Consider the following 57312-nt stretch of genomic DNA (forward strand, 5'->3'; position numbering starts at 1 on the left):
TACAAGACCGTCTTCAAGAAAGATCCGCCGGCTCAGTTGGCCGACGCTTGCACGAAGGCGAAGCCGGCTTGCGGCTGATGTGATGGTTGAGTGATGCTTAAGTGATGCGGGCGGAGCGCGCTTGGGTGGTGCGTGCTTCGCCAGCGACCTCTCTGCTGCCGCTGGATTCGCGTGGTCGGCCAGCCAGGACCTAAAGCGCGCGAGAGAGCCGCGTCAGCGTATCAACAGGGTGCCAGCCGGCCTTTTCCCAAAAGGCCATGGCCGCGCCGTTATCAACAACGACATCCAGATGCACCCATCCCAGGTGATGTTCCCGGAGACGCTCGATACATATATCGATCATTGCCTTGGCGAGACCCTGATCGCGCGAAGCCGGTGCGACCACGACGTGCTGGAGGAATCCACGGCGGCCATCGTGGCTGGCAAGGGCGCAGCCGACCAGTTCGCGATCATTGACGGCAACGACGCTCAGACCCGGGTTTCTGGCGAGCAGACGTTCAATCCCCTCGCGGCTGTCGGTAAGGGGACGAATGTCGACCCCTGGCGTGCTCTTCCACAGAGCAACGACAGCGTCATAGTCAGCCAATACCATTTCTCGAATCTGTGCGCCCATCATCCATCCTGTCAAGATCGGTTGTTTAAGGTTGGGGATTGCGGCTTGGCCGGAGCCACCAAAGCAATCTGGCCGATCACATCTATCACCGCTTACCCACCGCCATCAACTGGTGGCGTGCATCATCAACTCGTCTGCCCTCGACAGAAATAGCTTCAGGACGGGAGAGGTGTTCGACTTGCTGTAGCCGATAACAAGATCGATCGTCGGTGTCTCACCTTCAAGAGGACGGCTGACGACCGACCACGGCAAGAGGTTGTTTGCGTACTCCGGCATCAACGCCAGCCCGCGCGTGGATGCCACGAGCGACATGGCCATCGCCAGATTGTCGACGCCGTGCTCAGGCGTGATGTTGACCCCGTTCGCTTCCAGATACCTCTCGATCACTGCGTGCAGCACCTTCGCCTTGTTCGAAGCCATGATGAAGGGCTTGCCCACGAAGTCCTCCGGACGGATCGTTTTTTGCTCGGTAAGCGGATGATCGCTTGGCATCAGTGCAATCAGCTTTTCGCGGCTGACTACGCGATAGTCCAGATCAAACCCCGGTTCGGCACGCAGAAATGCGAGATCGAGCTTGCCGCGTGCGAGCGCATCGGCGAGGTCCGGCGAATAATGGCTCGATACCGTCACGTCGATATTCGGCAGTTCATCGCGCAGCACCTGCATCGCGCGCGGCAGCCAGGTCATTTCCTGACCGGTCAGGAAGCCGAGCGCGAACACCTGCTTCGTCGGTTGCGCGGCACGGCGCGCAGCCTCGACCGCGGCATCGACTTGTGTAAGCGCCAGCCGTGCATGGTCGAGGAAAGCCTTGCCCGCAGCCGTCAGCTCGACCCCACGCGCACTACGGTTGAACAGTTCCGCTCCAACTTCGTCTTCCAGGTCACGGATTTGCCGGCTCAGCGACGGCTGCGACGTGTGCAGGCGGCGCTCAGCCGCAACGGTGAGGCTACCGGTCTCCGCGACGGCCAGGAAGTACCGCAAATGTCTGAGCTCCATACGCTTCCTTCAATTTAGTCATGCCTGACAGGCATGTCCGCCAGCCTACAAAGTCTTTTTACTCTGCGCAAGACCCCACTACATTACCCATCAGGCAGCGACGAAACGGCAACAGCCTCTTCATCGCAACGACTCGACATCCAAGCCGCTCCATGCCTTTCATCTATATCGGAGAATCGCCATGACCAGCCACACCCACCAAACCGCCCCGACGCAATTCGTTGATGCAAACGGCATCCGCTTCGCCTATCGGCGCTTTGGCAAGACAGGCGGCGTGCCGCTCGTGTTGAACATCCACTTCACCGGCACGATGGATCACTGGGACCCGGCTGTCACGAACGGTCTTGCGCAGGGCCGCGAAGTGATCCTGTTCAACAACGCCGGCATCTCCAGCACGTCAGGCGAAGTACCGCAGTCGATTGAAGAGATGGCTGCCAATGCCGCCGCCTTTATCAAGGCGCTCGGGCTCACGCAAGTCGACGTGCTCGGTTTCTCGATGGGCGGCCTGATCGCCCAGGAACTGGCGCTGGCTGAACCGAAACTCGTACGCCGCCTGATATTGGTGGGAACCGGCCCCCGCAGCGGCGAAGGCATGGCATCGCTCACGCCGGAAGCACAGGAGATTTTCGGCGCGAATTACGACGAGCCGGATCACTTGTGGCTGCGCGTGCATTTCTCGCCGTCGGATGCGAGCCAGGCAGCCGGCCGTAAGTTCCTGCAGCGCTTTCGCGAGCGCACCGAAGGCCGGGACCCCGAAGCCAACGACAAGGTCGCGCCGGCGCAACTCGCCGCACTCGGCAAATGGGGCGCGCCGCGCGAGAACCCTTTCGATTATCTGGCAGCGCTCGCTCAGCCCACGCTCGTGATCAACGGCGATAACGACGTAATCATCTACTCGATCAACTCGTGGATCCTGCAGCAGAACATTCCGAATGCGCAGCTGATCATTTACCCCGATGCCAATCACGGCTCGCTGTATCAGTACCCCGAGCGCTTCGTGATGCATGTCGCGCAGTTCCTGTCCGAGAGCGACGAACACGCGTGAGCCATCGCTCATGTTCGTGCACTGAAATCGTCAGATCGTTTTCAATCAACCTGCAGGAGTCTGATCATGACCAACCTCACCGGAAAGACCGCTCTCGTCACAGGCGCTTCGCGCGGCATCGGCCGGGCTAGTGCCCTTGCACTGGCAAGCCAGGGCGCGCAAGTGCTGGTTCACTACAGCAGCGGAGAAAAAGAAGCGGACGCCGTGGTTGCCGAAATTCGTGCAGCCGGTGGCAACGCTCAAAAGGTCGCTGCGAATCTGCGCGATGCGGACGGCCCGCATACGCTCGCCCAACGTGTCCGCGCCGTGGTGGGCCATCGACTGGACATTCTGGTGGCCAACGCCGGTGTTTCGAAAGCGGCAAGCATCGAGGAAACGACTGTCGAAGATTTCGACAACCTGTTCGCCGTGAATGTACGGGCGCCCTATTTCCTCGTGCAGCAATTGCTGCCGGTGATGTGCAAAGGCAGCAGCGTGGTTCTGTTGTCGTCGCTCGCAGCGCGGTCGGTGGTCGGCAAGCTGCCCGCATACGCCGCGACCAAGGGCGCGGTCGATACCCTCGTCAAGCATTTCGCCTCCGCACTTGGCGAACGCGGTATTCGCGTGAATGCGGTGGCGCCCGGTGCGGTCGCAACCGATATGTCGAGTTTCATGAAGACTGACGAAGGACGCGCGGTTGCGATCGGCATGCAGGCGCTAAAGCGCGTCGCGCAACCGGATGACATTGGTAGTGCGGTCGCGTTTCTCGCATCGGATGCGGCGCGCTGGATTACCGGCGAAACGCTGAACGTAGACGGCGGCTCGAAGCTCTAGGCGAACCAGATCAAGCAGATTTCCAGCGCGGGTGAAAAATCATATTGATTAGGTATCCACACTTAAATTAAACGCAGCACCGGAACAAAACAAACTCATTTCAGGTTACCTCTTAAAGGAAAGATCATGGCTCACTTGTTCACACCAAAGAAAGTTGGCGCCTATACCGTCTCGCATCGTGTCGTCTTGGCGCCGATGACCCGCCTGCGCACCATCCAGCCCGGTGACATCCCGAGCCCGATGATGGCCGACTTCTACGGCCAGCGTGCATCGAATGGCGGGCTGGAAGTCATTGAAGGCGTCAGCATCTCGATCCCTGCCCGCTCGTACCTTGGCGCCGCGAGCTTCTATCACGACGGGCAAGTGGAAGGCTGGAAGGCGATCGCCAATGCCATTCACGCCAAGGGTGGCCGCGCCTTCATGCAACTCATCCACGGCGGCCGTCAAAGCCATGTCGAGATGACCGGCGGTGTTGACCCGCTTGCGCCTTCGGTCGTGCCGTTCGATGGCGTCGCGCTGACCAGGGACGGCTTCGTTCCCGCTTCACCGCATCGGGCGCTTGGCATTGAAGAAATTCCGGGCATTGTCGAAGAGTTTCGCGTCGCGGCGCAACGTGCGCTGGATGCCGGTTTCGATGGCGTCGAGCTTCACGCGGCGAACGGCTACCTGGTGGATCAATTCATCCAGGACGGCTCCAACAAACGCACCGACGCTTACGGCGGCCCGATCGAAAACCGTGTCCGCTTCCTGCGCGAAGCCGTTGAAGCGCTCATCTCCGTGTGGGGCGCAGACCGCGTTGGCGTACGCATCTCGCCGTCAGGCGAATGGGGCGGCGTTTCCGACAGCGATCCCGAGGCAACCTTCAGCTACGTCGCAAAGGTGCTCGACGGCTACAAGATTGCGTATCTGCATGTGATCGAGCCGCGCATCAAGGGCGATGAAACGCTGCATGAAGGGCAAGCGCCTGTTGCAACGAAGTATCTCCGTGCGCACTTCTCCGGTCCGATTATCGCGGCCGGCGGTTTCGACGGCGACAGTGCTGAAGCGATCGTGGCCTCCGGCGATGCAGACCTGGTCGCATTCGGCCGGCATTTCTCATCAAATCCGGATTTGCCGTATCGTCTGCAACACAAGCTGCCGCTGACACCGTATGTCCGCGCCGCGTTCTGGGGCGGCGATGAAAGGCATTACTCAGATTTCCCCTCTTATTCGCCTGCTGTTGAAGCAGCGGAAACCGTGTGAACCCAGCGGCGCTTAGCTTGATGAACTCCGCTTGAACCCCGCTTGAACCCCAATTACTCTGGAGCGTTTCATGTCACGTACGATCAAATTTGCTAAAGCCGGCGGTCCCGAAGTCCTTGAATTCGTCGATGCGGAGGTCCCCGCTCCGGGCCCAGGCGAAGTCCGCATCAGCGTCAAGGCGATAGGCATCAATCGCGCCGAGGCGATGTGGCGCGTGGACGAGTACATCGAACCCGTCAAGTTCCCGGCCGGTCTTGGGTACGAAGCAGCGGGTATTGTCGACGCGGTGGGAAAGGACGTGACCGGCTTCGCGCCGGGCGACAAGGTCAACCTGATTCCGTCGTTTTCGATGAACCAGTACCATACGTATGGCGAAATCGTCATTGCGCCGGAACACGCGGTCGTCAGGCATCCGGAATCGCTTTCGTATGCCGAGGCAGCATCGGTCTGGATGATGTTCGTGACGGCTTACGGCGCGCTCATCGAAGATGCGAAAGTAAGCAAGGGCGATTTTGTCATCATCCCGGCAGCGTCGAGCAGCGTCGGACTCGCCGCGATCCAGATTGCCAACTACGCCGGCGCGACGTCGATCGCGACAACGCGCACGGCAGACAAGAAACAGCAGTTGCTCGATGCGGGCGCGGCGCACGTCATTGTCACGGACGAGACCGATCTGGTCGAAGAAGTCACGCGCATCACGGGCGGCCAGGGTGCACGCGTCGTGTTCGATCCGGTCGGCGGTCCGAACTTCCCGAAGCTGATTTCGGCGCTGTCGTTCCAGGGCATTGCGTATATCTATGGCGCGCTTAGCCCGAGTGTGACGCCGTTGCCTGCGCTTGACATGATCGCCAAGATGATCACCGTCAAGGGTCACAACATCTGGCTGACAAGCGGTGACGCGACACGTCGCAAGGCTGCGGTGGAGTACGTGCTCAAGGGGCTTGAAAGCGGTGCGCTCAAACCGGTGATCGATCGCACCTTCACGTTCGACGAAATGGTCGAGGTGCATCGTTATCTGGAAACCAATGGTCAGTTCGGCAAGATCGTGGTGACCGTGTAAACGAAAACGCCAATGCCCGGTCACGGACACTGGCACCCCGTTCAACGGCGGTGCGATCAGCATGACTTGCTTTCGCGCTGCCCGATCAAGGATATGCAAACGAAATGTCTAACCATCCTGTTGTACTTATCACGGGCGCGCTGACCGGCATTGGCCGCGCCGCCGCCTTTGCATTCGCCCGCGACAATGCGCGGATCGTCGTATCGGGCCGCCGCGTTGAAGAGGGCCGGACGCTCGCCGCAGAACTGAGCGCACTCGGCGTAGAAGCTGAATTCATTGAGGCGGATGTCCGTTTCGAAGACGATGTCCGCAATCTCGTCGACGGCGCCGTGGCCCGCTTCGGCCGCCTCGATGTGGCGGTCAACGCCGCGGGCTCCGAAGGCGAGTCCGCGCCTGTGACGGAGCAGACGCCCGAACGCTACGCCGCCGTCTTCGACACCAACGTGCTCGGCACGCTGCTGGCCATGAAACACGAACTGCGCGTGATGACTGCGCAAGGCAGCGGCAGTATCGTCAACATCTCGTCGACGATGGGCGCGCGTGGTGCGGCAGGCGCATCCCTCTACGTGGCCAGCAAGCATGCTGTCGAAGGGCTGACGAAATCCGCGGCGCTCGAGGCTGCCGCGTTCGGCGTGCGAGTCAATGCCGTCGCCCCCGGTCCCGTGGAGACGGCAATGCTGAATCGGCTCCTGGCAGATCCGCAACGCAAGGCGGCCTTTCTCGCGGCCGTCCCGCTCAAACGGGCCGGTACGCCCGAGGAAATCGCGGACGCTATTGTGTTCGTTTCGTCTGACAAGTCGAGCTTCATGACCGGCGAAGTGCTCAGGGTCAACGGCGGACGAACCGCGTCGTAACTCATTTTTATTGCCCAGGAGATAACCGATGCTTTACGAAATCCGGACCTACACCTTCAAACCTTTGCGCGCTGCTGAATGGCTTGCGTTGTACAAAAGCGAGGCCCTGCCGCTTCAGAAGGAATTCCTCGGCGAACTGATCGGCTTCTTCACGACCGAGATTGGCGACATCAGCCAGATCGTTCATATCTGGGCGTACAAAAGCCTGGACGACCGGCTTGAGCGCCGCGACAGGATGGCTGCCGACAGCCGCTGGCAAGCATTCGGCAGCAAGGTGAAAGCGCTCGATATTCTCGTCAGCATGGAGTCGCGGATCATGCGGCCAACTGACTTTTCGCCGCTTCAATAACGCAACCAGTCAGGTTCGTCTTGCGGACCAACGCCACTGCCCACCATAGCGATCGTGAACACCATGTCTACTCCGCTTTTCGATGATCTCCCCACGCCGCTCAAGAGCGTGCAAACCCGCCCTCTGTTCGTCATGCGACTCGACGTCAAGCCGATTGTGATTGTCGGTGAAACGCCGGGGTCATTTCGTCGCGTGGGAATCGTGCCGTCAGGAACGTTTGCCGGCGAGCGGCTGTCGGGCAAGGTGCTGGACGGTGGCGCCGACTGGCAAACCGTGCGCCGCGACGCAAGCACCACGCTCGACGTGCGCCTGATCCTGCAAACCGACGATGGCGTGAACATCACGGTGGCGTATCGCGGCGTGCGACACGGCCCCGCTGACGTCATTCAGCGATTGGAAAAAGGCGAGGAAGTTGATCCGGCAAGCTACTACTTCCGGATCAACCCGATGTTCGAAGCGCCTGACGGGAAGTACGACTGGCTGAACCGGATCATCGCCGTGGGCACGGGACATCGGTTCGCAAATGGACCGGTCTACAGCGTGTTTGAGGTCTTGTAAGCAAGACGCTCGACCTGGCGGGCGCGCCAGGTCGCCGCTAGCCCCCAGGCAACGCTAGCCGGCGTGCGGCCACAGCGTGCGGCCGAAGAAGGTCAGCGTCCGGTCCCACGCCAACTGCGACCACACCGGATCGAACTGGGTCCTGGCAATACGGCCCGGCCCGACCGCTGTCTCGTTGGCGAACGCATGATGCGCGAGGTAGCGATGAAACTCGACATCGACCTTGGCCTCGGTCAGCTTGCTCTCCAATGCGTCGACCGTTTCAGCGGGGAAGAACGCGTCCTGGTCGGCCCAATGACCGAGCACGGGCGCCTTGATCTTCGATGCGTCGATGTATTCGAGCGGCGGGAAGCCGTACCACACCACGCCGGCGGATATGTCAGCCACGTGACTTAGCGCCAGCAGCGTCAGCGCGCCGCCCATGCAATAGCCGGTCACGCCGACCCGATCCGACTGCGTCTTGAGGTACTTCACGGCGCCTGCTATGTCCTGGCCGGCGGCATCGGCGAAATCGAGTGCGCCTAGCAGGTGGTTTGCCTCTTCTTCCTCGACGGTCGTTTTTCCGCGGAACAGATCGGGTACCAGCACGATATAACCAGACCGTGCGAACCGGTCTGCCACGCCGCGAATCTGGTCGTTCAAGCCCCACCATTCCTGAATCACGACAATGGCGGGCGCGCCTTCGAGTTTCTGCGGTTTGGCGAGGTAACCCTGGACGTCCTTTCCGTCAGGGCGCTGGTAGGTGATCATCGATCCTGGTGACTGTTTCATGACATGGTCCTCGGTTGGGCGGAACCGGTAGCATAGCGCCAGCGGCGCGGTCTCGCTTACCCGCCTGCCGATTGCACAGTCCGTCACGCACTGCCTTGGCGAAGCGGGCCAACCGGTTGATCGTATCCAGCTTCAATTTTTTCGCAAGGATAGGATTCCTTGCTTTTAATCGGCGACGCCCGCTCCCAGGTAAAACGGAATTGCAGGGTCCCGGTGTTCGGTCACAAGCAGGATCGCTGCCTGGAACAGACCATCTGTGCCGAGCCGGCGATAAGCCCCATGCCGGGGTCGAAGGGCAACCCGCCGACGAACCCCCTATCAGCCTTGACCGGACAATTTGGCCTCTGCATCAGGGCGGCCGACCAGGTCGGCATCTGGTGCGTTGTAACGAACGAACAATCGACACACGGCCCGTGCGTCGACACAGGCATGCAGTTGCTCGCGGAAGTGGTGGTCGCAGAAGCGCTGCGCTACATCGGCCAGCAGATGCAGATGCATGCTAGTGGCCGATTCCGGGACCAATAGCACGACCACGTCGCCCACGGGATATCCGTCGGGCGCATCAAACGGAATCGGAGCCGTCGGACGAACATATAACGTGATGGCGTGACGCAGCCCCTTGATTTGACCGTGCGGAACGGCGACCCCCTGACCCAGCGCGGTCGAGCCTAACGATTCGCGGGCCTCGAGGCCCGCGATCACGGTCGCCGCCGGCAGCCCGAAGCGTTGTTCACAGAAACGCCCAAGATGGGCGAAAAGTGACTCCCGGCTCGCAACGTCCAGGCCGAGCAGGACGTGATCCTGCGCGAGCAATTGCGCAAGAGAGTCGTTTCCAGCAGCCATTTCGTCCGATTGATCGGGCGGGCCAGCACTCGGAGGGGACGCGAGCTGCATCAAATCCCGCCAGGCCTCGGTCGGGGCATGAGGGACCTCAAACAGTTGCCCCAGCTCGGCAGTCGGCGCCAGATGCGCGACTCGCTGCATCGCCCCGCTCACAGCCTCCCTGGGGAGATATAGCGATAGACGCACGCGGCCCGTTCCGTACAGCGGCACGAGACGAATGGTCCACGGCTGACCGGCGCAATCACGGATCAGCGCCTGACGCAAAGGGGTCGCATGTTGCGCGTCGAGCGTCACGTGCATCATCACATTGCGGCCAGGCGCGGGAGGTGACCGGCGGTGCGCGTCGGGCTTGCCCGATGTGAAAAGAGCCCGCAGAGCCCCCAGTGTGTGCGTCATACCGCCCTCGTTTTCCGTTGCTTACTTCAAGGCTATCAAAAGCGGTGTTAACGTTGCGTAAAAAATCGCTGCCTCAACAATCGAAACTGACATCGCGAAGCTGGATACGGAGACCGCAATAGGCGTCAATTCGGGTTCGATTCGTTATGCGACAGACATTGTCATCCCACGTTCATCGGCAACAGCACCATCTGCTTGCCCAGCTGATGCAGGCGCGTCTGGATTTCCACCGGCGTCTGGTTGTGCAACCACGCTGTCAGGAAATTGACACGCTTGAAGATCAGCTTGCTGGCAAAGCAGACGCCGTTTGGAAATTCGTCCAGCGTAGCCTCGGCGAGCTTCATGAATTCGCCTATCGGATGTGTGCCGAAGGCAGTCCGGTATTCGGCCGGAATGCCATGCCGGCGGCAATACGAAACGTAATACTCAAGCGATGACTGGATCGTTTTCTGCAGACGTTCCAGGTGCTCAGTGCCTTCGTAACTTTGCGCATCGACTTCGCCCACAGCAAGGAAGATGAAGTTCTTGAAGTGGCCCGGGAACAGACGGTTGACCCACAAAAGCGCATGCATGCTGGCCCCGCGATGCTTGCCGACCAGCAGGATCGCGGTAGGTTGGGACGGGTCCGGCTTGGGTACGTCTGGCTCAGTGGCGATGGCAGGCAAGTCCGTGAAAAGTGAATCTTCGCGGGCGAGTTGCGAACGCGTGTCGCTGTAATGGCGCTTGATCAGGAAACACGCGGCGATCACCGCACTGGTCACCAGCACCGTCAGCCAGCCACCGGCCGCGAACTTCTCGATCAGCGTGATGACCAGCACAGTACTCGTCACCGCGAGGCCCAGCGCCGACAGCGCGAACGGCCTTACCCAACCCTTGCCGTCGTGACGATGGCGCCACCAGTACGTGCACAAACCAAGCAGCGACAGGCTGAACGTCAGGAACACGTTGATGCTGTAAAGCACGACCAGGATGTCCACATTGCCGTGCGTCCAGAACAGGATCGCGAGACTCGCGATCCCCATGACCACGATGCCGTTCTGCCTGACGAGGCGCGTGGACAGGTCACGGAAATGGCGCGGCACCCATGAATCGGAGGCCATGTTCGACAACACCGCCGGGCCATCCAGAAAGCCCGTTTGCGCACCGACCAGCAACAACCCCGCTTCAAGCGCCAGCACGGCCGCGAGCAATGCATGACGCGCGAACGCTGACCCAAGTCCGAGATGCTCGATCACGCTGCCGAACACCACGGCGTTAAGCGTCTGGCCCTCGACCGGCTGGGCATGCCACAACATGTAGAGCAGGATGATGCCGCCCGCCGTGAACGCCAGCGACGTCGCCATGTAGAACATGGTCACCTTGCCGTTCGGTACGCGCGGCTCGGCCAGCATGTTGACGTTGTTCGACACGGCTTCCAGCCCCGTGTAAGTGCCACCACCCAGCGAGAACGCACGCATCAGCAGCGCGACCACCACCAGCGGCCCGAGCGTATGCGACATGGTATGCGCTTCCGCCACGGCGCCCGGCACGACGGCCGCCAGATGATCGCCGTGCACGGCTACGCCATAGATGATCAGCCCGAGATGGAGCACGACAAAACCGAGGAAGATCGGCAACAGCACAAGGATCGATTCCTTCATGCCACGGAAATTCAGGCCAGTCATCAGCACGATCAGCGTGAGCTCGGTCGCGAGTTTGAATGCCTGCGCGCTGACCGGCAATAAACTGAAAAACGCATCGACACCGCTCGCCAGCGATGTCGCGATTGTCAGCACGTAGTCGACCAGGAGCGCCGCACCGGAGACGAGCCCCGGGCTTGACCCGAGTAACGCAGTCGCCACGCGATAGCCTCCTCCGCCAGTGGGAAACAGCTCGATGACCTGGTTGTAGCCGAGCGCGATGATGAAGACGGTGGCTGCGGTCGCCAAGGCAAGGATCAGCGCAAGCGACGTGTGCTGACCCAGCGCCAGGAATGCTTCTTCGGGACCATAGCAGGAGGACGACAGGCCGTCGGCGCCCAGGCCGACCCACGCGAGTATGGGCGTAACGGCAATGGCATGGCGCGTGCGCGGATCGAGAGGATCCAGCGGCTTGCCGATCAGCACACCCCAGATCTTTTGAACGGCATTCATGGCGTCTCCCGGTTGATCGAGAAGCGGCAATACCATTGCGGATGAGAACGTTGAGGCCCGGTTTTCTTTCTCTTTTCTTACTGTCTGAGCGAGCGCACACGCTGGCTCATATGCTCAACGAGAAAGATGTGGGGCCGGTCCATATCGTACGCCGGCCGCTGCTGCGTGGACAAAAGATCTGATGCGCCAATGCTTCCGCTAACTCATCCGGGCCTTGATGAAATCGATGAACAAGCGAGTCCTTGCAGGCAAGAGCCGCGTGTCGGTAATCGCGTGCACCTGGACCGGCTTCAGACACCAATCCGGCAGTACGCGCCGCAGGCGGCCCGACGCCACATCCTCGCGCGCAAGCTCCGTATCGAGCACGGCGATACCCACACCCAACATTGCCAGCGCACGGCTCAGGCCAACGCTGTTCATCCTGAAGCGCGACGCAATCATCACGTTGACCATCTCTTCCCCGCGATAAAACGTTCTCCGAGTCTCCTCTTGGCTGGTCGCGCCTTCCCCAATGCACAACACATGTTTCGTCAGGTCGTCGGGATGAGTGAGCGGCGCAGCCGCCTTGAGATAGTCGGGCGATGCATAGAGATACCGTGTCAACACCGCAATCTGCCGGGCGACAAGCGTTGACGGAGTCGTCGGCGGCGTCCCGATGCGAATGGCGAGATCGAACGGATCGCTCTGCAAGTCCACGGGACGCGGCGTCAGGTCGAACTCGAAACTGATCAGCGGATAAGCCTTGGCAAACTCGCGCAGGATGGGCGCGAGATAACCGGTCGCGAGATCGGCCGGCATCGATACCCTCAGCGTGCCGCTGGGCCGCTCCACCACATCGAGCAGGGATTCGTGCGCGATGCGCGCTTCTTCGACAATGCTCTGGCAGCGCTTGAAATACACCTCGCCCGCGGCGGTGAGTTCGACCTTGCGCGTCGAGCGATGCAGCAACTGGAGGCCAATCTTCTTTTCCAGCTCCGATATATGGCGCGACAGCGTCGAATTAGGCATATCCAGCGCCTCGGCCGCGCCCCTGAAACTTTTGGTCCGCGCCACCTCCACGAACACGCGCATATAGCTCAACAGTTCCACGATGATTGCTCCACTAGTGGATCACTGTTTTCAATTATATCTATTTATCCCTTGAATGGATCAATGCAACATGTCGATACACCTCCTCAACCAAGGAATCGACATGAACCCGCTCTTCAGCAATACCCGGATTGGCCGCCATACGCTTCGCAATCGCCTTGTCATGGCGCCGATGACCCGCTCACGCGCCGATGACACCACAGGCGTGCCCTCGCCCTTGGCGGTGGACTACTACAGCCAGCGCGCCGGCGCCGGCCTGATCATCACGGAAGGCACCTATCCCGCGCCGATGGGCAAAGGCTACGTGCGCACGCCGGGCATTCATTCCAGCGCGCAGATCGAGGCCTGGAAGCATGTCACCGACGCCGTGCACGCCAAGGGCGGCCTCATCTTCCTGCAGCTCATGCATACCGGTCGCATCTCTCATCCGAGCCTTCTGCCGAGGGGTGAAACGCCGGTTGCGCCTTCGGCCGTCAAACCCGCCGGCACGGTTTTCACGGCCACGGGACCGCAGGAGTTTGTGCAACCGCGTGCGCTTGAGACCGACGAGATAGCGGATATCGTCCAGGGGTATCGGCTTGCCACGCGCAACGCGTTGCTGGCTGGCTTCGATGGCGTTGAATTGCATGCAGCCTCGGGGTATCTGCCCGAGCAGTTCCTGTCATCGGGGACGAATCAGCGGACCGATCTTTACGGCGGCTCGCTTGCGAATCGCGCGCGCTTCATCCTGGAAGTTCTGGGCGCGATGTCGCAGGAAGCGGGCAGCGACCGCGTGGGTATCAAGATCGCGCCTGAGATGGGCTTCAATGATGTGACCGATGCAACACCGCAGGAGACCTATCGTTACCTCGTGGAGCAACTCGCTGCACTCAAGCTGGCGTATCTGCATGTGGCGAAGACCCGGAGCGAAGTCGATTACCGCGCGCTGCTGCGCCCATTGTTCGATGGCGCCTATCTGGCGGGCGGCGGGCTGACCGGCGAAAGCGCGCAAACGCTGATCGAGCAGGACAACGCCGATGCAACCGTGTTCGGCAGCCTGTATCTCGCCAATCCGGATTTGCCGCAGCGCTTGCTCGCCGATGCACCGTTCAATGCGCCTGAACGTGACACGTTTTATTCGCCCGGGCCGACTGGGTATATCGACTATCCCGCACTGGAGACAGCTCAATGAACCGCGCTCTTCGTATCCATGCTTATGGCGGTCCTGACGCCCTGAAGATCGACAGTATCGCGATGCCGACCGCCGCATCAGGCCAGACGATTGTCCGCGTCAGGGCTGCGGGAATCAACGCGCTTGACTGGAAGATCCGCGACGGCTGGTTGCAAAACGATTTCCCGTTGCCCCTCCCCGCCACGCTCGGCGTTGAACTCGCTGGTGAGGTGATTGAAGTCGGTCAGGACGTGAACGGGTTCACCATTGGCGATCGGGTCATGGGTCCCGTGATCGGACTTGGCGCCTATGCCGACTTTGTAGCGGTCGAAGCGAACACATTGGTTAGGATACCTTTTAGTTTGACTGACGAACGTGCCGCGGCCATCCCGGTGGGCGCGCTGACCGCATGGCAGGCGTTGTTCGAGGCGGGAGAATTGAAACGCGGCCAGACCGTATTGATTCACGGTGCGGCCGGTGGCGTGGGAAGTTTCGCCGTCCAGTTCGCGCGGCGCGCCGGAGCGCGTGTGATAGCGACCGCTCAGGGCATCAACGCGGGTTATCTGCGTGGGCTCGGTGCGGATGAGGTCATCGACTATCGGACTTCCTTGTTCTGGGAGCAGACCCGGGACGTCGATCTGCTTCTTGATCTGGTGGGTGCTTCAGTGCTGGCCAACTCGTGGCGAGTGCTAGCCCGGACGGGAAGAATCGTGAGCACGGCCGCGCCGGATATTGCAGCGCAGACGCCACCTGGCAAACACGGTATCTGGTTTCAGATGCGGCCCGATGCAGCGCAGCTTGAGGAGATCGTGGCCATGGTCGATCAAGGCGTAGTTAAGGTGGAGGTATCGGAGGTCGCCGGATTGAGCGACGCAACCGCTGCAATCGAGCGCAACAAGACGGGGCACGGACCAGGGAAAGCGGTGATCCTGTTCCAATAAATAATGACTTCGCTGCGGGGAATCGCAGCGAAGTCATTATCCCTGGGCACTATGCAGAACCCGGCTGGACCGGTCAGTGCGCCAGGTTCGTCACGCGCGGGTTGCGCTCCTCTCTTACTTCACAGCCGCTGCCAGCACCGGCGAATCAGCCGGCGCGGCCCAGCTCTTGCGGCGCATGTGATGGATGATCAGCGGAACCCCGCCGAATACCACAATACCCAGCGTCACCAGCCCGATATACATAGCCGGCGAACCCACCGGCAACTGGTCGGGCGGGAAAAACGACACCACGAAGCTGAACACCACACCCGCCAGGCCCACGCCCGCAAAAATCCACATCCCCACAATGCCGCCTGGCACCGTGAACGGACGCTTGAGATCGGGGGCCGAATAGCGCAGTTTTATCGCTGCTGCGTACATCAGCATGTAAGCGATCAAATACAGTGCGATAGTCATTGCCGAGATCAGGAAGAACGCCACCGATACGTCCTTGATGACGAAGTAGAAGCAGGACATCAGGGTAACAATCACGCCTTGCACCAGCAGGATATGCGTGGGCATTCCTTGCTTGTTCTTCGCCTGCAGCAGCGGAGGAAGTTCACCTTCATGAGCCGTTTCAAGCAGTCCGCGTGAAGGGCTGCCAAGCCACGCCAGCACACCGCTTATAGCGCCCACGCCCACCAGCAGCGACAGGACAGACACCAGCCACTGCATGTGCCAGATGTCCGTGATGACCGCGGCGAAGGTATCGAATACGCCGGACTGTAGCGAGATCTTTTCGTAAGGAAGAATGCCCGCGATCGGCAGCGCGCCAAGCGCAAAAATCAGGATCGAGATGATCGCGCCCAGACCGATTGCTGCCGGGTAGCCACGGCTCGGGCTGCGCATGTCCATCACATGCACGGCCTGGACTTCTACACCCGCGAACAGCAGCACAATACCGGCGAGAAACGCGATGGTGCCAAAGCCATGGATCGCGGGCCAATAACGCGCATGGCCTGCTTCGGAAAGCGCCGGGTCCTTGATATGCTGCCAGCCGAGTGCGTGCCCCGTATGGATCCAGTACGCCAGCAACGCGAGCAAGACGAACCCCGGAACGATCGTGCCGATGATAAATGTCCAGTTGGCGATCCTCGCGAAAACTTCCACGCCTTGCAGCACCACCCAGGTAGCAAGCCAATACGCAACGATGCAAAACACGCCGACATAGACGCCGTTCGTCGCGAGCTCCGGACGGCCAATTGTATAAGCGATAGCCGCTGCGCCGAACGTCAGCGCGACCGGATACCACACCACGTTTTGAATCCATTGCAGCCAGATTGCGAGGAAGCCCCATCGATTGCCGAATGCCTCGCCCACCCACGTATATATTCCGCCGCGCCGGTCGGCGAATGCGCCGCCAAGCTCGGCGGATATCAACGACGCCGGGATCAGGTAGAAGATCACGGTGAACGCGAGATAAACGAACATCGTCATCTCTTCCTTCGCCAGCAACGGCAAGCCGCGCAAGCTGGTCACCACGGCGGCCGCCGTCATCAGGCCGATGGAAGTAGCACTCAGGTAAGTGCCTTTCTTTGCTGTCGCAGTCATATCAGACCCTTGGTCGTTAAGTCGTCAACTGAGTCGTCAACTAAATCGTCAACTAAGCCGTCAATGTCAGTCATGGTGAAAGCCCGGTTTCGCCTTTGAATTCGGCATTGGGTTTTCCAGCAGATGGGCGATTGCTGTCTTGATGTCGTTCAGCAGCATTACCGCCATGTCACGCGTGATGCCGCGGCGAATCAGGATGCGCTGGACGATTGTTTCCTCACGGTCAGCGGGAAGCTTGTAAGAGGCGATTTGCCAGCCCCGCATGCGCACACGATCCGACAAATCGAAAAGCGAAAAACCGGCGGTATCTGGGTGGCGTAGCTTGTAGCAAACCGCAGGCAGCGCACCGCGGCCGTCGTACACCATTTCTATGGCGCTGAGCTTGGCGAGGCCATCTGCCAGGAATTGCGCCGTATCCGCACATTCCTGCTGGATGCGCCTGTACCCTTCGTGACCTAGCCGGAGCAACAAGTAATATTGCGCGATGATCTGTCCCGCCGACCGCGAAAAATTGAGCGCGAACGTGGGCATGTTGCCGCCGAGATAGTCGACCATGAAGATCAGGTCGTCCGGCAGGTCCTTCACGCTGCGCCATACCACCCAACCTACGCCGAGCGGCGCCAGACCATATTTATGGCCCGAGCTGTTAATGGATTTCACCCGTTCTATGCTGAAGTCCCACTCGAGATCGGGTTGAATGAAAGGCGCGACGAATCCGCCGCTGGCGGCATCGACGTGGATGGGGATGTCCAGGCCAACATCTCGTTGCAAAGCATCCAGGGCGCCGGCGAGAGCCTTGACGGGTTCATAAACGCACGTGAAGGTAATGCCGAGGGTGGCGACCACACCGATGGTGTTTTCATCGCAATAGGCGGCAAGCTGCTCTGGTTGCAAGCCAAGCGAATCACCGCTCAGAGGGACCTGGCGAAGCTCGACATCGAAATAACGGGCGAACTTGTCCCAGCACACTTGCACCGGTCCACACACAATGTTGGGCTTGTCGACCGGTTTGCCTTCAGCGAGGCGACGCTTCTTCCATTGCCATTTGAGAGCGAGTCCGCCCAGCATGCAGGCTTCGCTTGAACCGGTTGTCGAGCATCCCGTTGTCTCCCACGAACGCGGCGCATGCCATAGGTCCGCAAGCATATGGACACAGCGTTTTTCGATCTCGGCGGTCTGCGGATACTCGTCCTTGTCGATCATGTTCTTATCGATCGACAGATCCATTAAACGACGGACTTCATCGTCTGCATAGGTCGTGCAGAAAGTGGCCACGTTCTGACGCGAATTGCCGTCCATGAAAAGTTCGTCGCGAACCAGATCGAACACCGCATGTGGCTCCGAGGGCATTTTCGGAATGCGATATTTCGGCAATGACGCACCAGAGATAGTGGTCGAATACTCGTCATTGTTCGCTTCGGCGCTGCTGAGCGCGGGCTTAAGAAATGTCATTGACCATTCCGATGGAAAGATTGAGCGGAGATGCCGGGCGTGCGGTGCCTGGAGCCAAGTGGCTTCGTCGCGAAGCTACGCGGTTGATTACAACCGCGTAAAGAAGCAAAGAAGGGGGAGTCTTGCGGCTGTGAGGAGAGCCGTTCAAAGATCAGGCTTGCGGTTCAGGCGGCAACCGTTTCGCGCGGCTTAGTACCGTTATATCCCGCTGACCCGAGCGATCGTTGACCTGTGTCATGCGCATCGCGGGCAGGTCTTTAATAACTGAAACCGGTTTAGTCATGCGTGACCCGCGGTCATGCGCGGTTAGGTGCGATTGCGTGCGATTGCGTGCGCCTTTCAAACATGCTGACGGGCGCCGCCATTCATTCGCGACGACATGAATCAAGCCAGGTTGCAACGCCCGGCTCAATCAACCATTACATCGCGGAAATCATCATCGAATCGTCGGTATGATCTTCAACGCGCTTGACGCCCGGCACCTTCTCCGCTGCGATGCACATGGCGCGCGCCTGCTCGGACGAAGCAACAGCACCCCATAAATGAACAGAGCCGTCATTCACAATAACGTTCTCCGCCGCCACGGCCCAACGATGACTGCCAAGTTCCCGGATGACCGCGTCGCGCAACGTCTGGTCAGTGTCCGGCGTGGTCATGCCAGCGTCGTTTGGAACGCTCGCCAACGCCTTCACCAGATTCGCCCGGCTGACGATTCCCATCAGTTCACCGTCGTACAACACCGGAACGCGCTTGATCCGATGCCGCTCCAGAAGATTGGCTATTTCACTCAGCGGCGTGGTCTCCTTGACGATAATCACCTTGGGCGTCATGACGTCCTTGACCAGGCGTGCGTTCTCCTTGATATACGTGGCGGCAAGATTTTGCGTCGATGCAAACAATTCAAGCCACCATGACCGTCGCCGGGCTTGCGTGCCGATCTCGGCCCTATGGATCAGGTCACCCTCGGTGAGCATGCCAAGCAAGCGGCCCTCATCGTCCACTACCGGTGCACCGCTGATGTGATTGTCGGCAAACAGGCGCGCGGCCTCTCGCACAGTCGTGCCGGGTCCCACGGTAATGACCTTCCTGGTCATGACATCGACGGCTCGCATGGTCTTCTCCTCAATGTGATTGGGCGAGCGCCTGAACAAGGGTCGAACTTTCCCTACCACGACTTGCCTGCGCAGGACTCGCCTACATTAAGAATGCTAGTGAAGGATCGCGCCGCGGACTTGACTCAGATCAAGCGCGCCGCCATCAGAAACGCATGCCTACGCCGAGGCCGACTACCAGCGGATCGATCTTGAGCGACCCAAGCGATGCGCCGTCCACCGACGCGCTGGTGCGCATCCAGATTTTCTTGATATCGAAGTTGACGAACAGATTGCGGGCGACCTGCACGTCGACACCCGCTTGCAGCGCGGGGCCGAAGCTCGAGTTCTTGATCGATACGGGCGTATCCCCGGCGTGCAGCCCGTTGTTATAGAACAGCGTGTAGTTCACGCCCGCGCCAACGTAGGGACGAACCTTGCCGGCCGCGTTGAAATAGTACTGAAGCAAGAGCGTGGGCGGCAGGACGTTCACGCCGCCAAGCGCCCCGGCGTTCGACGTCACCTGATGGCGCGACGTGGCAAGAATCAACTCGATGCCAATACTCGGGCGCACCATATACACAAAATCGAGCTCGGGAACGATGCTGTTGTTGACGCCCGTCCCGATGCTTCCCAGCGTGCCGCCCGCGGAGACACTGGGCTGGATGCTGATAGCCCTGACGCGCGCAAGAATGTCGCCTTGATCGGCTTGTGCGGGCACACATACTGCCGACAAAGCCGCGCTAAACAGCGCGGCCGCAAATAGTGAATGCTTTCCCACGGATTTTCCCCTGTTTTTTCCGGTCGCGAATGCGTTTTACCGTATCGGGATTTTCCGAATGCAGCCGGTGCTGCGCCATGATGTGGATCAGCAAACCGGCATAACACGGGTGTGGCGTATTGCGCTTTCCGCGTGAACTGCACCGTCCACATCAATACCCGTATGCCCGGCTCATTGCGTGCTGGCTAACCGGTGCGTACCTCACCGTATACAATCGGTCCCAGGCAAACACGCTCTCCGCCAACTCCACGCTTCGCGCGCGGCAGCCCGGAGGATACGAACGACCCGAGCAATTCGAGCCGGAGAACCACGTGCCAAGCGACCGACCTTCCTCACCTCTGCCAAGCGGCTCGCAGCCAGGCGACGAGCTCGCCAGCAGCGCATTTCCTCTTACCCTGAGCGACACCCATTTCGGGGCGCTTATCGACGCGATACAGGACTACGCCATCTTCATGCTGGATCCGGACGGGCGTGTTGTGAGCTGGAACCGCGGGGCGCAAAGCATCAAGGGCTACACGGCCGGCGAAATCATCGGGCAACATTTTTCGGTTTTCTATACGCCCGACGATGTTGCGGCGGCCAAGCCGCACATGGAACTGGCGCTTGCTGAATCGGAAGGCCGAATTGAAGACGAAGGCTGGCGTCTGCGCCAAGACGGTTCACGCTTTTGGGCCAACGTAACCATCACCGCGATCCGCGCACCCGACGGCACGCTTCGCGGCTTTGCCAAAGTGACCCGGGACATGACAGATCGCCTGCGGCTGGTCGAGCTTCAGCATGCGAGCGCGTTGTCCTCGCACGTGCAGAGCGCGCGCGAGGAAGAAAGAACCCGGATCGCACGCGAGCTTCACGACGACCTCGGCCAGCAACTGGTCGCACTCAAGATGGATGTCGCCTTGCTGAACCAGGCCGCGGCGGAAGACGGCAAAACCGCCCGCCATACCATTGCGCAGACGATTGCGTTGCAAGCGCAAATTGATTCGATCATCGCCTCGGCCCGGCGCATTGCGGGTGGTCTGCGTCCGCCCATGCTCGACGACTTGGGCCTCGGGGCTGCACTCGAATGGCTCGCGGCGGAGTTTCGCAATCGCTACGGGCTCGCCGTCACCGTGCAGGACGCGGCAGATCAACTGGCGTTATCGCCGACGGCTGCAACCGCCATTTTTCGCATCGCGCAGGAAGCGCTGACCAACGTTACGCGTCACGCCGAAGCCACGCGGGTACACGTTCAGATGCGTGTCGAGCAAGATGAATTCCGGATGCACGTTGAGGATAACGGCAAAGGGACAACGCTCGATCGCAATCGGGGCAGAGAGAATTTTGGATTACTCAGCATGCAGGAAAGGGTTCGCCAGTTACATGGACGAATAACATTCGACAGCGCACCGGGCGACGGTTTTCGAATCGACATCTCGTTGCCCGTCGACGCGGTCAAGGCGAACCAGGACGACAACTAAGCCATTGCGCACCGCCCTATAGATGAATCGTATCCGCACGCTTCAGGCGGATCCACACCGCGCCCTCACGCAAGCCGTCGAGTATCGAATCACACTCGGCGGAACGCCTTCAGCTTCCCTACGCTTCGATAATCACCTTGAGCGCATGCGTATCGGCTGCCTGGGAGAAGGTCTCATACGCATTCAAAACGTCGTTCAACGCAAAGTGATGAGTGATGAGTTTGCCCGCGTCCAGACGCCCGGAACCTACGGTCTTGAGCAGCATGGGTGTGCTGACGGTGTCCACCAGCCGCGTCGTGATCGTAATGTTGCGGTCCCACAGGCATTCCATGTGCAGATCGACCTTCACGCCATGCACGCCCACATTGGCGATGGTGCCCCCAGGCGCAATGATCAATTCGCATAGCTCGAAGCTGGCCGGCACACCCACCGCTTCGATTGCGCAATCCACGCCAATGCCCCCGGTCAGCTTCATGATTTCAGCCACCGGGTCGCCACTTGCATTGTTCACGCACGCGGTCGCGCCGAAGGTTCGCGCCACTTCCAGCCGGTTCGCATCGCGGTCGATCATGATGATCTGCGCGGGTGCGTAGAACTGCGCCGTGAGCAGCGCGGCAAGGCCAATAGGACCCGAGCCGACAATGGCGACCGTGCTGCCCGGCTGCACTTTTCCGTTCAGCACGCCGCACTCGAAACCGGTCGGAAGGATGTCGGAGAGCATGACGAGCGCGTCCTCGTCGGCGCCGGCGGGAATGGGGTACAAGCTCGTTTCCGCGTGCGGGATACGCACATATTCGGCTTGCGTGCCGTCGATCTTGTTGCCAAGGATCCAGCCACCCGTCGTGCAATGGGAATACATGCCGCGGCGGCAATAGTCGCACTTGCCGCACGACGTAATGCAGGAAATAAGGACGTGGTCACCCGGTTTGAACGTCGAAACCGCGGCGCCAACCGCCTCGATGACACCCACGCCTTCATGTCCCAGGATACGGCCCGGTTCGCAGGTCGGCACATCGCCCTTCAGGATATGCAGGTCGGTGCCGCAAATGGTCGTGCGCGTGACCTTGACGATCGCGTCCGTCGCCGAAAGGAGCTTCGGCATGGGTCGGTCGTCAAGGGATTTAATGCCGGGGCCGTGATACACGAGTGCCTTCATCGTCAATCTCCTTTTGCTTGGGACATGCCTGGAAACGGGGCTTCCACAACAAAACTCTAGGCTTGCGAACGCGGGCACGGTTGACCTGTATCAACCGATAAGAGATGGACGCGCAAATTTCGGCGATGACCATGACAGGGCCACGCGCCATTGGCGGGAAGACGGCGGGAAGACGGCGGGAAGACGGCGAGAAGACGCACGCGGATGCGGCTCCTTGATCTGCATCAACGGAAAAACAGCGCGAACTCATAGACTTTTTATAAGCGCCGGGCGATCCGGACCCCGATTCCGGGACCGGTCAAGGAGCAACGCCAGCCGCTCACTGCGTCACTGACGCCAACGACCCATCAATGGAGCATCTGCGATGAGCTACAAAAGCATCGTCGTTCAACTCGACATGAGCGCGCGCGCCCATACCCGCCTCGAATATGCGTTGCGTCTCGCCAGGCAATTCGACGCGCACCTGACCGGCGTGTTCTCAGCGTTCAGTCCGGATCCGCGTTCTTTCTATGTCATGGCCGGAACGGCGGACTACTACGAGGAGCACCGCAAGGCCCGTCAGGAACGCCATGGCGCACTCGAACGGATCTTTCACGCGGAACTGCTTCGCGCGGAAGTGAGGGGCCAGTGGGTGGACTACCCTGATTCCCAGGGTCAGGCGATCCCTCGCTATGCCCGTTACGCGGATCTGGTCGTGGCGGGACAGGAAGATCCGGATGACCCGGAAGGATTTATCGCCGATTACTTCCCTGAAACGCTCGTCATGACCTCGGGCCGCCCTGTGCTGTTCATTCCCTACACCGGGGTGTTTCCGACGCTTGGCACGAACATCATGGTCGCGTGGAACGGCAGCCGCGAATCGGCCCGCGCCGTTCAAGACGCCATGCCGCTGCTGCAACGCGCGGAAAAAGTCACCGTCGTCAGGCTCAACGAACTGAAAGACGAGCCGGGCACCCACCACATTCCAGGCGCCGACATTGCGCTCCTGCTGGCACGGCACGACGTCAGGGCCGAAGTGGCGGCGCTCGATGGTGTCAACGACGTCCCGATGGGCGACATGCTGATCTCGCGTGCATCGGACCTGGGTGCGGACCTCGTCGTCATGGGCGCGTACGGTCACTCGCGCTGGCAGGAACTCGTGATGGGCGGTGCGACGCGCACCATGCTGGAGTCCATGCCCATACCCGTATTGATGTCGCATTGATATTGCTTTGATGTTTCTTTTGGACCAGGGAGGTTCTTCATGTACAGCCGCATTCTCGTTCCTATCGACGGTAGCGAAACGTCAGCGCACGCCCTTGACGCGGCCCTTGAACTCGCTCACGAACACGACGCGGAACTCAAACCGGTTTACGTGGTGGACGTGCCGCAATTGGTGTATTCGGGGCCGGCCTGCGATCCGTCGCTCGTGCGCGAAGCCTTTGTCAAAGAGGGTGCGCTCGTGCTGGCCGACGCTGCCGCCAAGATGCTGCGCGCAGGTGTCAGAGGCTCGACGCTAGTCGTTGAAGTGGATCCCCTGGGTGACGATATCACCCAGAGGATCACGGCCGCCGCGAAAGACTTCGGCGCCGATCTGGTCGTCATGGGCACGCACGGGCGGCGCGGCTGGCGAAGGCTCGTGCTGGGCAGCGTGGCCGAGCGTTTCCTGCGGATTTCGACCCGGCCAGTGCTGCTGGTGCCGCTGCATTGCGCAGAAAAAAAGGAACCACGCAAAGTAAGCACCGTAAGCACGGAGAGCACGCCGGACGTTGCGGGCGCGTCCATTTAAACAGCGGGACGGTCCCGATCCGTCCCGACGCTTGCGCGCCGCCGGTCGGGCCGTTAGTCGATGCGCTGGAGCGCGAGTGCCGCACCGTGTTGATCATCGAGCTGATCGTCCCGAACGGTGAGGACCGGAACATGAGTCGAACGCAACACCGTTTCCGCGACGCTGCCGATCAAATGCCGGCGCACGCCACGCGGCCCATGCGCGCCCATCACGATGAGATCCGCATCGAACGCCTGGGCCGCCTGCATCAGCGCACCCGGGATGCTTGCACCGTGTGCATCGATGATCTGAGTAGTACAGCGTACGCTGCTGCATTCGCACAAGCCGCGCACATGATCGAGTTGCCACTGCGCGCCGGCATCGCCCGCCTCCTTTCCAATCACCCCGCCGACCAGATCGCAAACGTCGTGCGAGACAACGCACGCCACCATCAACATTGCATCGGCCGCGTGCGCCAGCTTGAGCGCCTCTTCAAGCGCAAGGCGCGCGCTGACGCTGTCGTCGAGCGCTACCAGAATTCGTTTGTACATGACCGGTTCTCCGGATTGTCTCCATGCTTCAGTGTCCGCGCGCAGGCCTGCCGGTCACTTGATCCACATCAATTCACGCGGCCAGGAGCACGCCGCACCGATCATGTCAGGAGCCGCGCGGTATGATCCGCACAAGCTCGACAACACAAATTTCCACACTTTTCCGGAGACTCCATGCCCGCGCCCCGGCGTAACACGGCATCGCAGCGCGGCACCCGTCGACAGCCTCGCTTCACGGGCATGCTTGGCATGGCCGGCGCCCTCCTGCTCACCGCAAGCGCCGCCGTCATGACGTTCAGGCGCACAGGCACGCAGGCCGCAAAGACCGCAAAAGTCACGAAGCCCACGCCACCGGCTACACCCCGGCTTGACGAAGCGCGGCTGCTCGGCGTCATCCGGTCGTCCATGGAGGCGATCATTTCCATCGATGAGAACCAGCGCATCGTCATGTTCAATCCGATGGCCGAACGTCTGTTCGACTGCCCGGCAGCCGACGCGCTCGGTACCTCCCTCTCCCGTTTCGTGCCCGAGCGCTTTCGCGCCGGTCACGAAGCCCATGTGCGCCAATTCGGCGTGACGGGCGTGTCCGACCGGCAAATGGGCGGGCGGCGCATACTGTACGGCCTGCGCGCAACCGGCGGCGAGTTCCCGTTCGAAGCATCGATTTCGCAATTCGGCGATGAAAACGGCAAGCTGTACACCGTGATGCTGCGCGACATCAGCGCGCAAGTCGCCGCTGAACGCTCATTGCAGCGCTCGCATGAGGAACTGCGGGAGCTCTCCGCGAATTTGCTGAATATCCGCGAGGAAGAAAAGTCGCGTATTGCAAGGGAGTTGCATGACGACCTGGGCCAGCAATTGACCGCGCTGAAAATGGATATCTCCTCGCTCGAACTGAGCGCCGCAACGAGCGCCGAGGCCCGCGTGCAATTGCGCGGCATGCAGCGCCTGATCGATGCAACCGTGGCCTCGATGCGCCGCATCGCCGCCGACCTGCGCCCGGTAATGCTCGATGACCTGGGCCTGGTCCCGGCCATCGACTGGCTGGCGATCGACTTTACGAACCGCTACGGCATCGACGTCGAGCGGCGCATCGACGCGAGGCACACCATTTTCAGCCGCGACGGCGCGACCGCCGTGTTCCGGATCGTGCAGGAAGCGCTGACCAACGTGGCGCGCCATGCGCAAGCGAGCCGTGTCGATCTGGCGTTGTACCTGGAAGGTGACCGCTGCGTCCTGCGCATTGCCGACGACGGCATCGGCGCCCATGAGCGTGCCGATGCCGGGCGCAAGTCGTTTGGCCTGATCGGCATTCGCGAGCGGGCGCACGGGCTGGACGGTTCCGTCTCTATCGAATCCGGCATCGGCCAAGGGTTCGCTGTGACCGTGACATTCCCGCTCGCGACCTTGCAAGAGGACGACCCTTTCTCCGGCTATCCGGAAAACACCGAGGAAGAACCGCTGCAATGACCCGAGTATTGATCGCCGATGACCACGCCCTCGTGCGGGACGGGCTGCGCCATATCCTGCTCAGCGCGAACGGCCTGGAAGTCGCTGGCGAAGCCAGCGACGGCGCCACCACCATCGCGATGATCCGCGCCACTCCGGCGGACGTGCTGGTCCTCGACCTGTCGATGCCCGGCAGGAACGGCGTCGAACTGCTCAAGCAGATCAAGGACGAGAAACCGGCGCTGCGCATCCTGGTCCTGACGATGCATGCTGAACAGCAATACGCGGTGCGTGCGTTCAAGGCTGGGGCATCGGGTTATCTGACGAAGGAAAGTGCAAGCGCGGAACTGGTCACAGCCGTGAGCAAGGTCGCGGCGGGCGGCGTGTACGTGAGCCTCGCCATGGCCGAGCGGCTCGCACAAAGCCTGAACGAACCCGCCGATGACCTGCCGCACCGCCGCCTTTCCGACCGCGAATTCGAAGTCTTCCGGCGGATCGCCGCGGGTGAAACGATCACGCAGATCGCCCAGGCGCTATCAGTCAGCGCCAAGACTGTCAGCACCTACAAAACCCGCATCCTCGAAAAAATGCAGATGCCGCACGACACCGCACTGGTCCGCTACGCCATGCGCCACAAGCTCTTCGACGACGACTGCGACGCCTGACAGCCCGCCCGTACACAAGCAGCAAGCAACAAGCGTGTAGTCCGATCCCTACAGCCCCTCCCAAACCCCTACATCATGTCTGGCCGCTCGCCGATTTTATTTTGAGATAGCCCCGGCCATACTTCGAGGCATGAACTCAAACGGTTGCGCGCCATGCTGAAGATCTTCCTTGTCGACGACTCGAGCCCTGTGCGCCGCCGCCTCTGCACGCTGATTGGCGCGCTGACCGGCGTGGTGATCGTGGGCGAGTCGGAAGAAGCGGATACGGCGCTGGGGTGCATCCGCATGACCCGCGCGGATCTCGTGATCGTTGACCCGCATCTGGCAGGCGGCAACGGCATGGGGATCGTCGAGTCGCTGACGCGTGCCACGCCGCCCGTCCTGACCATGGTGTTGACCAATCATTCCGGACCGGCGTTTCGTGCCGCGTGCCAGCGCGCCGGCGCCCGCTTTTTCTTCGACAAGACCTGCGAATACGAACTGGCTCGCGACGCGATTCAGCAGATGGCCAATGCCCCCCGCGCTGAGCCAACGCCGTGCGAGCCGGCATGACCGCGTTCAAGTCGATCCGCGCCCGATCCGCACAGCTCGTCAGTAAATCCATTCAGTGATCGTCCGACTCTTCTGGAGACAGGCATGACCTCAGCTACCGCTTATGAGTCCGCTTATGAGTCCGCTACTGCGCACGCTTCAGCGACCGTGAATCCTCTCGTGTACATGGCGCGTTCCGCCACCACGAGCCCGCCGCCGGCTGCCGTCGCGGGCACGAATTGCTCCGACTGTTCATTGCACGCCATCTGCATGCCGGCTCACCTGAGCACGGCGGAGCTGGCGCGGCTCGACGCCATCGTGTGCTCCACGCGGATCGTACGGCGCGGCGAGACGTTATACCGCGCCGGCGATAAATTCAAAAGCATCTACGCGGTGCGCGTCGGCTGCTTCAAGACGGTCATCACGCATCGCGACGGCCACGAACAGGTCACCGGTTTCCATATCGCGGGCGAACCGCTCGGACTCGACGGCGTGTGCTCCGATGAACAGAACTGCGATGCAATCGCGCTCGAGGACAGCAAGGTGTGTGTCATCCCGTTCGACTTGCTGGAAGACCTTTGTCACGACGTGAAGGCGATGCAGCAGCATGTGCATCGCATGATGAGCGGCGAGATCGTGCGTGAATCCGGGCTCATGATGATGCTCGGCACCATGACCGCGCAGCAGCGCGTGGCGGCTTTCCTGCTCAACTTGTCGGCACGGATGAAGACGCGCGGCTACTCTTCCGCGGAATTCAACTTGCGGATGACGCGTGAAGAGATTGGCAGCTATCTCGGGCTGAAACTCGAGACCGTCAGCCGGATGTTCTCCAAGCTGCAGCATGCAGGGGTGATCGATACGAACGGCAAGCAGGTACACATTCTCGACAGCGAGAAGCTCGCCGGAGTTTGATCGAAGCGAACGGACATGCCCATAGAGTACCTGCGAGGTTTCGCGCGGCCGCAGCGCACCGACCAGAACAACCGGCGCCTTGGGCGCTGGCTTGCGTTTATCGCAGGCGCGGCCAACGCGGGCGGTTTTCTTGCGGTCGGACAGTACACCTCGCATATGTCGGGGATCGTATCGGCACTCGGCGATAACCTCGCGGTAGGCGACTTCGGCCTTGTCATCGCAGGATTGAGTTCACTCGCCGCCTTCACGACCGGCGCCGCCACCTCCGCGATTCTGATCAACTGGGGCCGGCGCCGGCGGGCGCAAAGCGAATACGCGCTGCCGTTGATGCTGGAAGCCGTGCTGCTGCTCGTATTCGGCCTGCTCGGCTCGAACCTGGAAAACAACCGGTTCCTGTTCGTGCCCGCGACGGTAGGGTTGCTGTGCTACGTCATGGGCCTGCAGAACGCGATCATCACGAAGATATCCAAAGCCGAGATCCGCACCACGCATTTGACCGGCATCGTCACGGATATCGGCATTGAACTCGGCAAGCTTTTTTACTGGAATGTATCTGAGTCCGGGCCCGGCGTTACCGCTGTCCGGGCGGACCGGTCGCGGCTGCGGCTCCTCGCCTCGCTGCTCGGCATGTTTTTTATTGGCGGCCTCGCGGGCGCGCTGGGTTTCAAGTATGTGGGGTTCATATCGACCCTGCCGTTGTCAGCCATGCTGGTCGTGCTGGCAGTCGTGCCGCTGCTGGACGATCTGGTCGGGCAGCGTAGGTAGAGACCTTGCGGCTCGGCGGACCGCAGTTTCAGGCATCTGCAAAAAAAATGTGCCATGCAATGGGTCCGCTGCGCCCGCAGCTTCTGACACCAACTCGCCGCTTGTCCTAAACTTCTCAGGCGACGTGCCTGATTGATGTCATCACGCAAACCCGATACCCGCCGTCGCGACGCATCAGTTCAGACGAAAACTCCTTCCACTTTTATTTTGGGTCTGAAATGAAATTCAAGGACTATTACGAAACCTTGGGAGTCGAGCGCACCGCGACACTCGCGGACATCAAGAAGGCGTACCGCAAGCTCGCTCACAAATATCATCCCGACGTCTCCGCCGAATCGGACAGCGAAGCGAAGTTCAAGGACGTTGCCGAAGCCTACGCCACGCTGAAAGACCCGGAAAAGCGCGAAGCCTACGACAACCTCGGCAAACATCCGGCCGGCGAATCGTTCACGCCGCCGCCGGACTGGCAGCAGCATTTCCATACGGGCGATGCCGGCCTCGACGACGTCGACCTCGCCGATCTTTTTGCAGCCTTTGGCCGTGGCGGTGGCGCTGGCGGGGGCACGCATCGCAGACAAAGCTTTCCGGTCCCCGGGCAGGACTACGAGATCGCCGCGCCGGTAACGCTCGAACAGATCCATCGTGGCGATGAGATCGAGCTGAGCGCCGAGCTTCCCGAGTTCGACGCCAATGGCCTCGCGCATCGCGTGCCGCGGACCTTTCGAATCACCATTCCCAAGTCGGCAGCGAACGGCCAGCGCCTGCGGCTGGCCGGCAAGGGCGGCCCGGGCTTCAATGGCGGACGGCCCGGTGACCTGTATGTGTCGCTGCAGTTGCAGCCGCATCCGCTTTATCGGGCCGATGGCCGCGACCTGTATATCGACCTGCCGCTCGCGCCCTGGGAAGCCGTGCTGGGGGCGAGCGTACACGTCCCCACCCTCGCGGGCACGGTGGAACTCAACGTGAAACCCGGCACGAGCGCCGGGCAAAAATTGCGGCTCGCCAAACGCGGACTGGCATCGGCCGATGGCAACGTCGGCGCGCTGTATGCGGTGGTCAGGATAGAAGTGCCGAAGACGGTGAGCGCTCGTGAACACGAGTTGCTGGAACAACTGAAGGCGGCATCGAACTTCAACCCGCGCCAACATTTCGCGTAAGGAGAAAAGCCATGAGCACACCATTGAGCGAGTCGGTCTGGCTTAACGACGTGGACGTTTGCCAGGTTGAATATCTGGCCGAGGTCTCGGGTTTATCGGTTGAAGAAATTGAAGACCTCATTGATACCGACGTCATCAAGCCGGTGGACACCGGCACACCCACGCGCATGTTCCAGCTACGTTATGTTGTCACCGTGAAGACGGCACGGCGGCTGCGTGATGACTTCGAACTCGACCGGCGAGGGCTTGCGCTGGCGCTGTCGTTGTTGCAGCGCATAGATGAACTGCAAGCGGAAATACACGCAACGAAAGCGCGCCTCGGACATCCGCGATGACGTCGCGACGGGCTTGAGTCCGGTTCATGGCGGATAGCCATGAACCGGACTCAAGCCGCTGGCGCTAGGAGAAGTCTTTCGGATTCCCTGCCGTCGTTAACCGATCGCGTTCCGCAACATCGACAGCAACCACCGGCGGAGGTTCGTTCATCCACGCTTCCAGGAGCGTCGACGCCACCGCCAGGATCACCGGGCCGACGAACAAACCGACTATCCCAAACGCGAACATGCCGCCCAGCACGCCGGCCAGGATCAACAGCATCGAGAGATTCACCCCTCGCCTGATCAGGACCGGCCGCAGCAAACTGTCGAGCATGGCGACTGCGACTGACCAGATCAGCAGCAGGATGGCGGCGACGGTTGCGTCATGCATGAAAAGCCATGCGACACCGCCGAGCAAGGGCAGCAATGGGCCGATCTGCGCCAGGCACAACATCAGCATCACCGCGGTCAGGATGCCGGCAGCAGGGACGCCGGCGATCCAGAGACCGATCCCGCCCAGCGCGGACTGCGCCACCGCTGTGACGACAATCCCGAGCGCGACTGCGCGAATCGCCAGCCCCGCCAGCTTGACCGCTGACGCGCCGCGCTGAGCGGCCAGACGGGTTGCGAAACGCGTCACGAAGCGGCCCGCTGCTTCGCCCTGGGTATAGAGAATGCCCGCGATGATGATCGTGACGAACATGTGGATCACGAACACGCCGACAGCCGCTGCATGCCCAAGCATCCAGCGCGCAACAATCGTCAGGTACGGTTCCACCTTCGCCAGGATGCCGCCCGGCCCGGCGTCCGACAGGGTTTGCCATTCATGCGCGACGCGTTGTCCGGCCAGCGGGATATCGCCGACCCAACCGGGCGGTGGCGGCAGTGCATAGCTGGGTAGAAGCTTGATGGTTCCCATTATCTCGGTCGCATGCAAGGCCAATGTCGAAACGGCCTCGTAGAGCGGTAGTGCAATGACGACCAGCAGGATGAACAGCATTATCACGGTTGCAATCCACCGGCGATTGCCGACGCGGCGCTGCACCGCCAGCATCACGGGCCAGGTAGCAACTACAATAGTAGTCGCCCAAATAAGCCCTGGAATAAAAGGCCGCAGAATATAAAGGCTGCCGATCGTCAACGCGGACAGGATGACAATAACGAACAGAATGCGGGCAATATCGACTGGATGACGCGGGGTCGTTTCATTCATTTCGTGCTCCTGACAAGAATATCCTGGCTGTGCGTGAACGCGCGCGCCGGACACCCTGCATTGGACCCGGCCGCACGAGCCGCACTGCGAGCCCGATGCATGATCTAGTTTACCGGCTATTGGTTTGCAACAGTGTGTCCGGCCTGGACACGCGCTGCCGACTGCTTGCGCGGGGAGCAAATCATCGCATGCGCGCGGCGAAGCGACTTTGACAGGCTTCGCCCCGGATGTCGATATGTCTCAGGAGCTGAATGCGGACATGGTGTCAAACTTCATTGCATGGACTGCGACGGCCGGCGCGTTCGCATCACCCTATACAGGAAATGAGACCGCCATCCGGTGATGCCGCGAATCACGTGCTTGCCACGCGTCAGCGGCAGGTACAACAGGAAATGATCGTTGGACACACTGATGAGCTTATCTACGCTGTCGAACCTGGAGTCGAGCCGGTTTGCGCGATCGTCGCCGGCGCCATAGTCGATATTCACGACGATGGGCTGACGTTAACAGCTCACACGATGAGCGTTAGTGAGAGTGAAGATCGTCAACGCATACGATTGCGAATACCCTGGACCCGACGTGGCGCCCTTCATGTAAACGTCAGATGTTACAAAAACTTAAATAAAACATGACACACGATGTCGTGAACCGACGCCTCAGGCTTCAGCGGTCGACACCTTGTTGCGGCCCGTCGCCTTGGCGTAGTACAACGCTTCGTCGGCGGCCTTGATGACCGTCGTCAGTTCGTCGTCCATCTGCGGCTCACGGCTCACCGCGCCAATACTCGCGGTCACGCATCCATACTCGCTGCCCACGTGCTCTATATGACATGCGCAAATAGCGGAGCGGATCTTCTCCGCGATCAGCGAAGCGCCATGCGCCGAGGTATCGGGAAGCACGACGATGAACTCTTCTCCTCCATAGCGCGCGGCGCTGTCGGCCGGACGCCGGATGTTGTCGGCAATGCAGCGGGCGACGGCCGCCAGGGTATCGTCGCCGGCCTGATGACCGTAGGTGTCGTTGTAAGCCTTGAATCGATCGATATCGACGAACAGAAGCGACAGCACGCTCTGCGAGCGTTTTGCACGCCGCCACTCGAGCTCAAGTATCTCGCCAAGACTGCGGCGGTTGTTCAGTCCGGTCAGGCCGTCCGTTCTCGCCAGTAATTCCAGCTCCGACTCGGCCCGCACGCGCCGCCGCAACTGCGCGCCAAGCAAAATGGAGAGCCCGATGAACGCCGCGCCGAACACGGCCATCAGCGACCCGATCGTGAGAGCCCGGCGCCGCCAGGAAGCGTAGATATCCTCCTCGGACGACGCCGCCATGATGATGAGAGGCGCGCGCGGAAAGTTGGCAAACCAATAGAGCCGGCGACGCCCATCGATTGACGACTTTTCGCTGAAGCTCCCCTCCGGCGCCAATAAAAACTGCTTGAACGTGGCGGCGTCCTTGATGTTTCGCCCGATTACCTTGGGATCGTAAGGCTGCCGCATGAGCATTGAGCCGTCTCTTCCGATCAGCGAAAGCGATCCATGGGGCCCAAGCGTCAAACCGGCGAACAAGTCGTGGAAGTACGCAATATTCACCGCCAGCAGCACGATCCCCGCAAACGATCCGTCCGGGTTGGAAAGCCTTCTGCTCAGGCCGATGCTTGGCGTGCCGTTGCGCAAGCGAGACAGATACGGGTCACTTATATAGAGACCCGCGTGGGGGTTGTCGCGTTGAATCGTGAAATACGGCCTGTCGCTGAAATTACCGGATCTTGGCGTGTCGCTGCCGGAGTCGATGACAACGTTGCCTTGCGCATCCATCACCAGCATGGAGCCCAGATATTTCGCGCTGGCCGCGCGGTCGAAGAGTACCTCCCGGCGCATGTGCGGCGGCAAGGCCATTACGTCCGTTTGTTGAAGCCCGTCGACCACGGCTTGCAGCGACAGTTCGTAAAGTTCGAGATTGCGTTCGATATCGCGCTGTGCGATGACTGCGATATCGCGCAAAGTGTCGCGGGTATGCTCCAGCGCATCCTGGCGACTCTGATACAGGACCACACAACACAGGCCCACCATGACAACTGCCGTAAAAACGCCAAACGAAACGACGACAACCGACGTCGACAGCCCTCGTTTGATGCGGCTCACGATGCCGACGCAGCTGGATTGCTCTGCTTTTGTCATTGTGGTTGCGGTCTTTTGTACTTGATAGGAGACGGTTCTCGTCCCTGGTCCCGCCGGATCAGCCTCGACGCATCCGCGGATCTCTCGTTCAACTAATGTCTGACCGACATCCCGCCGCCGAACCTCCATTCGAAAGGCATCTTTACCCGGTTCACCCCTCGCGTCACTATCAGTATTACTACTAGCTATGGCCGGGCCGTTCATTTGCCATGCCGTTATGCACACGCCATTATTGGCGAGCGGATTTCCAACGGAGAATGTGCCACGCAATGTTTTACCGGATGTGTCACCCCCGCCGTTGTTTCCCGCGTTATGAATCATATTCCATCGACCCCGTATCCGGTGTGTTCGTGGAAAACCAGGCCCATAAGGAGGCGTCGATGTTCCAACGGCTATATCCAGTCCATGAAGTGATGCAAGAAACCCAGGTGCTGGCGACCGCCCGCAAGATTGCGGCGATCGTCGCAGCACTAACCATTCCCACCATTGCACGCTCAGAGCTTGCTTGCCGCACCCTGCCCGTCGACCTGGAAGCAAAGCTGGTTGGTTATCTCCAGGGATTCTGCGGGCCGATTTGCGCGGCGTGGCAAATTGACGATTCCGATGTTCCGCTTGCAGCCACCGGCCTCGTCATCAATTTGATTTTTCCCGATGGCCACGCATCGCTGACCCATACGATCGACAGCGCGATCGTGAGCTCGGAAGCTTTTGGCAAAGGCATGGAGGCAGGCTGCCGCGACGGCGAACTTTATCGCACCACCGGACGCAAAGGCACCGCGCTATTGCAAATCCTGGCGAACGATTTCCGGGAGTTTTGCGACTATTCAAAAGTTGCCGCCGGCGTACCCGCGTAAGACGGTGTAATCCTTCGCGGTTATCGGGAGTGGCGCTCGGGGAGATCGAAGCATGGACGATGCTTCGAGGGATGGGTGTCGCCCGCCGAAACAATGTTGATCGTTGATTGCCTGCCCATTTAGCAGGCGCGCTGCAGACATCACGCCGTCATGGTTTCGTCGCGGGGCATAGTGGCTCGCCTGTGCCGGCCGTCATCGTGATTCACGCAACGCTCACGCTCTTTTCATCCAGCAAGGCATCGATGAATGAACGAACTCTTGGCGGCATCATTCGCGCGCTGGACGTCAACACGCTGACCGGCAGCGGGGCCGGACGATATCCAGGCAACTCCTCGACCAGCGCTCCTTGCCTGATGTGGTCCGCCACCATGTGCTCGGGCACCTGCGCGATTCCGGCACCCTGCACGACCGCTTCGACCATGGCGTCTCCATGACTCAGCGTAAAACGTGATGGTGGCCGGAGTTGAATTTTCTCCCCGCCATGCAAGAACTCCAGCGGGCGTTCCCGGCCGGAGGTAGGCATCCGGAACGCAATGACCGATCGCGTCTCGACCTCCTCGACACTACGCAATGCGCCGTGGATTCTTATATAAGCGGGACTGGCGCAAAGCACGAGATGCTGACGGTCGAACTGGCGAGCAACCAGGCCGGAGTCGTCCAGCGAGCCTATGCGTATCACCGCATCCAGGCCTTCGGTCACGAGGTTCACACGCTCGTCTGTGAGGCGCATATCGACGTTGAGAGCGGGATAAGCTTGCAGCAAGCGGTTCAACACCGGGACAATCCTGCGTGTTCCGTAACCTATCGGCGCACCCACGCGTAACGTACCTGTCGGCGCTTCGGCCGAGCGTGCCGTCGATAGCTCCAGCGAGTCGATCTCTTCCAGGACCCGCGCGCACTTTGCAAACAGAGCGTCGCCTTCCGCCGTGAGCCGGACTGCGCGCGTCGTTCGATGAAACAGCCTGACGCCAAGATCGCTCTCCAGACGCGCCACGCTCTTCGCGACCGATGAGGGTGCAAGACCCAGTTCGCGGGCGGCCGCCGCGAAGCTGCTATTTCTCGCCACCGCGGCAAAACTCAGAAATTGTTTGAGATTTTTCATGGTCGACGGTCGATGATGGATTCACGGCATGTTGCCGTGAATGTTACGGCATCGACGCATCTTTTTCTCGAAAGATCATCGATTTATAGTGATCGCCCAAGCCCATGATCTGTCGAGGAATGCCATGTTTGTATTGAACACCAACCCGCCGGAATATAACTTTGCCGGTACGCGGATGCGTTTGCTGATGTCCGGGAAGGAGACCGGCGGCGCGTTCTGCATGATGGAATTTTTCGGGCCGCCGAACCGGGCTACGCCACTGCACATGCATGAGCGCGAGGAGGAAACGATCGTTGTGCTTGAGGGGGTGGTCGACGTTACGGTCGATGGAAAGCTTGTCAGCGTGCATCCGGGCGAAACAGCCTTGCTGCCGCGAAACGTTGCGCATCGGCTGGCCAACAATACCGACTTGCCGTCGCGGTATTTGCTCGTCTGCACTCCCGCCGGATTCGATGACTTCGTCGACGCTTGCGCCGACGCACAGGCAGGACCGGTCACGCCTGTTGCGCCGTTGCCCGAAGATATCGGGCGCATGCGTGAAGCTGCGCCGCGCTTTGGGATCAGGTTGTTGCCGGATGGGCAGGTTCTGCGTTAGCGGTTCTGCGTTAATGCCGGGTTACCTGCGCGGGCCGACGCCAACCCGGCATTGGTCACGGCGCGCTTATAATCGTGCCCGGCACCGGGCTGGGTGCAGCGCTCCGGCTAAGCCACGCGGTTTTGCTCCGAGGCGACCTGCGTCGCTTGATGCTTGCCGCATGGGTAAGCGCGTGGCTAGCCGGTTCGATCACCCATCCGGAACTGTCCCGAGACTAAACAAGACAAACAAACCGCCGCGGTCTTATTCGCGCCGGCAACCCCCATCGACTGAAAGAGTGATCATGACCATCTCCATGTACAGCACGTCCGTCCCGGTTTTCAAGCAGATGCTCACCGCCCTGTCCGACGTGCTCAGGAAAGCGGAAACGCACGCGACAGAGAAGAACATCGACCCGAACGCGCTGCTGCAAGCACGCCTGTTCCCGGACATGTTTCCGCTGGTGCGCCAGGTACAGATCGCCGCTGACTTCAGCAAAGGCGTGAGCTCGCGCCTGGCCGGCGTGGACGTGCCGTCGTGGGCCGATACCGAAGTCACGTTCGCCGATCTGCAAGCACTGGTGGCGAAGGCACTGGCTTACATCGGCACGCTCGATGCAGCGCAATTCGAAGGCAGCGAAAACAAGGAAATCGTGCTGCGCCCGGGTACGCCGAAAGAGAAGAAGCTGGCCGGCAGCGCCTATCTGCAACACTATGGCCTGCCCCAGTTCTTCTTTCACGTGACGACCGCGTATGCAATCCTGCGCCACAACGGCGTGGATATCGGCAAGCGCGACTACATGGGCGCTTATTGATCGATCCAGATGCATCGAGCCAGATGCATCGAGCCAGATGCATCGAGCGCAAATGCATCAAGCCGGCTGCTAAGGACGCGACACAGTCCGTTGCAGCCGGCTTGATTTCAACCTTCAAACTTCCCGCTTCAAGCTTCCCGCTTCAAACGCTCAGAAGGTCTGCCATTCCGGATCCTTGCCGACGACCGGCGCAACCCGGGGCGCAGCAGCCGGCCGTTTCGCAGGCTTGGTCTTGCTCGCCGGACGCGTAACTGCCGAGGTCGCTTTCACCGGCGTGAAGGTCTGTGCAACCGGATCGGAAGCACTGATCCGGAACACCGAGACAAGCTCGCGCAAGGTGCCTGACTGAGCCGCCATCGACTGCGCGGCGGCGGACGCTTCTTCAACCAGCGCCGCGTTCTGCTGCGTCACCTCATCCATCTGCCCGACCGCCTGATTGACCTGTTCGATGCCGGTGTGCTGTTCACCCGACGCCGCGCTGATCTCACCCATCAGGTCCGTCACGCGTTTGACCGACTGAACCACTTCGCCCATCGTGCGTCCGGCTTCGTCAACCAGCTGCGAGCCCACATTCACCCGCTGCACCGACGCGCTGATCAGGTCCTTGATCTCCTTGGCCGCCGACGCGCTGCGCTGAGCCAGCGTCCGCACTTCGCCTGCCACCACCGCAAACCCGCGGCCCTGCTCACCCGCACGCGCCGCTTCAACTGCCGCGTTCAGCGCAAGGATGTTCGTCTGGAATGCAATGCCTTCGATCACCGTGATGATCTGGGCCACCTGTTCCGAGCTGCTGGAAATTTCGCTCATCGTCTGGACCACGCGATTGACCACCTCGCCTCCGCGCACAGCCGTCTCCGACGCGTTGGCAGCCAGCGAATTACCTTGCAGCGCATTCTCCGCATTCTGCTTGACCGTCGCGGTCAGCTGCTCCATGCTCGCCGCGGTTTCTTCCAGCGAAGCCGCCTGTTCTTCCGTGCGCTGGCTGAGATCCGTGTTGCCTGCCGCAATCTGCGCGGAACCGGTGGCAATGCTGTCGCTGCTACTGCGCACCCGGCCCACTACATCGACCAGCCGCTCGTTCATGTGACGCATCGCGGCCAGCAACTGACTGGTTTCGTCCTTGCCCGATACCTCGATGTTCGCCGTCAGGTCGCCCAATGCGACGGTCTCGGCAATCACGACAGCGCGCCTGATTGGAGCGGTAATGGAGCGCGTGATCAGCCAGCCGATCGCAATGCCCGCAAACACCGCGACAGCGATCAAGAAGCCCGTGCTTATCATGGCATTGTCATATGTCGATGCCGCGCGTGCGACTTCCTGTTCCGCACCGGTGCGGTTGAGCTCGATATCCGCTTCGATCAGCTTGAGCATGTCGTTGAACGCGGTGCCGGCGTCGCCGCTCGAGAGCGCACGGGCGTCGTTGAATCCGGCGTCGCCCTTGTCGGCCAGGTCGAGCACTTTAGCGTCGATAGCCGCGTAACGCGCCCACCCGCTTTTGATGTTGTCGAAGATTTGTTGCTCTTCAGGCGATGACACGAGCTTCTCGTATTTCGTGAAAACTTCCTGAAGCTTCACCACGGCAGCGTCGTGCGCTGCGCGCTGTTCCTGCTTTTCCTTCGGGTCGACCGCCAGGATCGAGCGCAACGACGTGCGACGCGCATCGTTCGCATACGCTTGCATTCTGCCTGCAGCCTGCACGCTGGGAAGCCAGTCGTTGCCCAGTTCCAACGTGCCGGCATAGATGTGCGACGCCTGCCAAAGCGTCAACCCGCCAACCGTGCATAACAACAGCAGAATTGCCGCGAAACCCGCGCCAAGCCGGGTGCCTATCTTGAAGTTACTCAAATTCATCTCATGCTCCAGTGTGATCAACAATGAACACAATTACGGAGCAATCACGATTTCCTGAAACAACCTTTCAGTTTCCCACATTGGGCCGAAAACATATGAAGAATAAGGTGAATTTTTTAAGTAGTTGATTTTGTTAAGTAATTTTTTGACGTAGTGGAGAGAGAAGCCACCTGGATACTTGAGGTTTTTGTAAAAATAACACCTTCAGTTCGAAAAATAAGCTGACTTTGGTCATTTCTACCCTGAGTTTTCTGTTTCCAAGTAAATTTCACTTAATCACCCTACGCGCAAAATAATTCGAAAATCCTTACAATGACTTGTCATTTACACTATTGGAACCGCAAAAACTTACGTAATATTTCGATTGATTTCCAATTGCCAGCCAATAGCGCTCGTGCGGGCGCACGATCGTTCAGAATCTATCGATCTCCGGGGGCGCCTGGGCGAATAATTGCGCGCATAGCTCGCGGCCCGCTTCGCTCAACGCAGCCGTGGGCGTATTCGGCGTGTTTTCACCATCGGAGTCCGGGTTATCCGGATTGGCGCGATCCAGCAAAGCCGCGTCCGACAGCGCGGTCAGATGACGAATCAGGCTGCTCATCGGCACACCCGATTGCTTCGATAACTTCGCGAGCGACCACGCCCGCCCGGGTGTCTCCTGCGCCGCCCGCCATAACTGCGCGAGGATCGCGATCATTGCCGGATCGATTTCATCGTCCATGTTTTGGGTCCCTGTCTTTAGTCTCTAATTGGTCGCTGATTAGTCTCTGATTCCGTCGCGCGCCATGCCGGCCACCAGTTCACCCAGCGTCTTCACCGCGGCTTCCGTCTGCGTGCTCCAGGGATAACTGTAGTTGAGCCGGATGAAATGACGGAAAGCATCGCGCGATGAAAACATGGTGCCCGGCCCGATCGTGATCCCGAGCGCGAGCGCTGTTTCATAGAGATCCATGGAGTCGACATTGCCGGGTAACTGGACCCACAGCACATAGCCTCCCACGGGCGTCGACATGTGCGTGCCGGCGGGGAAGAAGCGCGTGACCATTGCAATCATGAGCCGCGCCTGCTGCCGGTACACCTTGCGCACATGCCGCAAATGACGGTCGTAACCGCCCTGGCGAAGGTAGTCGGCCACCGCGACCTGCGGCACAGAGGGCGTGGTCAGCGTGTTCAGGAACTTGAGTTTTTCCACCTCGCGGCGATAGCGCCCGGGCATCGCCCAGCCGATCCGGTAAGACGCCGTCAAGCTCTTCGAAAACGACGCGCAATGCAGCACGAGGCCCTTTTTATCGAAGTTCTTGAGCGCCGACGGACGGGCTTCGCCGTAGTACAACTCCTGGTACACATCGTTTTCAATCACCGGGATTTCATGCGCGGCGAGCAGGCCGACAAGCCGCTCCTTGTTGGCGTCCGACATCACGAAACCGAGGGGATTCTGGAAGTTCGGCATGACCATGCAGGCGGCGATCCGGTGCTCGCGAATGATGACCGCGAGTGCGTCGATGTCGATGCCTTCAGCCGGATGCGTCGGCACTTCAATCGCCCGCATGCCGAGGCGCTCGATGGCGTGGAGCATCGCGTAATAGGTTGGCGACTCGACCGCGACGGTGTCTCCCGGTTTCGCCACGGCCTGCAGGCTCAGGTTGATCGCCTCGGTAGCGCCAACGGTGATGACGATCTCGCCGGGATCGACGGGCACACCGTTCTCCGCGTAACGCCGCGCGATCTGACGGATCAGTTCAGGATTGCCGGGCGGCAGGTCGTCCATCAGGTTCCAGCTTGAATGCCGCCGCGCGATGGCGTTGGCCAACTGGTTGATGCGACGCCACGGGAACAGCGACGGATCCGGATAGGGCGACCCCAGCGGCATGGCGTCGTGTGAGCGGATGGAGCGAAGCGTGGACAGGACGAGGCGGCTGACATCGACTTTCGATGCCACCGGCGGTGGCTGCGAGGCAACCGGACTGACCGCCTGTGGCGCCGGCAGTTCGCGCACGAAGTAGCCCGACTGCGGGCGGGTTTCCAGCACGCCGCGGCTTTCCAGCAGCGCGTAGGCATGCAGGACCGTCTTGATGCTGACGCCCTGCTGGGCGCTCGCCTGACGCACCGACGGCACACGCTCGCCCACGGCGAACACCCCGCGCCGCACGGCTTCCTCGATCTCGGCCGCCAGTTTTTCGTAAAGCGTCACGGTGGGTGGATAGGCAAAAGAGGAGGAGGAACAGGCATGAGGCCCGGGGAGGCGTCAACTGTACTCCTCGTTTATCTATTTTTCTGTATACCGCGTCATATTTGGAACACAGTAGTCTTGGATCATTGGTGAAACCCTCATGAATCCGCGGCAGGCACTGTGAAAAAACCCGAACCTCGCATTGAACCGTACACGCACCCTGCAGCCGGCTGGGGCGCGCTCAAGTATGTCGCCCTCAATCTCCTCAAGGAGAAGGTCTCGGGCGGAAATTACCGCACGCTGTTCGGCCAGAACCAGCCTGACGGTTTCGATTGCCCCGGCTGCGCGTGGCCGGATCGCGAGCACGCGTCTACGTTCGAATTCTGCGAGAACGGCGTAAAAGCCGTGGCCGCCGAGTCCACCAGCAAGCGCGTCACACCGGCGTTCTTCGAAGAACATACCGTCGAACAGTTGATGGCGCAGTCGGATTACGAGCTTGAACAGCATGGCCGCCTGACCGATCCGCTGGTCTACGATGCCGCGCGTGACCGCTACGTGCCGATTGCGTGGGACGACGCGTTCGCGCTGATCGCGGAGCACCTGAACCGCCTCGATGACCCCGACCGCGCCGCCTTCTATACGTCGGGCCGCGCGAGCAACGAAGCCGCCTTCCTGTATCAGTTGTTCGTGCGCATGTACGGCACCAACAACTTCCCCGACTGTTCGAACATGTGCCACGAAGCCACGAGCCGGGGTTTGCCGGGAACCGTGGGCGTCGGCAAGGGAACCGTCACGCTGGAGGATTTCGAGCACGCGGATACCCTGCTGCTCTTCGGCCAGAATCCGGCGACGAACCATCCGCGCATGCTGGGAGAACTGCGCGAATGCGCGAAGCGCGGTGCGACGATCGTCTCGATCAACCCGCTGCGTGAACGCGGTCTTGAGCGCTTCGCGAGTCCGCAGCATCCGGTCGAGATGCTCACGGGCGGCAGCACGAAGATCAGTTCGGTGTTCATCCGCCCGAAGATTGGCGGGGATTTCGCGTTGATCAAGGGCGTGGCGAAACGCGTGATCGAACTGGACGATGCAGCGCTGGCGGAAGGCTTGCCGCGGGTACTCGATATCGCGTTTATTGCTGAGCATACGGTCGGTTTCGATGCCTTCGCCGAGGACCTGCGCGCGGAAAGCTGGGATGCGATCGTCGCGGAATCGGGCGTGCCGAAAGATGAAGTCCTGCAACTCGCCGATATCTACGCACGCGGCCGTGCCGTGATTTCGACGTGGGGCATGGGCCTGACGCAGCACAAGAATTCCGTGCCGACCGTGCAACTCCTGTCGAACCTGATGATGATGCGCGGGAACATCGGCCGGCTCGGTGCGGGACTGTGCCCCGTGCGCGGGCATTCGAACGTGCAGGGCGACCGCACGGTCGGTATTGAAGAGCAGCCTACGCAAGCGTTCCTCGAACGCCTCGGTGCTGCGTACGACTTCGAGCCGCCGCTTGAACATGGCTACGACGTCGTGCAATCGATTGAAGCGATGCTCGCCGGCAAGTTGAAAGTGTTTATCGGGCTGGGGGGCAATTTTTCGATTGCGACGCCGGATACGCCTCGCGTGTGGGAAGCGATGCGCTCATGCGAGCTGACCGTGCATATCACGACGAAGCTGAACCGCAGCCACCTGATTCACGGCCGCGATGCGCTGATCCTGCCGACGCTTGGCCGCACTGAAATCGACATGCAGAATGGCGTGGCGCAAGGCGTGAGCGTGGAAGACTCCATGAGCATGGTGCACATTTCGTACGGCATGAACCGCCCTGCTTCGGCGAATTTGTTGTCGGAGATTGCGATCGTCGCGCGCATGGCGCTGGCTACGCTCGGCAGCGCGAAGGTGGACTGGCTCGCGCACGCGAACGACTATGCGCTGATTCGCGACGGCATTGAGAAAGTGATCCCCGGGTTCGAGAACTATAACGAGCGGCTCAAGCATCCGGGCGGGTTTCATCTGGGTGTGGCGTCGCGTGATCGGGTGTGGATTACGCCTAGCGGCAAGGCGCAGTTTTTGGTGCACGGCATTCAATTCGATACCCCGATTCATCGTGCCCGGACGATCCATGGCGAGCGGTTGATGACGCTCATGACCACCCGCTCACACGATCAGTACAACACGACGATCTATGGTCTCGATGACCGGTATCGCGGTGTGTATGGTCAGCGGAGGGTGTTGTTTGCGAATCAGCTCGACATCGAGATGCTGGGGTTTGAAGCAGGTCAACGGGTGGATATCACTAGCGTTTGGGATGACGGCATCACCCGGCGGGCTGACAGTTTCCTGCTTGTGGCGTATGACATTCCGCGTGGTTGTCTGGGTGCGTATTATCCGGAGACGAATCCGCTTGTGCCGTTGTCGAGTGTTGCCGATGGCGCGGGGACGCCTACGTCGAAGTCTATTCCGGTGTTGTTGTGTGCGTCGGCTGTGCAGCAGCTGGAAGCTGCTTGAATCGAGGGTGTTTTTTTCGCTCGCGCCGGTGGACGGGTTTTGGTTGGATGGGGGGGTGGGGTCGGGGTCAGTGCTGGGGTGCCAGGTTCTAGCGTTAGCGGTCGGAGTCGTTGCCGGGTTGCTGCTTTCGGGGTTAGGGGTCTGCGTGAGTGAGCTATTTTCTTTATCACTATTAGCCACTGCGCGTGGCGGCGCGTCATTTCTTTGTCCAAAGCGACAAAGAAACGAAGCAAAGAAAGCGCTTTCAAAACGCGGGCTCGTAAGTTGACCTAGCGTGCACTTTTGTGCGTTTTTGGCACCCCAAAAGCACGGTGCTCGCAAGAGCAACCGATGTTTGAACCCCTCCTTCTCGCGAATTCTTACACGCACACGCTTCGCCCCGTACGCTCTCGGGCAAGCACACTTGCCAAGGAAACCCGCACGGCCTCACGCGCATTTTTTGCCTCATTTCCGAATGTGTCGGTTACGCGGTCCGGATGATTATTTGCGTTGGTCACGCTCACGGCATCAAGTGTATAGCTGCTTCATTTTTGTGGGTTGATTACCTGGGCTAGACCGCGGTTGCGTTGGTTTGGGCCTCGCATATTTTTAAGGCTTTGTTTGTTGGCGGGTTGGCTATGTGGTTCGTAATCCGTACAAATTCGGTGGTCGGTTTTTCGCGGATAGCGCGGGGTGCCCCTTGGGCAGGTTCAGTCACTGGTGGCGAAGCGTGTGGGTATCGGTGTTCGGAGAAGGAGGGTTTCACACATCCGTCGCTCTTGCGAGCACCGTGCTTTTGGGGTGCCAAAAACGCGCAAACTGCACGCTAGGTCAACTTACGAGCCCTCGTTTTGAAAGCGCTTTCTTTGCTTCGTTTCTTTGTCGCTTTGGACAAAGAAACGACGCGCCGCCACGCGCAGTGGCTAATAGTGATAAAGAAATGAGCCAACGCACGCAGACCACTAACCGTGAAAGCAGCAACCCGGCATTGACTCAAACCGCTAACGCTAGAATCTGGCACCCCAGCATCACCCCCGCCCCCTACCCCCACAACCTTCCCCCCACCACCATCAACCCCGTCCACCGGCGCGAGCACCCCTCCCCTTGATCATGTCGTAAAGCGCTTGCGCGGCCGGCGACAGTCGCGCGGTCTTTCGAACCACCAGCACCAGCGCACGCGACACCACCGGATCCACAAGTTCAATCGTGCGGATATTTGGATACGCCCCCTTTTGCACAGCAAGCCTCGGCACCACTGCCGCAGCAATACGCTCGGCCACCAGCCCGACCGCGGTCGAACTCCGCTGCACTTCGTAGAACGACTGCAACCCCAACCCATTGGCGCCCAGCGCCGTATCCAGCAAAGCACGATTGCCGCTGACCTGTCCCGCGAATATCAGCGGGTACGGCAGCAATTGCTTCCACGCCACCCGGCGGCGCTTGGCCAACGGATGATCCTCGTGACAGATCAAAACATACTGGTCTTCAAGCAACGGCATCGTCACAAGTTCGGGATGATGCGCGCCCGCAATATTGATACCAAACTCCGCTTCGCGGCGCAGCACCGCATCAGCCACCGCCGACGACGCATGATCCAGGATCTTGATCCGGTTATTCGGATACCGCGCCGAATACTCCTGCATGATGCGCGGCAAATACTGAACCCCGACCGTAGGCACGCATGCAATCGATACATCTCCACGCTCGGCCTTACCCGTCTCGCGTATCTCCAGCAACGCGTCCCCCAACTCCTCCAGCAGACGCCGCGCTTGCGGCAGGAAATCCCGGCCGATCAGGCTGAGCGCAATCGAACGCGTCGTGCGCTCAACCAGCGTCACACCCAGAAAGTCCTCGAGCTTGCGCAAGCGCTGCGTAATCGCCGTCTGCGTGACATGCAACGAGTCGGCAGCGTTCTGAAAGCTGCCTTTATCGGCGATGGCAACAAACGCCTGAACACCAAGGATGTCGATTTTCATAAGAAAAATGAACCAATCGGAATAATAAATTCATTTTACGCAGACATCGCCGATGCGCAAACTGGCGGCACCCCACACCCCTTCCCGCAGAGGAAACCACCATGTCCGCTCTTGACGACTCCCCCGTTGCAATGGCCGCGCGCCTCTATCCCGAGATGGCGCGCAAACTCGAAATCGTGCGTCGCCGTCTCGACAAGCCGCTCACACTCGCCGATAAAGTGCTGCTCGGTCATCTCGACAACCCCGGCGATCAGGAACTCATCCCCGGCCGCAGCTACCTCAAACTACGCCCCGACCGTGTCGTGTTCCAGGACGTGCTCGGGCAAACCGGCATGCTGCAGTTCATGCAAACGCTGCGCGAACGCGTGGCCGTCCCGACCAGCATCCACTGCGACCACCTGATCCAGGCCCGGGTTGACGGCGCTTCGGACCTGCGGGTATCGGTGCTGGAAAACAGCGAGGTCTACGATTTCCTGCGCAGCGCCGCAGCCAAATACGGTGCGGGCTTCTGGGAACCGGGCGCCGGTATCATCCACCAGGTCGTTCTGGAAAACTACGCATTCCCGGGCGCGTTGATCATCGGCACCGATTCGCACACGCCGAACGCCGGTGGACTGGGCGCCTGCGCGGTGGGTGTCGGCGGTGCGGATGCCGTAGAGACCATCGCCGGCCTGCCGTGGGAAGTGCTTTATCCAAAGCATATTGCCGTGTACCTGACCGGCTCCTTGAACGGCTGGACCGCGCCCAAGGACGTCATCCTCAACGTGGCAGGCCAGCTCACGGTGTCCGGCGCGACTAACGCTATCGTCGAATACATCGGCCCCGGTGCACGCACCATCAGCGCAACCGGCAAGGCGACCATCACCAACATGGGCGCGGAACTCGGTGCAACAACGTCCATGTTCCCCGCCGATGAACACATGCTTACCTACCTCAACGCAACGGGCCGTGGCGACCTCGCGCCGTTGATCAGGCAATACACGTCCGCTTTGTTCGAACCGGATGCAGCAGTCGAAGCCGACCCGGAGCGCTACTACGATTGCGTGATCCGCATCGACCTGTCCGCGCTGGAACCGTACATTGTGGGACCACATTCGCCCGATCGTGCACGACCGCTTTCGCAACTCGCGGCCGAACTTAAAAGCGCCGGCAACACGATTCCCGAAGCCATTTCCGCCGCGCTCATCGGCAGTTGCACGAACTCGTCTTACGAGGACATGAGCCGCGCCGCCGATGTCGCCGCGCAAGCTCGCGCCCATGGGTTGAAGGCAGTCGTCCCGTTCCTCGTGACACCGGGTTCGGAACAGGTCCGCGCGACGATTGCTCGCGATGGCCAGCTCGATGAACTCGAAGCGCTCGGCGGCACCGTGCTCGCAAACGCGTGCGGTCCTTGCATCGGCCAATGGCATCGCGACCCGCGCGCGACGGCTGCGCCGAACGCCATCGTCACGTCATATAACCGCAACTTTCCGCGTCGCAACGACGGCTCGCCGGCGACCATGAACCTGATCGCCAGTCCGGAAATAGTGACAGCGCTCGCGCTGGCAGGCCGGCTGTCGTTCAATCCGGCCACGGACTCGCTCACCGGCGCGGACGGCAAGCCGTTCATGCTCACAGCGCCGAAGCCCGCACCCGAAGTGCCGCCGACCCGCTTCGCGCCCGGTCGCACGACCTACGTCGCGCCGCCCGCGGATGGCCGCGATATCACGCTGAGCGTCGACCCAGTCAGCGAGCGCATCCAGTTGATGAAGCCGTGGGCAGCATGGGATGGGCACGACTACACCGGGATGCCGGTCGTGCTGAAAACTCGCGGCAAGACGACGACCGATCACATCTCGCCCGCCGGTCCATGGCTGCGTTTTCGTGGACATCTGGATAAATTCAGCGACAACCTGCTCAACGGCGCGACCAACACTTATACGGGCGAAATCGGCAAGACGACGAATAGTTTCACGGGTGAAGGTGGTCTCACGCCTGCGCAAGCGGCCCGTCAGTATCGGGCGGCGGCGCAACCGTGGGTGGTGATCGGTGATGCGAATTACGGCGAAGGCAGCAGCCGCGAGCATGCGGCGTTGTCACCACGGCTTCTGGGTGGCGCGGCGGTCATTGCCCGCAGCTTCGCTCGCATTCATGAGTCGAACCTGAAGAAGCAAGGCCTGCTTGCACTGACATTCGTCGATTCGGACGACTACGACCGGATCCTGGCCGATGACCGGATCGACTTGCTCGCGCTTGACCGTCTGGCGCCGGGAGAACCGGTCGAGTGCCGTATCAACCACGCGGATGGACGCAGTGAAACCGTGTGGCTCAAGCACTCGTATAGCGACCCTCAGTTGCAGTGGTTCCGCGCAGGGTCCGCACTGAACGTTCTGCACGAGTCGGCAGCATAGTACGGAGTGCTGGCTTTCCGAATGCAAGTCGCCGCGACTGGAGCATCCCCCCGACAGCGCGCGGCGGCTCGCAATCCTCATGACGGGCAACCCATGCTCACCAGAAAAGAACCTGCGAGCGGTTGCCCTCATGTTGTACCTTAGTCAAATCGCGCAGAAGCCTGAACATTCACGCCTGCGGTTTCCGGCTTATAAAACCCGTCAGAACCGCATTGCGCTGTCATTCATCTATTGAGGCCTTACACAATGAGCTGGTCTGCCAAGCAGTATGTAACCTTCGAAAACGAGCGTAATCGTCCCATACGCGATCTGCTCGCTGCCGTTCCGGACATCGATGCGCGCACGGTCGTGGACCTAGGATGTGGTCCCGGCAATTCCACCGAAGCGCTCATGGCGCGTTTTCCCGCCGCTACAGCGAGCGGATTCGACAGCTCACCGGACATGATCGAAGCTGCCCGCAAGCGGCTGCCGCAAGTTCACTTCGATATCGCCGATATCAAGGCATGGAATGCCCCCGGCCCGTTCGATGTGATCCTCGCCAACGCGGTGTTCCAGTGGTTGCCCGATCACGCCAGCCTGTTTCCCGCTCTCGTCGCGAAGCTTTCGCCTGGCGGCAGTCTCGCGGTTCAGATGCCGGACAATCTGGAAGAGCCCGCCCATCGGCTGATGCGTGAGGTTGCGGCCGACGGCCCTTGGGCGAGCAAACTGTCCGAGGTTGCAAAGGCCCGGACACCGATGGCAAGCCCAGCATGGTATTTCGAACTGCTTCGCTCCTGCGGCGCGAAGCCCGATGTCTGGCGGACTACTTACCATCATGCGCTGGCGGGTGGCGCGGACGCGGTCGTCGAGTGGTTCAAGGGAAGTGGCCTGCGGCCGTTTCTGGAACCGCTTACTGAAGATGAACGGCTGACGTTCCTGGAACGTTATAAGGCAGCGGTCGGACTGGCTTATCCGGCGTTACCGGACGGAACGGTTCTGCTGCCGTTTCCACGGTTATTCGTGATCGCCGTCCGCTAGGGCCGGCACTGGAATTGACGCTTGGGTCGCGCCGGCAGATCGCGTGCCCCATCGGCGCAAACCCAGGCCAACCGCATATAGAACCGCCCCTCGAAAACCCTCGCGCGGGCCGTCTCAAAAAAGCGTATATACTGTTTATACCTTTACTCATCTGGAGACTCCATGCCCGCACCCTCTACGAAGGCCCCGAGCAAGAAGGCTTTTCATTTCCCCAAGACTGCAGAAACGGCCGAGCCGGCAGTAAGCAAACGCAAGGCAATCGCCAAGGCAGCGGTCGAGGCGGCAAAGGAAAGCGAAGGCAAGGCGGTGCAAGTGCCAGCCAAATCGAAGGCTAAAGCAGCGCCCGCCGAGTCGGTCGCCGCCGAAGAGAAAGTCAAACGGCCGAAAAAAGAGAAGGTCGTCCGTGACAGCTTTACGATGCCCAAGTCCGATTACGACAAAATCGGCCTCCTGAAGCAAAAATGCCTCGCCAATGGCGTGCACGTCAAAAAAGGCGAGCTCTTGCGGGCAGGTTTGCTCATACTTGAGCGCGCTAACCTAGAGCAACTCACTGCGGCTGTCGCCGCTGTGGAGACAGTCAAAACAGGAAGGCCAGGCAAGTCCTGAGCTACCCCAAGCGTCTTCAGGCGGCCAATAGTGTTTCCGGCCGCCTGAAGATGCATCGAAAAACAGGCCGCGGGCATGAGACCATTAAGCATAACCTCCGCAAGCTTCGCGGAGTTCGATGACCTCAATGCCATCCTGGCGGCCGGCTGCGCGCGCTTCGAATCACGCACAGTGGGCGAAGTGCGCGCCGGCGGACACTCCTTCCCAATTCTTACCGCGGCGATCGGATCGAACGATCCAAAAGCGCCCGCCATTGGCTTTTTTGGCGGCGTGCACGGCCTGGAGCGCATTGGTACACAGCTGATCCTCGATTACATGCGCGCGCTGCTTCGGCGTCTCGAATGGGACGAACTGCTCCACGAACAATTGCGCTCGGTACGGCTGGTCTTCATGCCCATCGTGAATCCGGGTGGCATGTGGGCACAGACCCGCTCGAATCCGAACGGCGTCGACCTGATGCGCAATGCCCCTCAAAGCGCTGAAGGACGCGTCCCCTTCCTGGCGGGCGGTCAGCGTATTGGTTCGTGGTTGCCCTGGTATCGCGGTCCGGTCCAGGGTTCCCTGGAACTCGAGAGCGCAGCCTTGCTCGATGTCGTGAAGCAGGAGTTGATGACACGCCCGCTGAGCCTTGCACTCGACTGTCATTCAGGTTACGGCTGGGGCGACAGCATCTGGTTCCCCTATGCGCGAACCAGGCAACAAATGCCCCATCTGCCCGAGATGTACCAGCTCAAGACCATGTTCGAACAGGCATATCCGCATCACGGTTACGCGTTTGAACCGCAAAGCCATCAATACCTGCTTCACGGCGACCTCTGGGACTGCGCGTATGACCAGACACCCGCGCCCAACGTGTTCCTGCCGATGACGCTGGAACTGGGCTCCTGGCGCTGGATCAGGAAAAACCCCAGCCAGATCTTTTCCCGCCTCGGCATGTTCAATCCGGTCAAGGCGCACCGGGTTGAACGCGTCTTGCGCCGTCACGCCAACTTCCTGGATTTCCTGACCCGTGCGGCGTTTGCATCGAATAGATGGCTCCCCAAGGGGGACGTCAGAAAACAGATCCTCGAGCGCGCCATGGAACACTGGCAGCGCACATCCTCACAATGAGCACGTGGATCTTGTTGCGCGGACTCACGCGCGAAGGTCGCCACTGGGGATCGTTTCCCGAACAACTGCGCGTTGAAGTAGATTTTGACGGCAGTGCGAACAACATTGCGCTCATCGATCTGCCCGGGAACGGCCGCGAGAATGCGCTGAGCGCCCCGCTCAACGTGGCGGACATGGTGCAGTTCGTCCGCTCGCGTGCGGCCGACGCTGGGCTGTTGCCGCCGTATCGGCTGGTCGCCATGTCGCTGGGCGGCATGGTCGCGACCAGCTGGGCGCAGCGCTATCCGGACGAGGTCGAACGGCTGGTCCTGATCAACACCAGCATGCGGCCGCACAGCGCCATGAACGAGCGTCTTCGACCCCAAATCTGGCCTGCTCTCATGCGCGTCGCTGCTTCATGGGCGGATGCCATGAAGTGCGAGACGATCATCCACGACCTGACGTGCAACCGGCTGGATACCCAGTCTGCCGACATCACCGCCTGGGCCGCCATCAGGCAAAGCGCCGGAGTGAGCGCGGCGAACGGTCTGCGCCAACTGTGGGCGGCGGCGCGCTTTCGCGCCGCCTATGAGGCGCCCGCTTGCCCTACGCTGCTGCTTTCATCGAAGGCGGACCGGTTGGTCGATCCGGTCTGCTCCACGCGCGTAGCGGTTCGCTGGGGTGCTGCGCGCGCGATGCATGTGTGGGCCGGCCACGACCTGCCTCACGACGATCCCGTCTGGACGAGCAAGGCGATTGCCAACTGGCTGCGTACCCTGCAAGAACACACGCACGAGCCGCCGGTTGTGTCCGATCGAGGCTCGGTTCTCTAGTGGACCGGGCCGGGAGACAGCGGTATCACCACGTTCGGCTTGAACCGGATGCGGCCAAGTAAGAACACATCAAACGATCGCCGCAACCGGCTGGAAGGCTTATTCCGCGGACTTCCGCTAAAGTCTCGCGCCCAGGTGCCGATAGCATTAGAGAGCGGTTCAGGAGGGTGAATTCGGGCACCTTTCGGTGTGCCGCAAACAGGACACCTGCGCACCAACGACATCATCATTTGGCTTTCCTATGCGGCAAATAAATAAAATATTCGCGCTCACCGCCATCATGCTCGGCGTGTTTGCATCGGATGTCTCACCCACGGAACTGACTACGCTATCGGTCAGCCTGGTGGTGCGGGGAAGCTGTGTGATCCAGTTGGACGCCGAGGCCGCGGTCGTCGCGAAGCCTGGCGTATCGTGCCCGCATGGCCAGCCTTACGACATCACGTTCATCACTCTCGATCCCGTCCAGCCTACCTCTGCGGTGGAGTCCACCACTCGCGTCAACAAGCAATCCAAGGCGTGGATGGTGGACTTCTAGGCATCCGTTCGAGCAGGCTTCCAGCCTCGATACTAGGCTATCCTTAGCGTATTTAACACGTACCTGCGCCCGCACATCAGGTCGGAAGCCTCAATCACGCCGGGCTTTCGTCTGTGCGGCGCGGGCTTGCCGCCTACCCTCGATGGCATCACGCATGATCGCGAATCGCTCGGCAAGCGAGAATGTGCGCTCTTGCGCCATTCCCTCTCTGGTCCATTCCGGGTTATCCGGGTCCGCCGCAATGCCCCGCATGACCGCTGCGTTTTCCCCGATCGCGTTCCGAACCAATCCGGTTCGCGGCGGCTTTGGCGGGCCGAAGGCGCTCGGTTTCGTTTCGCAGTTAGTCTGCGATGTCAAATATCGAAACGTCTTCTGTTTTGGTTGGCCCGCTACGTCGATACGGCGGGCGACCGGCTTACGCATGGCTCGCCGCTTCAGCGTTGATTGCATCCAGCGCAGCGCTCACTAGAAAGCCGCTACGCGTCTGCCGATGCTTGGCCGCGTGTGCGTCAATGCGAACGAGCACGAAGCGCGGCAAGCTGATATTGACGCGCTCCTGCTTGACGTCGAACTTTGCCGGATCAACGTCTACGAAGGCCCAAATTGCGCCCTCATAATCCGGGTCCGCGCGCAAGGCCTCGATGGCGCTCGGCTCGAACCGTACTTCGTCGCCTGCCTCGATGGAAGTCTCGACCCATCCTTCGATTGCTTCGAGCGTGCTTTCAAGGGCTTGCTCGATAGTGTCGCCCCCTGAGTGGCAACCGGGAAAATCGGGCACGCTCACGCCGTAGCTGCTGCCGGGGTCTTTATGGATTGCGACGGGAAATTTCACGATGTTCACTCCATTGAACGTGAAGGGTAAAAATCCCCGCTGACTTTACCGGCCAGCGAGTTTCAAGCCTGCTTGCTTCTCGATGCTTTTCAGCGTCCCTATCGGTATGTCTCTGTCGGGGTGCTTCACCGTTGTCGTCCCCGGCTTGGCGGGGTGCCTGAAGTGGTGGTGACTCCCCTTTATGCGCGCCAGAACCCAACCGTCTTGTTCAAGCATCCGAATCACTGCTTTTGAATCCATCGTGGTCCCTGTAGTGCTCATGTGTATTCTATCCACACTTCTGGCAAAACCAAAGAAAAATGTGTATTTGAGTGTGTAAAAACAATATGACGAACCCCTTACGCTTCATTCCGTGAACGCATACTACTTTGGTCAGAGACAACGACAACGAAGGGAGCACGCAATGCGTACACCGATGAAATGGGTACGCTCGATGACGTTCTTGAATGTCGCCGTCTCCAAGTTGTAGGTGTCGCCCTTCCCGCCATCGGCGAGATATTCCGCCGCTAACTCTCGTCTCTCTTCAATCGAGAGCGCTTTGATGGCGGCGGTTGTCACCTTCGTGCGCGCATCCGCTGCCTCTTCAATGTCCTTGCGGCTTCGTTCCGCAGCTTTCTGACGCTCCTCACAGACCCTGGCTTTAGCCCTTGGATCAGCCGCTCAATCGCCATGCAGTTTCAAAAGCTGATCGCGGCGGTAATCGTGTCTGTATAAGTGCCCGGCGCGGGCGTGGTTTGTGCGCTTTGAAAATAACGAGCGCCATCCGCCGCCAAACAAATCCGGACGCATAAAACTCATCTGTTATTCAAGACCCGCCAGCAAATCGTCAATCGCGCTGTAGACGCGCTCCACCACTTCCGGCCCTACCGTGCGCTCCAGCTCCCGGTATCGCGCCTCGAGATCCTTCGAGATCACGCGGACAAGGCCAACGCTCTTCTTCGTCAATGACACCAAAATCCTGCGCTGATCATCGGCGAAACGCTCCTTCGTAATGAGCTCCAGAGCCTCCATTCGAGCCAGCACGCCCGCCATGCTCGGGCTGGAGATGGTGCAGATGTCGGAGATCTCGCGCGGCTCCATTGGGCCGTTTTCGGTGAGCGCGCGAATCACGCGCCATTGCTGCTCAGTCAGCCCGTTCTCCGTGAGCAACGGCCTGAACCGTTCCATCATCTTTTCTCGTGCGCGCAGCAACAGCATCGGCAGGTTTCGATGAAGCTTTCGAGTAGTGGCTTTTGCGGACATGGCGGAGAAAAAGTACGAGCGGCCGGGCCAAGGAAGCACCCGGAGAATGGCTAGGGAAAACCCAGGAACATAAGGGAATTTATTGACCCTCAATGATATCAAGCAGCACAATACTCACATGTTAGTGTTTTATACACGAGAACAGTGATTATGTTTGCACTTGCTGACTACTTGACCCAACTGACTGCACCTGCTTCAGTAGTCTGAGGAGACACCCTGTGACCGCTTCCGAACGTAACGAACGAAACACGCCGCCCGCACCCGCCTGGTGTTCGCCTGACGAATGGCAGGCCAGGCTCCAGCTCGCCGCAACGTATCGCGTGTTCCAGATGCTCGGCTGGACCGAGCTGATCTTCAATCACATTACGTTGCGAGTACCCGGACCGGACAAGCACTTCCTGATCAACCCTTTCGGACTGGCTTACGACGAAGTCACTGCTTCCAACCTGATCAAGATCGACTTGACCGGGAGGATCCTGAGTCCGTCGGATTGCCCGGTCAACCCTGCGGGTTTCGTCATTCACAGCGCCATTCACGAGCATGTGGAAGACGCACATTGCGTCATGCATACTCATACAACCGCCGGGCTTTCGGTTGCATGCATGGAGGACGGTTTGTCGTACACGAACTTCTACTCCGCCCAGCTGCACAACATGGTTGCATACCATCCGTTCGAGGGCATCACGGTCCACGACGAAGAGAAGTCGAGGCTTCTGAGCTCCATGGGCAACAAGCGCCTGCTGATCCTTCGCAACCACGGGCTGCTCGCGCATGGAACCACGCTTGCTCACGCGTTCGCGTTGCTCTGGACCCTGAACCGCGCGTGCGAGATTCAGGTCGTCACGCATTCCATGCGCGGAAATACGCTGCCCATCAGCGATGAAATCGTGAAAAGCACCACGCGGGATTCGCTACAATTTTCGCCTGCGCATGGCGCTGGGGAGAATGTCCTTGCCGCACTTATCCGACGCGTCGATCGCATCGACACTTCGTACAGGGGATAGATTTGAATCAACAAGCCATCAAGATCACCGTGGTTGGCGGGGGCGCCATTGGCGGTATCGTCGCGGCTCGCCTGGCGCGTGCCGGCGTAGCAGTGAACCTGCTGGCGCGCGGGCCGCATCTTGACGCCATACAACGCAATGGCCTGAGCGTCGTGGAGGGCGAGGACCGGTATGTCGCCACTATCAACGCGACCGATCAGCCCGGCACGCTCGGCGCGCAAGACCTGCTGTTCATCTGCCTCAAAGGGCCGGCGCTGATACAGGCAGCCCAATCACTGGCGCCGCTGGTGAACGAAGGCACGCATATTGTCTCGGCCATGAACGGCGTGCCCTGGTGGTTTCTCAACGCGTTTGGCGGACGTCTTGAAGGACAACGGCTCGAATCGGTCGATCCGGAAGGCGTTGTATCGTCTGCGCTGCCGCCGTCGCAGGTCTCCGGCTGCGTCGTGCATCTTTCCTCGTCAATCGCCGCGCCTGGCGTGATTAAAAAGGGCAATGGCAACCAGCTTATTGTCGGTCCCGCCGCTGCGGGGGTCACCGATCACGCGGCTCGCGCTATCGAATTGCTCCGCCTCGCTCAATTCGACGTAACGGCATCGAGCCAGATTCGCAGCGATATCTGGGCCAAGCTGTGGGGCAACATGACCATGAATCCCATCAGCGCGATCACCCGTTCGACCGCCGACGTGATCCTCGATGACCCGCTGACGGCGCAGCTTGTCGTCGCGATCATGGAGGAGGCACGGTGCATAGGCGAGGAGATCGGGATCGAACTGAACATGACTACCCAGGCGCGCAACGCGCAAACCCGCAAGCTTGGCGCGTTCAAGACATCGATGCTCCAGGACGTGGAAGCAGGCCGTCAACTGGAGATAGAAGCGATCCTGGGTGCACCTCATGAGCTGGCGGTGAAGGCTGGAATCCCGGCGCCGTTTCTTAGCGTGCTGTATGGGCTTGCCGGGCAGTTGAATGCCAATCTGGCCCGCCATGCCGGCGCACCGACGCGCTAGGCATGGACCCTTCCGGTCAACGCCAGTCCCAGTGCGTTCGCGAAGAGGCGCCTTCTGCGGGCGCCCGTGTTCTCATCAGAAGATCTTGCCCGGATTCATGATGCCGTGAGGATCGAAGACCTTTCGAATTTCGCGCATCAGGCGGATTTCCAGCGGGTCTTTATAGCGGCTGAAATACTCGCGCTTGAGTTGTCCAATGCCGTGTTCGGCACTGATGCTGCCGCCATATCGCGCCACTTCGTCCAGCACCTCCGCCGTCAAGCCCTCTCCGTGAAGCTTGAAGAAATCGCGTGGTGCGCCCACCGGGCGAGAGAGATTGTAGTGAAGATTGCCATCGCCGAAATGACCGAACACGATCAGGCGAACGCCCGCGTGATGTTTGTCGATGCGCGCTCCCGCCGAAGCAATAAACGCGGGAATGGAAGCAATCGGCAGCGAGACATCATGCTTCACATGCGGACCATCGGCACGCTGCGCTTCGGAGATTTCCTCCCGGAGCCGCCACATGCTGTTCACCTGCGCAATTGATTCGGATACCGCAGCATCCACGCACAACTCGCGTTCAAGCGCCTCGCCGATCACCGTTTCCACAAGCTCGCGCAACGCGGCTTCATCGACGGTATCGGCTAGTTCGATCAACACGTAAGCCGGATGACGTTCGGCGAACGGCGCGCGCATGCCATCGACTTGTTCAAGCACCATGTCCAGGCATTCGGCCGTGAAGAACTCGAACGCCTGCATGCGCGGGCCGCCGCGTTCGAACAGGAGTTCGAAAAGATCGAGCGCCTGTTGCGACGAGTTCACGGCCGCCAGCACGACCACGCGCACGTCGTTGCGCGGATACAGCCGCAGCGCCGCAGCGGTGATGACGCCGAGCGTCCCTTCCGCGCCGATCAGCAATTGCTTCAGGTCGTAACCGGTGTTGTCCTTGCGCAGCGTGCGCAGGCCGTGAAAGATCTCGCCGTTCGGCAGGACGGCTTCAAGTCCGAGCACCAGTTCCCGCGTCATGCCATAACGCACGACATTGACGCCGCCCGCGTTCGTCGACAAATTGCCGCCCAACTGGCAAGAATCC

55 protein-coding genes and 1 pseudogene (2 of these 56 running past the window's edge) are annotated in these 57312 nt (G+C 60.4%); 32 read left to right on the forward strand and 24 right to left on the reverse strand.

Translation table 11 applies throughout. The features are described from left to right. Positions 1–78, forward strand: partial view of a substrate-binding domain-containing protein gene (locus tag ACSOSP_RS20920; RefSeq protein WP_455312825.1) — the final stretch only. The gene continues 1068 nt to the left of window position 1, outside the view; 78 of the gene's 1146 nt are visible here — the last part of the coding sequence; its start codon lies off the left edge, out of view; the stop codon is at positions 76–78. A gap of 112 nt (positions 79–190) precedes the next feature. Here the strand turns inward: ACSOSP_RS20920 and ACSOSP_RS20925 are convergent, their stop codons facing one another. After that, positions 191–616 (reverse strand): GNAT family N-acetyltransferase, encoded by a 426-nt coding sequence (locus tag ACSOSP_RS20925; protein ID WP_455312826.1) that lies wholly within the window; start codon positions 614–616, stop codon positions 191–193. 102 nt (positions 617–718) lie between these two features. After that, positions 719–1609, reverse strand: a complete 891-nt coding sequence (locus tag ACSOSP_RS20930; protein WP_455312827.1) for a LysR family transcriptional regulator — start codon at positions 1607–1609, stop codon at positions 719–721. 181 nt (positions 1610–1790) lie between these two features. On the opposite strand from ACSOSP_RS20930, the gene ACSOSP_RS20935 reads away from it, so the two are divergent. The 7 genes from ACSOSP_RS20935 (at position 1791) to ACSOSP_RS20965 (ending at position 7530) form a co-directional block, all read left to right on the forward strand. Further along, positions 1791–2654, forward strand: a complete 864-nt coding sequence (locus ACSOSP_RS20935) for an alpha/beta fold hydrolase (RefSeq protein WP_455312828.1) — start codon at positions 1791–1793, stop codon at positions 2652–2654. Positions 2655–2720: 66 nt separating this feature from the next. Then, positions 2721–3467 carry an SDR family NAD(P)-dependent oxidoreductase gene (locus tag ACSOSP_RS20940; RefSeq protein ID WP_455312829.1) on the forward strand — a complete coding sequence of 249 codons (747 nt, stop codon included), beginning with the start codon at positions 2721–2723 and terminating at the stop codon, positions 3465–3467. A gap of 126 nt (positions 3468–3593) precedes the next feature. Next, complete coding sequence (locus tag ACSOSP_RS20945) at positions 3594–4709, forward strand: alkene reductase (protein ID WP_455312830.1); 1116 nt, start codon at positions 3594–3596, stop codon at positions 4707–4709. A 70-nt stretch (positions 4710–4779) separates the two neighbouring features. Next, a complete protein-coding gene (locus tag ACSOSP_RS20950; RefSeq protein ID WP_455312831.1) occupies positions 4780–5769 on the forward strand; it encodes a zinc-dependent alcohol dehydrogenase family protein in 990 nt (329 codons plus the stop codon). Positions 5770–5873: 104 nt separating this feature from the next. After that, entirely contained in the window at positions 5874–6623 is a 750-nt protein-coding gene (locus ACSOSP_RS20955; protein WP_455312832.1) for an SDR family NAD(P)-dependent oxidoreductase, read from the forward strand. A gap of 28 nt (positions 6624–6651) precedes the next feature. Beyond that, positions 6652–6972, forward strand: a complete 321-nt coding sequence (locus ACSOSP_RS20960) for an NIPSNAP family protein (RefSeq protein ID WP_455312833.1) — start codon at positions 6652–6654, stop codon at positions 6970–6972. Between the two features lie 63 nt (positions 6973–7035). Continuing rightward, the gene (locus tag ACSOSP_RS20965; protein WP_455312834.1) at positions 7036–7530 is read left to right on the forward strand and encodes a DUF3237 domain-containing protein; all 495 of its coding nucleotides are present in this window, start codon (positions 7036–7038) and stop codon (positions 7528–7530) included. Between the two features lie 54 nt (positions 7531–7584). Here ACSOSP_RS20965 and ACSOSP_RS20970 read toward each other — a convergent pair whose 3' ends face one another. The 4 genes from ACSOSP_RS20970 to ACSOSP_RS20985 all read right to left on the reverse strand — a co-directional run bounded on the left by ACSOSP_RS20970 (position 7585) and on the right by ACSOSP_RS20985 (position 12761). Next, positions 7585–8301, reverse strand: coding sequence for a dienelactone hydrolase family protein (locus ACSOSP_RS20970; RefSeq protein ID WP_455312835.1), 717 nt, complete (start codon positions 8299–8301; stop codon positions 7585–7587). Positions 8302–8619: 318 nt separating this feature from the next. Beyond that, a complete protein-coding gene (locus ACSOSP_RS20975; RefSeq protein WP_455312836.1) occupies positions 8620–9540 on the reverse strand; it encodes a PTS sugar transporter subunit IIA in 921 nt (306 codons plus the stop codon). Between the two features lie 161 nt (positions 9541–9701). Continuing rightward, the gene (locus ACSOSP_RS20980) at positions 9702–11672 is read right to left on the reverse strand and encodes an APC family permease (protein ID WP_455312837.1); all 1971 of its coding nucleotides are present in this window, start codon (positions 11670–11672) and stop codon (positions 9702–9704) included. Positions 11673–11870: 198 nt separating this feature from the next. Further along, complete coding sequence (locus ACSOSP_RS20985; RefSeq protein ID WP_455312838.1) at positions 11871–12761, reverse strand: LysR family transcriptional regulator; 891 nt, start codon at positions 12759–12761, stop codon at positions 11871–11873. 103 nt (positions 12762–12864) lie between these two features. Here ACSOSP_RS20985 and ACSOSP_RS20990 point away from each other — a divergent pair, with 103 nt between their 5' ends. Together ACSOSP_RS20990 and ACSOSP_RS20995 are read left to right on the forward strand one after the other, a co-directional pair. After that, complete coding sequence (locus tag ACSOSP_RS20990; protein ID WP_455312839.1) at positions 12865–13932, forward strand: alkene reductase; 1068 nt, start codon at positions 12865–12867, stop codon at positions 13930–13932. After that, positions 13929–14852 (forward strand): NADP-dependent oxidoreductase, encoded by a 924-nt coding sequence (locus ACSOSP_RS20995; protein ID WP_455312840.1) that lies wholly within the window; start codon positions 13929–13931, stop codon positions 14850–14852. The genes ACSOSP_RS20990 and ACSOSP_RS20995 overlap by 4 nt, the downstream gene beginning before the upstream one ends. 114 nt (positions 14853–14966) lie before the next feature. Here ACSOSP_RS20995 and ACSOSP_RS21000 read toward each other — a convergent pair whose 3' ends face one another. The 4 genes from ACSOSP_RS21000 to ACSOSP_RS21015 form a co-directional block, all read right to left on the reverse strand. Continuing rightward, positions 14967–16442 carry an amino acid permease gene (locus tag ACSOSP_RS21000; protein ID WP_455312842.1) on the reverse strand — a complete coding sequence of 492 codons (1476 nt, stop codon included), beginning with the start codon at positions 16440–16442 and terminating at the stop codon, positions 14967–14969. Between the two features lie 66 nt (positions 16443–16508). Next, positions 16509–17894: a glutamate decarboxylase gene (locus ACSOSP_RS21005; protein ID WP_455312843.1), complete on the reverse strand. Its 1386-nt coding sequence runs from the start codon at positions 17892–17894 to the stop codon at positions 16509–16511. A gap of 419 nt (positions 17895–18313) precedes the next feature. Continuing rightward, positions 18314–19006 (reverse strand): CBS domain-containing protein, encoded by a 693-nt coding sequence (locus ACSOSP_RS21010; RefSeq protein WP_455312845.1) that lies wholly within the window; start codon positions 19004–19006, stop codon positions 18314–18316. 145 nt (positions 19007–19151) lie between these two features. Continuing rightward, a complete protein-coding gene (locus ACSOSP_RS21015; RefSeq protein ID WP_455312846.1) occupies positions 19152–19766 on the reverse strand; it encodes an OmpW/AlkL family protein in 615 nt (204 codons plus the stop codon). Between the two features lie 311 nt (positions 19767–20077). On the opposite strand from ACSOSP_RS21015, the gene ACSOSP_RS21020 reads away from it, so the two are divergent. Continuing rightward, positions 20078–21223 (forward strand): PAS domain-containing sensor histidine kinase, encoded by a 1146-nt coding sequence (locus tag ACSOSP_RS21020; RefSeq protein ID WP_455312847.1) that lies wholly within the window; start codon positions 20078–20080, stop codon positions 21221–21223. A 118-nt stretch (positions 21224–21341) separates the two neighbouring features. Here the strand turns inward: ACSOSP_RS21020 and ACSOSP_RS21025 are convergent, their stop codons facing one another. After that, complete coding sequence (locus ACSOSP_RS21025; protein ID WP_455312849.1) at positions 21342–22379, reverse strand: zinc-dependent alcohol dehydrogenase family protein; 1038 nt, start codon at positions 22377–22379, stop codon at positions 21342–21344. 364 nt (positions 22380–22743) lie between these two features. Between ACSOSP_RS21025 and ACSOSP_RS21030 the strand changes: the two genes are divergently transcribed. Together ACSOSP_RS21030 and ACSOSP_RS21035 are read left to right on the forward strand one after the other, a co-directional pair. Beyond that, the gene (locus ACSOSP_RS21030; protein ID WP_455312850.1) at positions 22744–23583 is read left to right on the forward strand and encodes a universal stress protein; all 840 of its coding nucleotides are present in this window, start codon (positions 22744–22746) and stop codon (positions 23581–23583) included. Positions 23584–23622: 39 nt separating this feature from the next. Then, on the forward strand, positions 23623–24147 hold the full coding sequence (locus ACSOSP_RS21035; protein ID WP_455312852.1) for a universal stress protein: 525 nt from the start codon (positions 23623–23625) through the stop codon (positions 24145–24147). 53 nt (positions 24148–24200) lie between these two features. On the opposite strand, the gene ACSOSP_RS21040 is transcribed toward ACSOSP_RS21035, so the two are convergent. Then, positions 24201–24677 (reverse strand): universal stress protein, encoded by a 477-nt coding sequence (locus ACSOSP_RS21040; RefSeq protein ID WP_455312854.1) that lies wholly within the window; start codon positions 24675–24677, stop codon positions 24201–24203. A gap of 366 nt (positions 24678–25043) precedes the next feature. Between ACSOSP_RS21040 and ACSOSP_RS21045 the strand changes: the two are divergent. From ACSOSP_RS21045 to ACSOSP_RS21075, 7 genes and pseudogenes are all read left to right on the forward strand, one after another. Then, a pseudogene (locus ACSOSP_RS21045) lies at positions 25044–26147 on the forward strand (histidine kinase); the annotation flags it as partial. Beyond that, positions 26144–26791, forward strand: a complete 648-nt coding sequence (locus ACSOSP_RS21050; RefSeq protein WP_455312856.1) for a response regulator — start codon at positions 26144–26146, stop codon at positions 26789–26791. The pseudogene ACSOSP_RS21045 and the gene ACSOSP_RS21050, both read left to right, overlap by 4 nt. A gap of 153 nt (positions 26792–26944) precedes the next feature. Next, positions 26945–27343 (forward strand): response regulator, encoded by a 399-nt coding sequence (locus ACSOSP_RS21055; protein WP_455312857.1) that lies wholly within the window; start codon positions 26945–26947, stop codon positions 27341–27343. A gap of 165 nt (positions 27344–27508) precedes the next feature. Further along, complete coding sequence (fnr, locus tag ACSOSP_RS21060; protein WP_455313741.1) at positions 27509–28234, forward strand: fumarate/nitrate reduction transcriptional regulator Fnr; 726 nt, start codon at positions 27509–27511, stop codon at positions 28232–28234. 15 nt (positions 28235–28249) lie between these two features. Next, positions 28250–28999, forward strand: coding sequence for a YoaK family protein (locus ACSOSP_RS21065; RefSeq protein WP_455312859.1), 750 nt, complete (start codon positions 28250–28252; stop codon positions 28997–28999). Positions 29000–29217: 218 nt separating this feature from the next. Continuing rightward, a complete protein-coding gene (locus tag ACSOSP_RS21070) occupies positions 29218–30156 on the forward strand; it encodes a DnaJ C-terminal domain-containing protein (protein WP_455312860.1) in 939 nt (312 codons plus the stop codon). Positions 30157–30167: 11 nt separating this feature from the next. Next, the gene (locus ACSOSP_RS21075) at positions 30168–30491 is read left to right on the forward strand and encodes a chaperone modulator CbpM (protein WP_455312862.1); all 324 of its coding nucleotides are present in this window, start codon (positions 30168–30170) and stop codon (positions 30489–30491) included. Between the two features lie 64 nt (positions 30492–30555). On the opposite strand, the gene ydiK is transcribed toward ACSOSP_RS21075, so the two are convergent. The 3 genes from ydiK to ACSOSP_RS21090 form a co-directional block, all read right to left on the reverse strand. Then, positions 30556–31686: an AI-2E family transporter YdiK gene (ydiK, locus tag ACSOSP_RS21080; protein WP_455312864.1), complete on the reverse strand. Its 1131-nt coding sequence runs from the start codon at positions 31684–31686 to the stop codon at positions 30556–30558. A gap of 272 nt (positions 31687–31958) precedes the next feature. Beyond that, positions 31959–32174, reverse strand: coding sequence for a hypothetical protein (locus tag ACSOSP_RS21085; protein ID WP_455312865.1), 216 nt, complete (start codon positions 32172–32174; stop codon positions 31959–31961). 168 nt (positions 32175–32342) lie between these two features. Further along, a complete protein-coding gene (locus ACSOSP_RS21090; protein ID WP_455312866.1) occupies positions 32343–33860 on the reverse strand; it encodes a sensor domain-containing diguanylate cyclase in 1518 nt (505 codons plus the stop codon). Positions 33861–34210: 350 nt separating this feature from the next. On the opposite strand from ACSOSP_RS21090, the gene ACSOSP_RS21095 reads away from it, so the two are divergent. Next, entirely contained in the window at positions 34211–34714 is a 504-nt protein-coding gene (locus ACSOSP_RS21095) for a hypothetical protein (RefSeq protein WP_455312868.1), read from the forward strand. A 202-nt stretch (positions 34715–34916) separates the two neighbouring features. Here the strand turns inward: ACSOSP_RS21095 and ACSOSP_RS21100 are convergent, their stop codons facing one another. Further along, positions 34917–35816 (reverse strand): LysR family transcriptional regulator, encoded by a 900-nt coding sequence (locus ACSOSP_RS21100; protein ID WP_455312870.1) that lies wholly within the window; start codon positions 35814–35816, stop codon positions 34917–34919. A gap of 124 nt (positions 35817–35940) precedes the next feature. Between ACSOSP_RS21100 and ACSOSP_RS21105 the strand changes: the two genes are divergently transcribed. Then, on the forward strand, positions 35941–36411 hold the full coding sequence (locus tag ACSOSP_RS21105; protein ID WP_455312872.1) for a cupin domain-containing protein: 471 nt from the start codon (positions 35941–35943) through the stop codon (positions 36409–36411). A 283-nt stretch (positions 36412–36694) separates the two neighbouring features. After that, positions 36695–37204 (forward strand): DUF1993 domain-containing protein, encoded by a 510-nt coding sequence (locus ACSOSP_RS21110; protein ID WP_455312873.1) that lies wholly within the window; start codon positions 36695–36697, stop codon positions 37202–37204. Positions 37205–37354: 150 nt separating this feature from the next. On the opposite strand, the gene ACSOSP_RS21115 is transcribed toward ACSOSP_RS21110, so the two are convergent. From ACSOSP_RS21115 to ACSOSP_RS21125, 3 genes are all read right to left on the reverse strand, one after another. Further along, on the reverse strand, positions 37355–39055 hold the full coding sequence (locus ACSOSP_RS21115) for a methyl-accepting chemotaxis protein (protein ID WP_455312874.1): 1701 nt from the start codon (positions 39053–39055) through the stop codon (positions 37355–37357). A 412-nt stretch (positions 39056–39467) separates the two neighbouring features. Continuing rightward, a complete protein-coding gene (locus tag ACSOSP_RS21120; RefSeq protein ID WP_455312875.1) occupies positions 39468–39776 on the reverse strand; it encodes an ArsR family transcriptional regulator in 309 nt (102 codons plus the stop codon). Between the two features lie 39 nt (positions 39777–39815). Continuing rightward, positions 39816–41246 carry an aminotransferase-like domain-containing protein gene (locus ACSOSP_RS21125; RefSeq protein ID WP_455312876.1) on the reverse strand — a complete coding sequence of 477 codons (1431 nt, stop codon included), beginning with the start codon at positions 41244–41246 and terminating at the stop codon, positions 39816–39818. Between the two features lie 159 nt (positions 41247–41405). Here ACSOSP_RS21125 and ACSOSP_RS21130 point away from each other — a divergent pair, with 159 nt between their 5' ends. After that, complete coding sequence (locus tag ACSOSP_RS21130; RefSeq protein WP_455312877.1) at positions 41406–43724, forward strand: FdhF/YdeP family oxidoreductase; 2319 nt, start codon at positions 41406–41408, stop codon at positions 43722–43724. A gap of 1049 nt (positions 43725–44773) precedes the next feature. On the opposite strand, the gene ACSOSP_RS21135 is transcribed toward ACSOSP_RS21130, so the two are convergent. Continuing rightward, positions 44774–45679 carry a LysR substrate-binding domain-containing protein gene (locus tag ACSOSP_RS21135; protein ID WP_455312878.1) on the reverse strand — a complete coding sequence of 302 codons (906 nt, stop codon included), beginning with the start codon at positions 45677–45679 and terminating at the stop codon, positions 44774–44776. 101 nt (positions 45680–45780) lie between these two features. Here ACSOSP_RS21135 and ACSOSP_RS21140 point away from each other — a divergent pair, with 101 nt between their 5' ends. The 6 genes from ACSOSP_RS21140 to ACSOSP_RS21165 all read left to right on the forward strand — a co-directional run bounded on the left by ACSOSP_RS21140 (position 45781) and on the right by ACSOSP_RS21165 (position 52149). Next, positions 45781–48069, forward strand: coding sequence for an aconitate hydratase (locus ACSOSP_RS21140; protein WP_455312879.1), 2289 nt, complete (start codon positions 45781–45783; stop codon positions 48067–48069). A gap of 246 nt (positions 48070–48315) precedes the next feature. Then, entirely contained in the window at positions 48316–49086 is a 771-nt protein-coding gene (gene tam, locus ACSOSP_RS21145) for a trans-aconitate 2-methyltransferase (protein WP_455312880.1), read from the forward strand. 162 nt (positions 49087–49248) lie between these two features. Beyond that, positions 49249–49692 carry a hypothetical protein gene (locus ACSOSP_RS21150; RefSeq protein ID WP_455312881.1) on the forward strand — a complete coding sequence of 148 codons (444 nt, stop codon included), beginning with the start codon at positions 49249–49251 and terminating at the stop codon, positions 49690–49692. Between the two features lie 75 nt (positions 49693–49767). Then, complete coding sequence (locus tag ACSOSP_RS21155) at positions 49768–50802, forward strand: M14 family zinc carboxypeptidase (RefSeq protein ID WP_455312882.1); 1035 nt, start codon at positions 49768–49770, stop codon at positions 50800–50802. Beyond that, entirely contained in the window at positions 50799–51614 is an 816-nt protein-coding gene (locus tag ACSOSP_RS21160) for an alpha/beta fold hydrolase (RefSeq protein WP_455312883.1), read from the forward strand. Before ACSOSP_RS21155 ends, ACSOSP_RS21160 begins: the two co-directional genes overlap by 4 nt. Positions 51615–51855: 241 nt before the next feature. After that, positions 51856–52149, forward strand: a complete 294-nt coding sequence (locus tag ACSOSP_RS21165; protein WP_455312884.1) for a hypothetical protein — start codon at positions 51856–51858, stop codon at positions 52147–52149. Between the two features lie 415 nt (positions 52150–52564). On the opposite strand, the gene ACSOSP_RS21170 is transcribed toward ACSOSP_RS21165, so the two are convergent. The 3 genes from ACSOSP_RS21170 to hpaR form a co-directional block, all read right to left on the reverse strand. Continuing rightward, positions 52565–52981 carry a type II toxin-antitoxin system HicB family antitoxin gene (locus ACSOSP_RS21170; RefSeq protein WP_455312885.1) on the reverse strand — a complete coding sequence of 139 codons (417 nt, stop codon included), beginning with the start codon at positions 52979–52981 and terminating at the stop codon, positions 52565–52567. A gap of 45 nt (positions 52982–53026) precedes the next feature. After that, complete coding sequence (locus tag ACSOSP_RS21175; protein WP_455312886.1) at positions 53027–53242, reverse strand: type II toxin-antitoxin system HicA family toxin; 216 nt, start codon at positions 53240–53242, stop codon at positions 53027–53029. 540 nt (positions 53243–53782) lie between these two features. Then, positions 53783–54178 carry a homoprotocatechuate degradation operon regulator HpaR gene (hpaR, locus tag ACSOSP_RS21180; protein ID WP_455312887.1) on the reverse strand — a complete coding sequence of 132 codons (396 nt, stop codon included), beginning with the start codon at positions 54176–54178 and terminating at the stop codon, positions 53783–53785. Between the two features lie 263 nt (positions 54179–54441). On the opposite strand from hpaR, the gene ACSOSP_RS21185 reads away from it, so the two are divergent. Together ACSOSP_RS21185 and ACSOSP_RS21190 are read left to right on the forward strand one after the other, a co-directional pair. Continuing rightward, positions 54442–55227, forward strand: a complete 786-nt coding sequence (locus tag ACSOSP_RS21185) for a class II aldolase/adducin family protein (RefSeq protein ID WP_455312888.1) — start codon at positions 54442–54444, stop codon at positions 55225–55227. Between the two features lie 2 nt (positions 55228–55229). Beyond that, positions 55230–56237 carry a ketopantoate reductase family protein gene (locus ACSOSP_RS21190; RefSeq protein WP_455312889.1) on the forward strand — a complete coding sequence of 336 codons (1008 nt, stop codon included), beginning with the start codon at positions 55230–55232 and terminating at the stop codon, positions 56235–56237. Positions 56238–56312: 75 nt separating this feature from the next. Here the strand turns inward: ACSOSP_RS21190 and ACSOSP_RS21195 are convergent, their stop codons facing one another. Continuing rightward, positions 56313–57312, reverse strand: partial view of an FAD-binding oxidoreductase gene (locus ACSOSP_RS21195; RefSeq protein WP_455312890.1) — the 3' portion only. 413 nt of this gene lie beyond the right edge of the window; 1000 of the gene's 1413 nt are visible here — the last part of the coding sequence; the start codon falls outside the window, past its right edge — the gene reads right to left on this strand; its stop codon occupies positions 56313–56315.

This window comes from Caballeronia sp. KNU42 (assembly GCF_053760385.1).

Bases quoted from the DNA above. Each gene is read 5' to 3' on its own strand.
- ACSOSP_RS20925 (WP_455312826.1), bottom strand. From the start codon at position 616: ATGATGGGCGCACAGATTCGAGAAATGGTATTGGCTGACTATGACGCT.
- ACSOSP_RS20930 (WP_455312827.1), bottom strand. From the start codon at position 1,609: ATGGAGCTCAGACATTTGCGGTACTTCCTGGCCGTCGCGGAGACCGGT.
- ACSOSP_RS20935 (WP_455312828.1), top strand. From the start codon at position 1,791: ATGACCAGCCACACCCACCAAACCGCCCCGACGCAATTCGTTGATGCA.
- ACSOSP_RS20940 (WP_455312829.1), top strand. From the start codon at position 2,721: ATGACCAACCTCACCGGAAAGACCGCTCTCGTCACAGGCGCTTCGCGC.
- ACSOSP_RS20945 (WP_455312830.1), top strand. From the start codon at position 3,594: ATGGCTCACTTGTTCACACCAAAGAAAGTTGGCGCCTATACCGTCTCG.
- ACSOSP_RS20950 (WP_455312831.1), top strand. From the start codon at position 4,780: ATGTCACGTACGATCAAATTTGCTAAAGCCGGCGGTCCCGAAGTCCTT.
- ACSOSP_RS20955 (WP_455312832.1), top strand. From the start codon at position 5,874: ATGTCTAACCATCCTGTTGTACTTATCACGGGCGCGCTGACCGGCATT.
- ACSOSP_RS20960 (WP_455312833.1), top strand. From the start codon at position 6,652: ATGCTTTACGAAATCCGGACCTACACCTTCAAACCTTTGCGCGCTGCT.
- ACSOSP_RS20965 (WP_455312834.1), top strand. From the start codon at position 7,036: ATGTCTACTCCGCTTTTCGATGATCTCCCCACGCCGCTCAAGAGCGTG.
- ACSOSP_RS20970 (WP_455312835.1), bottom strand. From the start codon at position 8,301: ATGAAACAGTCACCAGGATCGATGATCACCTACCAGCGCCCTGACGGA.
- ACSOSP_RS20975 (WP_455312836.1), bottom strand. From the start codon at position 9,540: ATGACGCACACACTGGGGGCTCTGCGGGCTCTTTTCACATCGGGCAAG.
- ACSOSP_RS20980 (WP_455312837.1), bottom strand. From the start codon at position 11,672: ATGAATGCCGTTCAAAAGATCTGGGGTGTGCTGATCGGCAAGCCGCTG.
- ACSOSP_RS20990 (WP_455312839.1), top strand. From the start codon at position 12,865: ATGAACCCGCTCTTCAGCAATACCCGGATTGGCCGCCATACGCTTCGC.
- ACSOSP_RS20995 (WP_455312840.1), top strand. From the start codon at position 13,929: ATGAACCGCGCTCTTCGTATCCATGCTTATGGCGGTCCTGACGCCCTG.
- ACSOSP_RS21000 (WP_455312842.1), bottom strand. From the start codon at position 16,442: ATGACTGCGACAGCAAAGAAAGGCACTTACCTGAGTGCTACTTCCATC.
- ACSOSP_RS21005 (WP_455312843.1), bottom strand. From the start codon at position 17,894: ATGACATTTCTTAAGCCCGCGCTCAGCAGCGCCGAAGCGAACAATGAC.
- ACSOSP_RS21010 (WP_455312845.1), bottom strand. From the start codon at position 19,006: ATGCGAGCCGTCGATGTCATGACCAGGAAGGTCATTACCGTGGGACCC.
- ACSOSP_RS21025 (WP_455312849.1), bottom strand. From the start codon at position 22,379: ATGAAGGCACTCGTGTATCACGGCCCCGGCATTAAATCCCTTGACGAC.
- ACSOSP_RS21030 (WP_455312850.1), top strand. From the start codon at position 22,744: ATGAGCTACAAAAGCATCGTCGTTCAACTCGACATGAGCGCGCGCGCC.
- ACSOSP_RS21035 (WP_455312852.1), top strand. From the start codon at position 23,623: ATGTACAGCCGCATTCTCGTTCCTATCGACGGTAGCGAAACGTCAGCG.
- ACSOSP_RS21040 (WP_455312854.1), bottom strand. From the start codon at position 24,677: ATGTACAAACGAATTCTGGTAGCGCTCGACGACAGCGTCAGCGCGCGC.
- ACSOSP_RS21050 (WP_455312856.1), top strand. From the start codon at position 26,144: ATGACCCGAGTATTGATCGCCGATGACCACGCCCTCGTGCGGGACGGG.
- ACSOSP_RS21055 (WP_455312857.1), top strand. From the start codon at position 26,945: ATGCTGAAGATCTTCCTTGTCGACGACTCGAGCCCTGTGCGCCGCCGC.
- fnr (WP_455313741.1), top strand. From the start codon at position 27,509: ATGGCGCGTTCCGCCACCACGAGCCCGCCGCCGGCTGCCGTCGCGGGC.
- ACSOSP_RS21065 (WP_455312859.1), top strand. From the start codon at position 28,250: ATGCCCATAGAGTACCTGCGAGGTTTCGCGCGGCCGCAGCGCACCGAC.
- ACSOSP_RS21070 (WP_455312860.1), top strand. From the start codon at position 29,218: ATGAAATTCAAGGACTATTACGAAACCTTGGGAGTCGAGCGCACCGCG.
- ACSOSP_RS21075 (WP_455312862.1), top strand. From the start codon at position 30,168: ATGAGCACACCATTGAGCGAGTCGGTCTGGCTTAACGACGTGGACGTT.
- ydiK (WP_455312864.1), bottom strand. From the start codon at position 31,686: ATGAATGAAACGACCCCGCGTCATCCAGTCGATATTGCCCGCATTCTG.
- ACSOSP_RS21090 (WP_455312866.1), bottom strand. From the start codon at position 33,860: ATGACAAAAGCAGAGCAATCCAGCTGCGTCGGCATCGTGAGCCGCATC.
- ACSOSP_RS21100 (WP_455312870.1), bottom strand. From the start codon at position 35,816: ATGAAAAATCTCAAACAATTTCTGAGTTTTGCCGCGGTGGCGAGAAAT.
- ACSOSP_RS21105 (WP_455312872.1), top strand. From the start codon at position 35,941: ATGTTTGTATTGAACACCAACCCGCCGGAATATAACTTTGCCGGTACG.
- ACSOSP_RS21110 (WP_455312873.1), top strand. From the start codon at position 36,695: ATGACCATCTCCATGTACAGCACGTCCGTCCCGGTTTTCAAGCAGATG.
- ACSOSP_RS21115 (WP_455312874.1), bottom strand. From the start codon at position 39,055: ATGAATTTGAGTAACTTCAAGATAGGCACCCGGCTTGGCGCGGGTTTC.
- ACSOSP_RS21120 (WP_455312875.1), bottom strand. From the start codon at position 39,776: ATGGACGATGAAATCGATCCGGCAATGATCGCGATCCTCGCGCAGTTA.
- ACSOSP_RS21135 (WP_455312878.1), bottom strand. From the start codon at position 45,679: ATGAAAATCGACATCCTTGGTGTTCAGGCGTTTGTTGCCATCGCCGAT.
- ACSOSP_RS21140 (WP_455312879.1), top strand. From the start codon at position 45,781: ATGTCCGCTCTTGACGACTCCCCCGTTGCAATGGCCGCGCGCCTCTAT.
- tam (WP_455312880.1), top strand. From the start codon at position 48,316: ATGAGCTGGTCTGCCAAGCAGTATGTAACCTTCGAAAACGAGCGTAAT.
- ACSOSP_RS21150 (WP_455312881.1), top strand. From the start codon at position 49,249: ATGCCCGCACCCTCTACGAAGGCCCCGAGCAAGAAGGCTTTTCATTTC.
- ACSOSP_RS21155 (WP_455312882.1), top strand. From the start codon at position 49,768: ATGAGACCATTAAGCATAACCTCCGCAAGCTTCGCGGAGTTCGATGAC.
- ACSOSP_RS21160 (WP_455312883.1), top strand. From the start codon at position 50,799: ATGAGCACGTGGATCTTGTTGCGCGGACTCACGCGCGAAGGTCGCCAC.
- ACSOSP_RS21165 (WP_455312884.1), top strand. From the start codon at position 51,856: ATGCGGCAAATAAATAAAATATTCGCGCTCACCGCCATCATGCTCGGC.
- ACSOSP_RS21175 (WP_455312886.1), bottom strand. From the start codon at position 53,242: ATGAGCACTACAGGGACCACGATGGATTCAAAAGCAGTGATTCGGATG.
- hpaR (WP_455312887.1), bottom strand. From the start codon at position 54,178: ATGCTGTTGCTGCGCGCACGAGAAAAGATGATGGAACGGTTCAGGCCG.